Below are 56,358 nucleotides of genomic sequence, written 5' to 3'. Positions count from 1 at the left end.
AGCGCTTCGCGGAGATCGACCAGTCCGCCCACCTCCCGGAGGAGTTCCGGCTCGGCGACCGCGCGCTGTACCTGTACGCCCCGAACGGCCTGGGCCGCTCCAAGCTCGCCGAAATTCTGTCGAGACCCCGGATCAACAAGGGTTTGATTGCCACCAGCCGTAACTGGAACACCGTCGTGAAACTCGTGGAGATGACTGGTGACTGACGTCCGGACCAACGCTGTGGAAGCTGCCATCGAGGGCGAGTTGAGACTGCTCGACCCCGAGGTCCGCCGCTCGCCCGAGTTGCTCGGCGCACTCCTGCACCCCGAGTTCCACGAGTTCGGTTCCTCGGGACGCCGCTGGGACCGGGCGTCGACCGTGACCCGCCTGCCCGTGGACACCGACCCGGCAGACCGATACGTCGTCACCTCTGAGATTCGGGGCGTCCAGCTCGCCCCCGACGTCGTCCACCTCACCTTCGACACGGAGAACGACGGCAGGCGCGCGCACCGCAGTTCGCTGTGGCGGCGGACGGACGCCGGGTGGCAGATGTACTTCCACCAGGGGACGCCGTTCAGCGCCGAGGGGGAGTGACCTTGAGGTACGTCATCATCGGGGCCGGGGCGGTCGGCGGCGTCATCGGCGGACGGCTCGCCGGCTCGGGACACGAGGTCGTCCTGGTCGCCCGGGGCGCCCACTTCGAGGCCCTACGGGATCAAGGGCTGCGGCTCAGGGTGCCGGAAGGGGAGCTGACCCACCGGCTGCCGGTCGTCGACGGACCCGCCGCGCTCGGGGAGCTGCGCCCCGACGACGTCCTCGTCCTCGCCGTGAAGACGCAGGACAGCGTGGCCGCGCTGCAGACCTGGGGTCCCGTCCCGGTCGCCGGTGGCGGTACGGCCGCCGAGCGGCTGCCGCTGCTCTGCGCGCAGAACGGCGTCGAGGGCCAGCGCCTCGCCCTGCGGCTCTTCCGACGGGTCTACGGCGTCTGCGTCTGGCTGCCGTCGACGTACGTCGAACCCGGCGTCGTCTCCGCCGCCGGCAGTCCCCTCACCGGCATCCTGCACCTAGGGCCTGTCTGGCAAACAGGCCCTGGCCGTCATCCGCACGGCACCGACGAGACCGCCCGCCTCATCGCCGCCGACCTGGAGAAGTCGCACTTCGAGGCGCCGGTGGTGGCGGACGTGGCGCGCTGGCAGTACGCCAAGCTGCTGTCCAACCTCGGCAACGCGCTGGAGGCGGTGACCGGCCCCGTCGACAGCGAGGAGGCCGCGGCGCTGTTCCGGCGGGTGCGGGCCGAGGGCGCGGCCGTGCTCGACGCCGCCGGGATCGCGTACGCGAGCGCCGAAGAACAGCACGCGGTACGGGGCGACAAGGTCACCCTGGTCCCCCTCGACGGGGCACCGCGCGGCGGCGGCTCCTCCTGGCAGTCCCTCACCCGTGGCACCGGCACCATCGAGGCCGACTACCTCAACGGCGAGATCGCTCTGCTGGGCCGTCTGCACGGCGTACCGACCCCGCTGAACGAACTCCTCCAGCACCTCGCCAACACCTTCGCGCGCGAGCGGCGGGCGCCGGGATCGATGCCGGTGGCGGAGCTGGTACGGCTGGCCGACGAGGCGGTTGTCAACCCGAGCTGATCATCTCACCGCGGCTCGGTCCAACTGCGGGACAAGGGGTGGTTGTTGTCCTATGGTGATCGGCGCAACCACGGAAGGCGGGACAGTGAGCAGCTACAACATCCGTGAATTCGACGGACCGTCCGACAACGGCGCCGACCCCGCCGCGGTGCTGCGCCTCGCGGAGCGGCTCGTGGAGCTGCTGCGCATCGAGAACCCGGCGCTCGTCCCGCAGGGAGAGATCGTCCGGGACGAACTGCACCACGCCACCCAGGACGGCCTGCCCCCCAACCGAGGCCGTATCCGCTTCGCCCTGGAGGCCGTCCGCACCCGTGTGACGGCGGGCAGCGGCAGCCTGACCCTGGTCCAGCAGTTGGACCGAGTGCTCGGAGTGTGACACCGGGGGCCGTGCGGGGGCGCTCCACGGCCCCGGCCGCCGAGGGCCCTCTCAGGCCCCGACCGCCGCCAGCACCGGCACCCGCGCCGCGTCGTACCGCTCCAGCAGGACCCGCGCCACCTCCGGCGCCGGCCCGAGCACGTCCGCCAGCACGTCCGCCCCGGCCGCGCCCCGTGCGATGCGGTCCGGGAGGAAACCGGGGGCCAGGACGTACGGCGCCACGGCCACCCGCTCGCAGCCGAGTTCCCGCAGCTCACGCACCGCGTCCTCGGTGCGCGGGAACCCCGCGGGAGAACCGGCGGAGGCGAACGCAGGTCGCACGGCGCACCAACCGGTGTGCCGCCACTCCCGCGCGATTTCTGCGATCACTGCGATCGCCTCCGGGTCGGTGGACCCCGCCGAGGCCAGCACGACCCCGGTCGAGGACTTGTCGGCGGGCGTCAGTCCCGCCTCGTACAGACGTCGTTCCAGGGCCGACACGAGCAGCGGTGCCGGGCCCAGTACCTCTGCCTGCCGGATCCGCAGCCGGCGCGGCGCGTCGCGCAGGACCGCCGGGATGTCGGCCTTCGCGTGGAAGGCGCGCGTCAGCAGCAGGGGCAGCGCCACGACGTCCCGGACACCCTCCGCCGCCAGCGACTCCAGCACCCCCTGCACCGACGGGATGTTGAAGTCCAGGAAGCCGGTCTCCACCCGTACGTCCGGGCGCAGCGAACGGACCCGCCGTACGAGGGCGTGCACGGTCGCGGCGTGCCGCGGGTCGCGGCTGCCGTGGGCGATGACGAGCAGGACCGGTTTCACGGACATCGGACTCTCAGCTCCTTGCCAGCAGACCGCGGCTGCGCAGCACCCACCGCTCCAGCGGGCTGAAGATCAGCAGGTCGATGGCGATGCCGACGATCAGGATGAGCAGGATGGCGAAGAACACCGTGGACATGGAACTGGTGTTGCGGCCGTTCTCCAGGAGCTGGCCGAGGCCCACGCCCAGGTCGGGGGAGGACGCGATGATCTCGGCGGCCATCAGCGAACGCCACGAGAAGGCCCAGCCCTGCTTCAGACCGGCCAGATAGCCGGGCAGTGCGGCCGGCATCACGATGTGCCAGGTGCCCTTCAGACCCGTCGCGCCCAGTGTGCGGCCCGCCCGCAGGAACAGCGGCGGCACCTGGTCGACGCCGGACACCAGGCCGTTGGCGATCGAAGGGACCGCGCCGAGCAGGATCACCGCGAACATCATCCGGTCGTTCAGGCCCAGCCAGATCACAGCCGGCGGCACCCACGCGACCGACGGCAGGGACTGCAGACCGGACAGGATCGGGCCGATCGCCGCCCGCACGAACTTCACGCGCGCCACCAGCAGGCCCAGCGGCGTCCCGATCGCCAGCGCCAGCAGGAAGCCCAGCAGGCCGCGCGACACGGACGTCCAGATGTACTGGTGCAGCGTGCCCTGCAGCCAGGACTCGCGCAGTTCGCCCCATACGTCGGCCGGCGCGGGCAGCTTGGTCGGGTCGCCGGCGACGCCGGTCGACACCAGGAGCTGCCAGATGCCCAGGACCAGGGCGACGGCGACGATCGGCGGCAGGATCTTCTGGGTCAGGGTCCTGCGGAACGGCGTACGGCTCGTCTGGACCGTGTCCAGGGCGTCCAGGCCCGCCTCGAGTCCGGCGAGATCGCTGCCGTCCTTGGCGGTGGTCTCAGTGCTGGCCATGGCGGCGGATCTCCCCACGCAGTTCTTCGGTGATCTCCCGGGACAGCTCCGCGACCGCGGCGTCCTCGATGCGGCGCGGCTGCGGGATGTCGACCGTCCATTCCCGGGCGATACGGCCCGGCCGCGAGGACAGCAGGACGACGCGCTGGGCCAGCCGGACCGCCTCGCGCACGTTGTGCGTCACGAACAGCACCGACACGCCCGTCTCCCGCCAGATACGGGTGAGTTCGTCGTGCAGCACGTCCCGGGTGATCGCGTCCAGCGCGGCGAACGGCTCGTCCATCAGCAGCAGCTTGCTGTCCTGGGCGAGCGCGCGAGCCAGGGCGACGCGCTGGCGCATACCGCCGGACAGCTCGTGCACCCGCTTGCCGTACGCGCCCTTCAGACGGACGAGTGCGAGGAGTTCCTCGGCGCGCTCGCGCCGCTCGGCCTTGGCGATCCCGCGCAGCTTCAGGGCGAGTTCGATGTTCTTGCCCGCGGTCAGCCACGGGAACAGGGCGTGCTCCTGGAACATCAGCGCCGGGCGCCCGTCGGTCGTGATGCCGCCCGCGGTCGGCTTGTCCAGCCCGGCCACCAGGTTCAGCAGCGTCGACTTGCCGCAGCCGGACGCCCCGAGGAGGGTGACGAACTCGCCGGGCGCGACATCGAGCGTGATGTCGTCGAGGACGAGCTGCTGCCCGGCGGGGCCGGCGAAGGACTTCGAGACATGCTCGATGCGTGCGGCGTGCTCCACGGACGTATCCGTGTCAGCGGCCTTGGCGAGGGCTGTTGCCATGGTCGTCACCTCCTGGGAACTCTCCGGATGGGGCTTACTGGACGCCGAGCCCGGCGTCGTCGACCTCGGGTTCGCCCTCGCCCTTGAGGACCTTGTTCAGCGGGGTGAGGTCGTAGATGCCGGTCAGGTCCGGCTGCTGCAGCAGCCCCGCCTTGACCGCGTGTTCGGCCTCGGTGTTCAGCGTGGCCGCCAGCGGATCGTCGGTGACCTGGATGGACCGCCACGCCGGGTCGAGCACCTCGGCCGGCAGCGGCTTGCCGGTGTCGGCCTTGAGCTGCGCGTTCGCCGCGGCCTTCGCCTTGTCCGGGTTGGCGTCGATCCACTTGTTGGCCTTCACCGAGGCGCGCAGCACCGCCTCCACGGCCTTCGGGTGCTCCTTCAGGAAGCTCTGCGACACGATCACGTTGGTGATCACGAACTTCTTGTCCGGCCACAGGTCGGCCTCGTCGAGCAGCACCTTGCCGCCCTCGGCGACCAGCTTGGAGGCGGTCGGCTCCGGCACCCACGCGCCGTCGACCGAGCCGGACTTGTAGGCGTCCGGGGTGATCTTGTTGTCGGTGCGGACCACCGAGACGTCGCCCTGACCGCTTTCCGCGTCGACCTTCCAGCCCTGCTCGGAGACCCAGTTGAGGAACGCCACGTCCTGGGTGTTGCCGAGCTGCGGCGTGGCGATCTTCTTGCCCTTGACGTCCTTGAGGGACTTGATCTTCTCGGGGTCGACCACCAGCTTCACACCGCCCGACGCCGAACCCGAGATGATCCGCAGGTTCTTGCCGCCCGACTTCATGTAGCCGTTGACGGCGGGGGAGGGGCCGATCCAGCCGATGTCGATGGACCCGGAGTTCAGCGCCTCGATCTCCGAAGGACCGGCGTTGAACGTGGCGTACTCCGCCGTCGTGCCGCCCAGCTCCTTCTGGAACAGCCCCTGCTGCCGGCCGACCAGCGCGGTGGCGTGGGTGAGGTTCCCGAAGTAGCCGATCTTCACGGAGTCCAGTCCGTCGACCTTGGCCGCCCCCGCGATGGCCTGCTCGGTGTTCTCCTTGGCCTGAGAGCCGTAGCCGCAGGCCGCGAGGGCCAGCAGCGGCAGGGCGGCCAGGACGGCGAGGGTCCGTCGCGGGGCGGGGGTGGCAGGCACGGGAGGGGTTCCTCTCGGTGGCCCGGCACTCACGCCCTGGTCAGGCGCGGCCGGGAGATCGGCAGATGGACGAAGGACGGGTCAGCGCACACATCGCGCCACTCCGCCCTGCCCGCTGCCGAGGGCGCCGCTGCCGACGCGGCCGCCCTCCTTCGCGAACGTGGAGTAGACGTCGTGGGGCAACACGTCAGAAGTCCCATCCGTCGTCGTCGGCCTCGTCCTTGACCGGCTCCGGCGAGGCGAACGACTCGCCGACCATGCCCGCGGTGAGCGTGGTGCCGTCGCTGGGGTCGATCAGGATGAACGAGCCGGTGCGGCGCGAGTCGGCGTAGGAGTCGACCGGCAGCGGCTCGGCGGTACGGATCTTCACCCGGCCGATGTCGTTGGCGACGAGGTGACCCGGGTGCGGGTGCAGGGACAGGTCGTCCAGCGTGAGCCGGGACGGGATGTCCTTGACGATCGCCTTGACCGTGCGGGTGCCGTGCTTGAGCAGCACCCGGTGGCCGACGGTCAGCGGGGCGTCGGCGACATGGCAGACGGTCGCCTCGATGTCCTGCGTGGTCGGCGGGGCGTCCTTGGTGGGCACGATCAGGTCGCCGCGCGAGATGTCGATGTCGTCCGCCAGCAGGACCGTCACCGACTGGGTGGTCCACGCGATGCCGACCGGCTCGCCCAGCAGGTCGATGCCGGTGATCTTCGACGTGCGCCCCGACGGCAGCACCGTCACCGACTCGCCGACGCGGAACGAACCGGCGGCGATCTGACCGGCGTAGCCCCGGTAGTCCGGGTGCTCGGCGGTCTGCGGCCGGATCACGTACTGCACGGGCAGCCGGGCGTGGCAGTGGCTCAGGTCGTGGCTGACCGGGACCGTCTCCAGGTGCTCCAGGAAGGTCGGCCCGCCGTACCAGTCCATGTTCGCGGACGGGTCCACCACGTTGTCGCCGGCCAGCGCCGAGATCGGGATCGCGGTGATCTCCGGGACGCCGAGTTCGAGCGCGTACGCCGTGAACTCCTCGGCGATCGCGGCGAACACGGACTCCTGGTAGTCGACCAGGTCCATCTTGTTCACGGCGAGCACGACGTGCGGCACGCGCAGCAGCGCGGCGATCGCGGCGTGCCGGCGGGTCTGCTCGACGACGCCGTTGCGGGCGTCGACCAGGATCACCGTCAGCTCGGCCGTCGAGGCGCCCGTGACCATGTTGCGCGTGTACTGCACATGGCCGGGGGTGTCGGCGAGGATGAACCGGCGCCGGGGCGTGGCGAAGTAACGGTACGCCACGTCGATCGTGATGCCCTGCTCCCGCTCGGCCCGCAGACCGTCGGTCAGCAGCGCGAGGTCCGGCGCGTCCTGGCCGCGTGAGGCCGACACGCGCTCCACTGCCTCCAACTGGTCCGTGAGGATCGACTTGGAGTCGTGCAGCAGCCGGCCGACGAGCGTGGACTTGCCGTCATCGACGGAGCCGGCGGTGGCGAACCGCAGCAGGGTGGTGGCCGAGAGTTCCTCGGTCGTGGTCGTGCTCATGCTTAGAAGTACCCCTCGCGCTTGCGGTCTTCCATCGCGGCCTCGGAGAGCTTGTCGTCGGCGCGGGTGGCGCCGCGCTCGGTGAGCCGGGACGCGGCGATCTCGGTGATGACCTGCTCCAGCGTCACGGCGTCCGAGTCGACGGCACCGGTGCAGGACATGTCGCCGACGGTCCGGTAGCGCACGAGCCGCTTCTCGACGCTCTCGCCGTCCTTCGGGCCGCCCCACTCGCCGGCGGTCAGCCACATGCCGCCGCGCTTGAACACCTCGCGCTCGTGCGCGAAGTAGATCTGAGGCAGCTCGATGCCCTCGCGGTCGATGTACTGCCACACGTCCAGCTCGGTCCAGTTGGACAGCGGGAAGACGCGCACATGCTCGCCGGGTGCGTGGCGGCCGTTGTACAGGTTCCACAGCTCGGGCCGCTGCCGGCGCGGGTCCCACTGCGAGAACTCGTCGCGCAGCGAGAAGACGCGCTCCTTGGCCCGCGCCTTCTCCTCGTCCCGGCGGCCACCGCCGAACACCGCGTCGAACTTCTCGTTCTGGATCTTCTCGGTCAGCGGCACCGTCTGTAGCGGGTTGCGGGTGCCGTCCGGGCGCTCCTTGAGCACGCCCCGGTCGATGTAGTCCTGCACGGACGCGACATGCAGTCGCAGGCCGTGCTTGGCGACCGTACGGTCCCGGTACTCGATGACCTCGGGGAAGTTGTGCCCGGTGTCGACGTGGAGCAGCGAGAAGGGGATCGCCGCGGGGGCGAACGCCTTCAGCGCCAGGTGCAGCATGACGATGGAGTCCTTGCCGCCGGAGAACAGGATCACCGGCCGCTCGAACTCGCCCGCGACCTCACGGAAGATGTGCACCGCCTCGGACTCCAGCGCGTCCAGGTGCGAGAGGGCGTACGGGGAGTCCGTGCCCTCCTCCACCTTGGCGACGGTCGTCGTCATGCCAGTCCCCTTTCGGTGAGCAGCGCGTGGACCGCGGCCGCGGACTCCTGGACGCTCTGGTGCTGCGACTCGATACGCAGGTCGGGCGTCTCGGGCTCCTCGTAGGGGTCGTCGACCCCGGTGAGCCCGGACAGCTCGCCCGCCGCCTGCTTGGCGTACAGACCCTTCACATCACGTACGGAGCACACCTCGACCGGCGTCGCCACATGCACCTCGATGTACGGCGCCCCGCCCTCCTGGTGGCGCTTGCGGACCGCCTCGCGGCTGTCCGCGTAGGGGGCGATCACCGGGACGAGCGCCTTGACGCCGTTGCGGGCGAGCAGTTCGGCGAGGAAGCCGATGCGCTGCACATTGGTGTGCCGGTCCTCGCGGCTGAAGCCGAGGCCCGCCGAGATGAACTCGCGGATCTCGTCGCCGTCGAGCACCTCGACGCGGTGGCCCTCCTCGCGCAGCCGGCCGGCCAGTTCGTACGCGATGGTGGTCTTGCCGGCGCTCGGCAGACCCGTGAGCCAGACGGTGGCTCCGGTCGTCACTTGGTTCTCCTGGGTCTGATTCGTCTGGGTGATCGTCATCCGTGCAGCCCGCACTCGGTCTTGGCCCGCCCGGCCCAGCGGCCGGCGCGCGCGTCCTCGCCCTCCAGCACCCGGCGGGTGCAGGGGGCGCAGCCGACGGAGGCGTAGCCGTCCATCAGGAGCGGGTTCGTCAGGACGCCGTGCTCGGCGACGTACGCGTCCACGTCGTCCTGGGTCCAGCGGGCGATCGGGGAGATCTTCACCTTCTGCCGCTTGTCGTCCCAGCCGACGACCGGGGTGTTCGCCCGGGTCGGGGACTCGTCGCGGCGCAGCCCGGTCGCCCAGGCCACGTAGTCCTTGAGCCCGCGCTCCAGCGGCTCGACCTTGCGCAGCTTGCAGCACAGGTCGGGGTTGCGGTCGTGCAGCTTGGGGCCGTACTCGGCGTCCTGCTCGGCGACGGTCTGACGCGGGGTGAGGGTGATGACGTTGACGTCCATCACGGCCTCGACCGCGTCGCGGGTGCCGATGGTCTCCTCGAAGTGGTAGCCGGTGTCGAGGAACACGACGTCCACGCCGGGCATGGCGCGGGAGGCGAGGTGGGCCACCACCGCGTCCTCCATCGACGAGGTCACACAGAAGCGCGCCCCGAAGGTGTCGGTCGCCCACTGGAGGATCTCCAGCGCGGAGGCGTCCTCCAGGTCACGGCCCGCCTGCTCGGCGAGCGCCTTCAGATCCTCTGTCGTGCGCTCTTCCTGAATCGCGGTCATATCCCCTCTCCCCCTGCGTCGTTGGGCTGAAGTCCCCGGGAGAGCAGACCGAGGAACTTCAACTGGAATGCGCGGTTGCACGCCGCGCATTCCCATGCGCCGTGGCTGCCCTCCAGGGCTTCACTCGGCCGGAGGTCCTCGTCGCCGCAGTAGGGGCAGTAGAAGGGGGCGGCCCGCTCGCTCACGACAGGGCCTCCTCGGAGGCACGCGCGGCCCACGTGGCGAACCGCTCGCCGTCCTCGCGCTCCGCCTGGAACCGCTTCAGGACGCGCTCGACGTAGTCCGGCAGCTCCTCGGAGGTGACCTTCAGGCCACGCACCTTGCGCCCGAACCCGGCCTCCAGACCGAGCGCGCCGCCCAGGTGCACCTGGTAGCCCTCGACCTGCTCGCCCTTGTCGTTGACGACCAGCTGCCCCTTGAGACCGATGTCCGCCACCTGGATACGGGCGCAGGCGTTCGGGCAGCCGTTGAGGTTGATGGTGAGCGGCTCGTCGAAGTCCGGGATACGGCGCTCCAGTTCGTCGATCAGCGCGGCGCCGCGCGCCTTGGTCTCGACGATGGCGAGCTTGCAGTACTCGATGCCGGTGCAGGCCATGGTGCCGCGCCGGAACGAGGACGGCCTGGCGGTGAGGTCCAGCGCCTCCAGGGACTCGACGAGCGAGTCGACCTGCGCCTCCTCGACATCGAGGATGATCATCTTCTGCTCGACGGTGGTCCGGACCCGGCCCGAGCCGTGCGCCTCGGCGAGCTCGGCGATCTTCGTCAGGGTCGTGCCGTCCACCCGGCCGACACGCGGGGCGAACCCGACGTAGAAGCGGCCGTCGTTCTGCCGGTGCACACCGACGTGGTCGCGCCAGCGCTGGAGCGGCTGGGCGGGGGCGGGGCCGTCGACCAACTCGCGCCCCAGGTACTCGTCCTGGAGGATCTGGCGGAACTTCTCCGCGCCCCAGTCGGCGACCAGGAACTTCAGGCGGGCACGGGTGCGCAGCCGCCGGTAGCCGTAGTCACGGAAGATGCCGATCACGCCCGCCCAGACCTCCGGGACCTCCTCCAGCGGCACCCAGGCGCCGAGCCGGACACCGATCTTCGGGTTGGTGGACAGCCCGCCGCCGACCCACAGGTCGAAGCCGGGGCCGTGCTCGGGGTGCTCGACACCGACGAACGCGACGTCGTTGATCTCGTGGACCACATCGAGCAGCGGCGAGCCGGAGATCGCCGTCTTGAACTTGCGCGGCAGGTTGGAGAACTCCTTGCTGCCGATGTAGCGGCGGTGGATCTCGTCGATGGCGGAGGTGCCGTCGATGATCTCGTCCTCGGCGATGCCGGCGACCGGCGAGCCGATGACCACACGCGGGGTGTCGCCGCAGGCCTCGGTGGTGGACAGGCCGACCGCCTCCAGGCGGTTCCAGATCTCGGGCACGTCCTCGATCCGGATCCAGTGGTACTGGACGTTCTGCCGGTCGGTGATGTCCGCGCTGCCGCGCGCGAACTCCTGCGAGATCTCGCCGATCACACGCAGCTGCCGGGTGGTGAGGCGACCGCCGTCGATCCGCACCCGCAGCATGAAGTACTTGTCGTCCAGCTCCTCGGGCTCCAGGATCGCGGTCTTGCCGCCGTCGATCCCGGGCTTGCGCTGGGTGTAGAGCCCCCACCAGCGCATCCGGCCGCGAAGATCGTTGGGGTCGATCGAGTCGAAGCCACGCTTGGAGTAGATCGTCTCAATGCGTGTCCGCACATTGAGACCGTCATCGTCCTTCTTGAACTGCTCGTTGCCGTTGAGCGGGGTGAAGTGCCCCGCGGCCCACTGACCCTCACCGCGGTGACGGCTCACCTTGCGGCGGGGAGTCGCGGCGGCAGGCTTCTGCGGGGTGGCGGCCATGGTTGATACGTCCTTCGGGACAGGCGGGAAAGCGGCTCTGACCTGCGCATACGGGCGCATGGGCATACGTGCGCGTCGTTGCGCGGGAATGAAGCGAGAAGAGAGAGATGTCGGGCGCTGCGGGGCTGTCAGCGCGCCGGACAGATGGCGCTGGACATGCGGCCGAGGTCGACGTGCCGCCGACTCACCAAGGCAATCCCAGTTCCAGACATGACGGAAGCGTGGCATGGCGATCTGGACAGAGTCCAGCTTTGTCCATCATGCGGACACTCGTGTCCCGTAGCGTGAGATACGAGTGTCGTCGGTCACATGGCCGTATTGGTCCGTTTCTGCCCAGGTCAGGCTGGGTACGCCCCCGGCCACGGTCCGAGCGCGGCCACCTGGGTCTCCTCCTCGACCTTGGTGTCGAAGAGCTTGAAGCCCCGGCGCTGGTAGTTGTCCATGGCGTGCTCGCCGTCCTTGCTGCATGTGTGCAGCCATACCCGCTTCGTCGGCGCCAGCCCCGGCCAGCGGTCCGCCAGGTCCCAGGCGCGCGCGGCGCCGTACGCCAGCAGATGCCCACCGATTCGGCGGCCGCGGAAGGCCGGGATCAGGCCGAAGTACTCGATCTCCACGACCCCGTCGTCCTGCGGGCTCAGCTCCACATACCCCGCGGGCGTCCCCCGGTCGTAGGCCACCCAGGTCTCGACCCCCGGACGCTCCAGGTGCTCCTGCCACCGTGCGTACGTCCAGCTGAGCCGGTCGATCCACAGGATGTCCCCGCCGACCGAGGCGTACAGGAACCGGCTGAACTCGGGGGAGGGCACCTCGGACCGGACGATCCGCACATCACCCTCCGGCGCGGCGGCCGGGAGGAGGTCGGTGGGCGAGGTCTGCTCCAGGGACCAGGTGGTCACGGGGATGTTGGTCATGACGGCCAGGGAATCACCCGAGTGGCCGATCTGTCGATCGGCGTCCACCCGGGCGTCCCCTCGGCGGTCCGGCCGCCCACGGCTACCCGAGCGCCCTGTCGATCGACGTCAGCGGCATGGCGAACAGCATCCGTCCCGACTGGGACCAGACCTCGCCGGTCGCCTCCCAGTACGACAGGGGGCCGACCTGGAGGCCCCAGCATCTGGGCGCGTTCTCCTCGCCGCAGCGGGTCGCCTCGGCGCCGTCGGTGTCCTGGCGCCACAGACTGCCGTGCCGGTCCGTGCTGCCCGGGGCGCGGCCCACGTACCAGTGGGAGCGGTCGGCGCCGTCCGCCCGGCGCGACAGGACGCCCTCGATGCCGGACGCCTCCGTCTCGTACGCCTCGACCACGGACACGGATCCGGTGGCGCCCGTGGCGAGCAGTCCGGGGCGGGCCGGGTCGGTGCTGAAGTCGTAGCGCCACAGGCGGGCGGGCCGGTCGCTGTCGGCGGGCGTCGACTCGCTCGCGACCAGGCTGTCGGGCGCGGTGCTGCGGTCGAGGGAGATACCGCCGATGCGGGGAGCGGCGCTCTGGCCGGTCAGACGGTACGAGCCGACAGCCGGCAGCACGAAGCGGTTGCCGTGCGCCGACCAGCCCTTGTCCACGCGGCCCACCGCGGCGCTGTCGACCGTGGTGCGCTGGACGCGGTTCATGTCGTACACATACAGACCGTCGGCGGCGGTGACCAGCAGCTTGTTCTGGTACCAGACCATGCCCGAGAGCCGGGAGGGCAGGGCGCGGTAGTCCCGTCCGCCGTCCACCGGGACGACCAGGAGGGCCGAGGCGTACCGGAGGTGGGTGAGGTCGTTGGCGTCGACGAAGGCGACCCGGGCGAGGCCCCGGTCGGCGGTGCCCTGGCTCCAGCCGGAGAGGATCACCCGATTGTCGTTCCACCAGCCGTCGTCGTCGGCGTCGCCCGAGGTGGTGACGGCGCCCGCCCGCCAGGCCCGGGTGTCGGCGGAGTCCCAGCAGTACGCGCGCGTGGCCGCCGGCGCGACCGGCAGCGCGGTGCGCTCGACGGCCGTACAGCCGCTCGCCTGGCGCAGGCTGCGGTCGGCGGTCTCCAGAACGGCACGGACACCGACCGGCTTGCCCATTCCGGCGGCGAGTTCGTCGAGGGCGGCCTGCGGGACCGGCTGCTCCTGGAGGCGCAGCGCGGCGGTGTCGGCGGCCCTGGTGAGGGGATCGAGCGCCCCCGGGTTGTCACCGACCGTGGCCTGTGAGGCGCTGATCATCGTGGCGGCGGCGGTGAGCGCGAGGGCGGTTCCGGCGAGGAACGCGCGAACGGCCCGGCCTTGTCTGCGTCGACGGTGTCTGCCGCGGTGCTTCATCAAACCTCCCGAGGCGAGCCAACTGCGGCCATTGGTTTGTGCGTTGACCAAAGGAGCAGGTGGGGTGGCCCGTAGGGGGATGCTACGGCAGTCGAGCACGTCTGCGGACTAAGACCCCGCAAATATGCGCGGCAAGACAGCGCACTTATGCGTGTACATATGGGGAGAAGGACCTCGAATCAGGGCATTCCAGGCGAGATTCGACCCCGTGCCACCGCGGGCGCCGTCGAGTGCGGCAGCAGATCGCGCGGGTCGTCCGGCAGCAGCACCTCGACCTCCGCGTCCTCACGGAAACGGTACGGCCGGTGCTCCAGGAAGGCCCCGAGATAGCGCCGTACCCGCGACATCTCGGCGCGCACCGTCACCGTACGGCCCGGGTCGCCGAACATGTCCTCGGCCAGCCCCGCCGCGCTGCGGCCCGCCGGGTGCAGGGCCAGCAGATAGACCAACTCGGCGTGCCTTGGGCTCAGTTCATGACTCCAGTTGCCCGCGCCGCCGGACACCGTCACCGACCAGCGGCGCGGCTGCGTCAGATCCAGCGAGATCCGGGTGGCCCCGGTCGGCACCGGTTCGTCGGCGGCCCGCAGCAGCCAGCCGCCCGCCAGCGGCTCCACCGAGCACGGCCCCAGCGTCGGCAGCCGTCGCCGCCCCGGCGCCAACGCCTTGGGCAGCGCGACCCGGTTCGTGTACGGCATCCCGGTCACCGCGGCCGTCCAGCCGTCCCGGTCCACCACCAGCGCCCATCCGGTCAGCCGCGCCAGCACCGGAGCCGCCACCGCGCGCAGCCGCTCCAGCGAGTTCAGATGCAGCTCCCGCAGCCGGGCCTCGGCGAGCTTGGCCACCGAGTCGACCCAGGCGAGCGTGGTCGGGTGCATGGTCTCCAGCGGCCCGCTGACATCGACCACACCGAGCAGCCGGCCGTCCCGCGGATCCGTGATGGGGGCGCCCGAGCAGGTCCAGGAGGTCTGTGAGCGCTGGAAGTGCTCGGAGGCGAAGACCTGTACGGGCCGGCGCACCACGACCGGGGTGCCGATGCCGTTCGTGCCGACGACGTCCTCCCGCCAGTCGGCGCCGAGTTCGAGCCCGAGGCTGTCGGCCTTGCGCAGCACGGAGGAGTTGCCCTCCCGCCACAGCACCCGGCCCTCGTCGTCGGCGACGACCATGATGTGGTGGGCGACGTCGGCGACCGACAGCAGCCCCTCGCGTAGCACCGGCAGCACATGTCTGAGCGCGGTGGTCTCCCGGCGCCGCTGCACCTCCTCGCGGGACAGCAGCCCCGACCGGATGTCGTGGTCAGGGTCGACACCGCTGCGCAGCATCCGCTCCCACGACCGCTCGATCACCGGGCGCGGCGCGACGGGCGCGCGCTGTCCGGAAAGTGCGGCGGCGCGGACCTCGCTGAGTACCCGCGCCGCCCGCGCCGAGTCCACGGTGGCCAACTGCGTCACGTCCGTCGGAGAGAGCGTCAAAGGTCCTCCCGGGGGAAGCGGTCTCATCCTGACTGTGTGTCTCATCTCTGCGCGTCCGATGGTGCCTGTCTCATAGTGCCGCCCCGCCGCTCGCGGTGGGACACAGTCCGCACACAGCCGCCGACAAGTTGCAACCCCTTGCAACCCTGGTGGACCGCCTTGGCCTGATTGAGACTTGAGCAACGCCGTCCCGAGCGGCGTTCGTGGCCTCGAACGGGCCGAGCGCGGGGGTGGTGCCGTGTCGGCGCAGCACCACTCCCGTCTCCCGTCGTCTCAGGCCTCCGGCCTCGACCGATCCACCAGCGACGCCAGGTTCAGGGTGGACGGCAGGGTCCCGAAGGCCGCACCCCCGTCGCCGCCCAGCCGGGACGCGCAGAACGCGTCAGCCACCTCCGGTGGCGCGAACCTGACGAGCAGCGAGCCCTGAAGCACCAGCGCGAGCCGCTCGGTCAGGCGCCGGGCGCGCGCCTCGATGCCGTCCAGATCGGCCAGTTCCGTCAACAGCCCCTTGATCGCCGCGTCCAGCCGGTGATCGGCACCGCGTGCCAGGCCGACCTCCCGCAGATACGCGTCGAGCGCGGCGGGCTCCCGCTGCAACACCCGCAGCACGTCCAGCGCCTGGACGTTGCCCGCGCCCTCCCAGATCGAGTTCAGCGGCGACTCGCGCACCAGCCGGGGCATCCCGGACTCCTCGACGTACCCGTTGCCGCCCAGGCACTCGGCCGCCTCGACCGTCACCGGCGTACACCGCTTGGTCACCCAGTACTTGGCGGCCGGCACCGCGATCCGCAGCAGCGCCCGCTCCTGCTCGCCGCCGTCGTCGTAGGCCGCCGCGAGCCGCAGCGCGAGCGTGGTCGCCGCCTCCGACTCGACGGCCAGATCGGCCAGCACGTTGCGCATGAGCGGCTTGTCGACGAGCTTGCCGCCGAACGCCTCCCGATGGGAGCAGTGATGGATCGCCTGGGCCACGGCCTGCCGCATCAGCCCCGCCGAGCCGAGCACACAGTCGAGCCGGGTCGCCGCCACCATCTCGATGATGGTGCGCACCCCGCGTCCCTCCTCACCGACCCGGCGCGCCCACGTCCCGTCGAACTCGACCTCGGCGGACGCGTTCGACCGGTTGCCCAGCTTGTCCTTCAGACGCTGGATCAGAAAGACGTTGCGGCTGCCGTCCTCCAGCACCCGCGGCACGAGGAAACAGGTGAGCCCTTCCGCTGCCTGCGCCAGCACCAGGAAACCGTCCGACATGGGTGCCGAGCAGAACCACTTGTGCCCGGTCAGCTCGTACGTCCCGGCCTCGGCGAGCGGAACGGCGGCCGTCGTGCCCGCCCGGACGTCGCTGCCGCCCTGCTTCTCGGTCATGCCCATACCGAACAGGGCCCCGGGTTTCTGCTCGGCGGGCCGCAGCTGAGGGTCGTAGATCACGGACGTCAGCCGCGGCTCCCACTCGGCGGCCAGGTCGGGATCGGTGCGCAGCGCGGGGACCGCCGCGTGGGTCATGGACAGCGGGCAGCCGTTGCCCGCCTCGACCTGCGTCCACAGCATGAAGGACGCCGCCCGCCGCACATGCCCGCCCGGCCGCCCCCAGGCCGCGGTCAGGCCCGCCGAGACGCCCTTGCCGAGCAGCCGGTACCAGGACGGATGGAAGTCGACCTCGTCGACGCGGTGGCCGTAGCGGTCGTGCGTACGCAGTCGCGGTGGGTTCTCGTTCGCCAGTACCCCCCATTCCTGCACCTGCGCCGACCCACAGGTCCGTCCGAAGGCGGCCAGTTCCTCGCGGACCTCGTCCAGCAGTTCCGGGTCGAGGTGACGCTCGACGGCCGAGGTCAGGGCCCGGTCGGCGGTGTAGACGTCGTATCCGACCAGGGGCGGGGGCTGGTTGGTCACCGTGTGTGTGCTGCCTGCCATGCCTGTGAACCTATCCCTGCGGTGGGCGGAGGATTCCACCCTGACACGGCGGCCGCGCGGGGGGACCGGGCAGGTGGCGCCGGGTGGGCATCGGGCGCCGCGATGAGTGTCGCCCCGTACGGCGGATACCTTTAGGTCGTGCAGCCAGCAAGTGAACCGTCCCCCCAGCAGCCCTCCGGGCGTCTCCACCGGGCGCGTGCCCTCTACCGGAACGTCTCGAAGCGCAGGACCGCCTGGCTGTTGCTCAAGGACACCGTCAACTCGTGCATCGAGTACCGCATCCTCGGCCTCGCCGCCGAAGCCGCGTTCTTCACGCTGCTGTCCGTGCCCCCGCTCCTCCTCAGCCTCATCGGCCTCCTCGGTTACGTCGACGACTGGACCGGCACCGACACCATCAACAGCCTGGAGACCAACCTCCTGGAGGCCTCGCGCACCGTCCTGTCCGACAAGGGCGTGCGCCAGATCGCCCAGCCGATCCTGGACGACGTGATGAACGGCGGCCGCCCCGACGTGATCTCCGTCGGCTTCCTGTTCGCCCTGTGGTCGGGGTCGCGCGCGGTGAACGTCTTCATAGACACCATCACCGTGATGTACGGCCTCGACGGCGTCCGGGGCATCGTCAGGACCCGGCTGGTGGCGTTCCTGCTGTTCATCGCCGCGCTGCTGATCGGCTCGGTGGCGCTGCCGCTGATGGTGGCGGGGCCGGACGCGGTGGTGCGGATCGTGCCGTGGTCGGAGACCTTGGTGCAGGTCCTGTACTGGCCGGTCGTGATCGTCCTGTCGATCGCGTTCCTGACCACGCTGTACCACGTGTCCGTGCCGGTCCGCTCACCCTGGATCGAGGACGTGCCCGGCGCGCTCGTCGCCCTCGGCATGTGGGTGCTGGGCAGCTTCCTGCTGCGCATCTACCTGACGAACACGATCGAGGGCGCGACGATCTACGGCTCCCTCGCCGCCGCGGTCGCCGTGCTGCTGTGGATCGGTGTGTCCGCGTTCGCCGTGCTCGTCGGGGCCGCGGTCAACGCGGCGATCGACCGGGTCTGGCCGGCCGCCGCGACGGCCGCGGCCCGCGCCGCGAACGAGCGGTTGCGCGAGGCCCAGGTCGCCGAGTACGTGGCCCGCGCCGCCGCGGGCCGCGAGCCGGACCCGGACGACCCGGACATGCCGTCGGAGTTCCCCGAGCGCTGGTCGCGCTTCCTGCCGCCGGAGGACGTGACATCGAGGCTGCGGACCCATGTGAAGAGCACGCACCATCACCCGCACAAGCCGGAGGACTCCTAGAGCCTGCCAGTCGTCTGGATCAGGGCGGCGGCGCGCTCGTTCACGCCTTCCACACCCCCGCCGCCGCGGCCTCCCGCACGAAGTCGGTGAAGTCGCGCGGCTCACGGCCCAGCACCTGGCGGACGTCGTCCGTGACATGCGCGTTGCGGCCGTCCATGAGGGTCTCGAAGACCTCCATCAGGAGCTCGACCTCCTCGGGCGGAACCCCGAACCCGGCCAGGGCCTCGCCGTACGAACGGGTCGGGACCGGTGTGTATGTGATCGTGCCGCCCGTCGCCGCGGAGATCTCCGCGACCGCCTCCCGCCACGACAGCAGCCGCGGCCCGGTCAGCTCCAGTGTCCGCCCCACATGACGGTCCCCGGACGTCAGCACCGCCGTCACCACGTCCGCGATGTCCCGCACGTCGACGAACGGCTCCTTCACCTCACCCGCGGGGAAGACCAGCTCCCCGTGGACCATCCCCTCCACCAGCGGCCCCTCGCTGAAGTTCTGGGCGAACCACGTGGCCCGTACGACCGTCCAGTCCGCACCGGACGACTTCAGCGCCTCCTCGGTCGGCAGCGCCTGGTCCTCGCCGCGCGCCGAGAGCAGCACCAGCCGCCGCACCCCGAGCCCGACCGCCTCCCTGGCGAGCGCGCCGACGCCCTCGGCCGCCGCCGGTGAGCCGACGTCGGACGGGTACATCAGGTACGCCGCGTCCGCGCCGCGCAGGGTCTGGGCCCACGTCGTCGGGTCCTCCCAGTCGAAGCCCTGCGCCCGCGACGCGGCCCGTACCGTGAGCCCCGCCGCGCGCGCCGCTTCCGCCACCCGGCTCCCGGTACGACCCGAGGCACCGGTCACCACTACCGTCATCGCTCGCGTGTTCGCCGTTTCGGCTGCGTTCTGCGTCATGCCTCCAGTCAACGGCCGCGCGCCCCAACAGCCCATCGCTGAACGGCTCATTCCCATGTGCGGGCGTCTACGCTGGCGACATGGACGCCCTTGCAGGACTGCTGGAGGGTCCACGTGCGCGTGGCGCCTTCATGATCCGCGCGTGTTTCGAGCCGCCGTGGTCCATCCGCGTCGAGGACCGGGCGCCGCTGACGGTCATGGTCATGGTCCGCGGCGAGGCCTGGGTGATCCCGGACCGGGGAGAACGGCTCCGGCTGCGCCCCGGCGACCTCGCCATCGCCCGCGGCCCCGACCCGTACGTCTGCGCGGACGACCCCGGCACGACGCCCCAGGCCCTGATCCTGCCGGGCGCCGAGTGCCGCTACCCCGACGGGCGCTCCCTGAACGGCTCGATGGACCTCGGCGTGCGCACCTGGGGCGACCGGCCCGACGGCTCGGCGGTGATGCTGATCGGCACGTATCTGTGGGAGGGCGAGATCAGCGGGCGGCTGCTGAAGGCGCTGCCGCCGCTGCTGTCCCTCACGGCCGACGTGTGGGACTGCCCGCTCACCCCGTACCTGATGGAGGAGATCGTCCGCGACGAACCCGGCCAGGAGGTCGTCCTGGACCGGCTGCTCGACCTGCTGGTCATCGCCGCGCTGAGGGCCTGGTTCTCCCGCCCGGAGGCGGCGGCGCCGGCCTGGTACGCGGCGCTGGCCGACCCCGTGGTCGGCCGGGTGCTGCGGCTCATCCAGGACGACCCGGCACACCCGTGGACGGTCGCGACGCTGGCCGCCAAGGCGGGGGTGTCGCGGGCCGCGCTGGCTCGCCGGTTCACCGAGCTGGTGGGGGAGCCGCCGATGACGTACCTCACGCAGTGGCGGATGGCGCTCGCGGCGGACGCGCTGCGCGACACCGACGACACGCTCGAGGCGATTTCCCGGCGGGTGGGCTATGGGAGCGCGTTCGCTCTGTCCAGCGCGTTCAAGCGGGTGTACGGGGTGAGTCCGCAGGAACATCGGGGGCGGGCGGTGATGGCGTAGTACCACGGGGCGCCTACGCTGGCGTATGTGTACGAGGAGAGGGCGTCTCGGCTCTCGGGTGCCGTCGTCTGGACGAACACGCCGTCCGATACGAGTGCCGGACGCGTCCTGCCCGACGGGTGCATGGATCTGCTCTGGAACGACGGGCGGCTGCTCGTCGCCGGGCCCGACACACGGGCGTACGTCACCGAGGGCGAGCGCAGCAGCTGGGCGGGCGTCCGGTTCTTTCCCGGGACCGCGCCCGGATTCCTGGGCGTTCCCGCGCACGAGGTGCGGGACCTGCGTGTCGACCTCGCCGATCTGTGGCCGGTCTCGGAGGTACGGCGGCTGTGCGGTCGTATCGAGGCCGCCGACGATCCCGTGAGTGTTCTCGAAGACGTGGCCGTGGAGTGTGCCGTCGGCGCGGAGCCGCCCGATCCGGTGCTACGACAGGTGGTCGCCGCCCTCGACTCGGGGCGCTCCGTCGCCGCCACCGCCGACGAACTCGGGCTCGGCGCCCGTCAGTTGCACCGCCGGTGCCTGACCGCCTTCGGCTACGGTCCCAAGACGCTGGCCCGCATCCTGCGGCTGCAACGCGCGCTCACCCTGGCGCGGGGCGGTGTCGGCTTCGCGGACACGGCTGTGCGTGCCGGGTTCGCCGATCAGGCCCATCTGGCCCGGGACGTCAGGGAGTTGGCGGGACTGCCGCTCGGCGAGCTACTCGGCCGGCGCGGCGGCTAGCGGCGCGAACAGGTCGACGCCGGTTCCGTCCGGGTCGTGCACGGTGGCGTACCGCTGGCCCCAGAAGGCGTCCCATGGCTTGAGTTCACCGTGGTGACCGGCGTCCACCAGCTCCCCGTACACCCTGTCCACCTCGCCCGGATCCGCGCACCGCAGTGCGAGACCGGTCCGGCTGCCGCCCGTGGGCGGTCGCCATCCCGGATGGAAGGACCGCACGGTCTGCTCGGTGTCGAGCAACAGGCGCAGTCCGCCGGGAAGTTCGGCCTCGGCGTGCGGCTCGTTCTCGGCGCCGTCCGGGAAGGCGAAGCCGAGGCGGCGGTAGAAGGCGACGGAGGCGGCCATGTCGGTGACGACGAGGCCGATGGCATCGAATCGTGGAGTCATGGGGCCAACGTAGGCAGCGGGGCGTCTGCCGGTCTTGAAGGAATCGGACACCTAGGGTCTGTCGTCCCGCGACGCCGGCATGATCCAAACGGCAGGCCCTAGTGAAAGGCCACCGGCCCCAGTGGGGTTTCCACCGTGAACGAGATCCCCACCGGGCCCGTCGTGAGGTGGAGGTCCGTGTCGAGTGCCGCCAGCAGGGGGCGGATCTCGTCGGGCTCGGGGGCGCTCGCGGACAGGGACAGCAGGGGTGTGGTGGGCAGGCCGGAGGCGGTGGGGTGGAGCGAGGTGCCCCAGTCGATGAGGAAGGGCACCAGCCCGGAGGGGTGGGCGTCGTCGCCGTCGGTGAGGCGCCACTGGAGCAGGGTGCCGTCCGGCTTGCGGCGGCTCATCGACTGCGCCGGGCCGGGGTCGTAGCCCTGGGCACGGGCGGTCGCGATGGCCGCGTCCAGGTCGGGCGGGCTGATCGCCCAGGTGACCGTGCGCGGGACGGTGAGGCCGTCGACCTCGAAGGGGCGCGGCCGGCCGGGCGCGGACTGCTCGGGATCGGGGCCGATGATCTCCAGATAGCGGGTGCCGCCCAGCGACACCAGGTGGTTACGGGTGCCGAGTCCGACGTGCACGCCGCCCGGGGCCGGGGACACACCGGTGCGCCGGGTGAAGTCGGCGACCGTGGCGGTCAGGTCCGGGGTCGCGAGGACGAGATGATCCAGGTGCGCGGGAATGGCGTTCATCGCAGCCGAGGCTACGCAGGGCGGACCGCGATATGGAACACCTGTGCGTCAGGCCGGTGTCGGGTCACTCGTCGTGGGGTACCTCCGCGCCGCCGGATCCCGCCCGGCTCACCTAGGCTCGCTCGCATGCCCGTACGACTCCTCGTCCACACCCGCACCACCGCCTACCGGCACCAATCCATCCCGGCCGGTGTCGAGGCCGTCCGCACCGTCGGTGACTTCGAGGTGGACCACACCGAGGATCCACGGGCCTTCGAGCAGCCCCTCGACGCCTACTCGGCCGTCGTCTTCCTCTCCACCAGCGGCGAGGTCCTCACCTCCGCCGGTCGCGAGCGTCTCGCCGCGTACGTCGAGTCGGGCGGCGGCTTCGTCGGGGTGCACGCGGCTGCCTGCACCGAGTACGACTGGCCGTACTACGGCGAACTGCTGGGCGCCCGGTTCGACCGGCACCCCGAGTACCAGCCGGGCAGGGCGATCGTCGAGGACCGCGACCACCCGGCCACCCGGCACCTTCCCGCCGTATGGGACTTCGTCGACGAGTGGTACGACTTCCGCACCAACCCCCGTGGCGCGGTACGCGTGTTGGCCCGCGCCGACGAGTCGTCGTACGAAGGGGGCGGCATGGGCGAGGACCATCCGCTGGTGTGGTGCCGAGCGCAGGGAGCCGGTCGTGTCTTCTACACGGCGCTCGGGCATGCCGCCGAGGCGTACGAGGACCCGGACTTCCGTGCCCATCTCCTCGGCGGGATCACCTGGGCGGCGAAGCCGGGACAGCCGTAGGCGAGACCGGGCGGCCCGCGACCGGTCCCTACGCGCCGCGCGGCCTGCGCATCGTGCGGAACTGGGGGCCGTAGGTGCTCCGGGTGCCGGGGATCGCGGTCTCCATCAGCTCCACGGCGGGTCGCTCCAGTCCGCGCATGGTGTGGATGCCCGCGCCCAGGCTGCGTGAGCCGCCCCCGGCCCAGGCCGCGTCGAGGGAGTCCAGCACCGTGCTGTACATGGCGTCGAAGCGGAACAGGAGCCCGCCGACGTGGTCCGACGTGTTGCGCCAGCCGCCGACCGGGACGGGGGCCATGGGGCGCACGTCGGGGAAGGGCACGGGCGGGCCGACGTATCTCCAGCCGTCGTCGGTCTCGCGCAGCTCACGGCCGTGGTAGATCTCGCCGAAGGCGTAGTAGTGCGCCGGACGGTCGTCGGAGAACGAGTCGGTCGGGGAACTGGCGGTGCCCTCGCCCTGCTCCCTGATGATCTCGATGACATGCTCGACGTCGTCGAGGTCGCGCACCGGCCGCAGTTCGTCGGTGTCGATCTGCTGGGTCACCTGACCGCGCGCCGACAGATCCGGCCGCACGGTCCGGAACACCCGCAGCATGCCCTCGTAGAACTCGCCGACGGTGGGGGAGGCCTGCGCGTTGCGGGCGAGCGACTCCTCGGGGGCCTCGATCGCCATCATCACATCACGCACGAAGGGCCTGGTGAGGCCCGACAGATAGACGGTCACCCCGGCACGCACACCGCCCGGCAGCGGTCCCGGGTAGACGGGCGCGGCGGCCTTGATCCGCGGCCTGCCGCCCACGGCCACCAGCAGGTTGCAGACGATGCCCAGGTGGTACATCTCGTCGCTGACGATGCGCCGGATCATCCGCGCGACCTCGGCGCGGTGGTCCCTCACCGACCACCAGCCACACAAGTACGGCGGGATGGTGGCCAGTTCGAGCCCCACGGCGACCTGCAGCGCCGACCTGAGCCAGGCGACCGAGCGACTGTCCTCGGGAACGGCCATCAGACGTGCGACCGACCCGAGTTCGGCCGTGGCGAGCGGCGCGCCGTCCGGCGCCGCTGCTGCCTGCGCGGGGCCGGCCACGGCGGCCGGCGCTCCCGCCGCCACCGCGGCCGACGCCAGAAAACTCCTGCGCCTGAACGGAGCAACCGCCGATTCGTCCGGCTCTTGGCTCATACCCGTCTACCTCGCCTCAGCTCATAGGGACGGCCCCGCCTCGGCTCGACGCACCGCACCCGGGACCCCTCCGACAGCTCGCGAAGCTAGCAGCGATCACCGCCGCCACCAGGGCACACGTGCCGAGCGGCGCATCGACCACCCTGTCGGTCCAACGTGGGCGGACCCGGTGGGGCTCAGCGAGGGAACCCGGCACGCGGTCCGGCCGTGCTCGACCGCTCCACCAACCGCGTCGACAACTCCGTCCGGGTGCTCTCCGGCCGGTCCCCGTCCATCATCCGCAACAGCAGCCGCAGGGCCGTCGCCGCCATCTCCGACAGCGGCTGGCGGACCGTGGTGAGGGCCGGGGAGATCCAGCGGGCCTCCGGCAGATCGTCGAAGCCCACGACGCTGATGTCGTCCGGCACACTCAATTCCCGTTCCGCCAGGGCCTCGTAGACCCCGAGGGCCATCCGGTCCGAGCAGACGAAGACAGCGGTCGGCGGTTCGGGCAGGTCGAGGAGCTCCAGCATCCGGCGGTGGGCGACCCCCTCGTCGAAGCCCGCGTGCCGGACATACTCGGGGCGCAGCCGCACCCCCGCCGAGGCGAGCGCCGAGCGGTACCCGGCCACCCTGGTGGCGCTGCACATCTTGCGCTGATGACCGGCGATCACGGCGATCCGCTCATGGCCAAGTGCCAGCAGATGCTCGGTCGCCGTCACCCCGCCGTGCCAGTTCGCAGCGCCCACCGACACCACACCGGGCGGCGGTTCCAGCACCGGGTCGATCATGACGAACGGGATGCGGTGCTGTTCCAGCCACGAGTACTGCGACGCCGTCAGCTCGGCCAGGTTGAACAACACCCCCGAGGAGCCGCGTGCGATGAGCTTGTCCAGCCAGCCCCGTTCCGGACGGCCGCCGCGGGTGCGGGTCAGCCCGGCGGAGACCACCACCTCCAGGCCCGCGTCGTGGGCCGCCTCCTCCACCCCGTGCAGCACCGCGCCCGACCAGGAGGTGTCCAGCGCATGCACCACGAGGTCGACCAGGCCAGGTGTCTTCGCCGCGTCGAAGCGCGGTCTGCGGACATAGCCGAGCCGGTCCAGCGCCTCGGTGACCCGGCGGCGGGTCTCGGGAGCCACGTCCTCCCGGCCGTTGACCACCTTGGAGGCGGTCGGCACGGACACCCCGGCCTCGCGGGCCACGACCGCGAGGGTAGGCCCGGCAGCCACGCTCACACCGCCCGTACGGACCATCGGGAACCACCTCTCCGGCCCGCCCGAGGGCCCTGAAAAGTTTCGACCAGCGCGAAAGCAGTAAGCGCTTCCTACCCTAGGTTCGCCGCGATGAGTCCGGAAGAGGCGGGATCGCGCCGGAGCTCAGGGGCAGCTGATGTACGCCAGGTGACCAGGTACGCCGAACAGCCCTCTCACTCGCTCGCGCACCGGAATATCGGGCCACAATGAGTTGCTCTGATCTTCACGGTGCATGAGCGCGGTGAGGAGGCTGGTGGACGTATGACGGCAGTCCAGGCAGACCCCGTTGTGAGCACGCCCTACGGTTCGGTACGGGGCCGGTACGAGCACGGCGTCGCGGTGTTCCGGGGCATTCCCTACGCGGCGCCCCCCTTCGGCCCGCTCCGGTTCCGGCCGCCCGTGCCGCCCGAACCCTGGGACGGGGTGCGCGATGCCGGGGCCTTCGGGCCGACCCCGCCGAAACCGCCGTACTCCGAGGCGTTCGCGCAGTATCTGTCCGACCCGGTCGTGCCCGGCGACGACTGTCTCAACCTCAATGTCTGGACCCCGGAGCCCGGTTCCGGCGCCCGGCTGCCGGTCATGGTGTGGCTGCACGGCGGCGCCCTGACCCGCGGCTCCTCCGGAGTGCCCGTGTACGACGGACGGACCTTCGCCCGCGACGGGGTCGTCCTCGTCTCGGTCAACTACCGGCTGGGCGTCGAGGGTTACGGCTACTTTCCGGACGCCCCCGCGAACGCCGGTCTGCGCGACCAGCTCGCCGCCCTGAAGTGGGTGCACGAGTCCATCGCGGCGTTCGGTGGCGACCCCGACGACATCACCCTGTTCGGCCAGTCCGCCGGCGCGATCAGCATCGGCGCGCTGCTCGCCGCCCCGCAGGCGCAGGGCCTGGTCAGGCGGGCGATCCTGCAGAGCGGGCCGCCCGAGGCCGCAGAGCGGGACAAGGTACGGCGGATGGTGCGCCGGATGGCGACCCGGCTGAAGATCCCCGCCACCGCCGCGGCCTTCGCCGAGATCGACCGTGAGCTGCTCCTGCGCACCCAGGCCGAGGTGGGCCGGCTCAGCAGCCCCGTGGTGGGCGGCCCCGCGTTCGGCATCGTCGTGGACGGCGACATCGTGCCCCGCGATCCCCTCCAGGCGCTGACCGAGGGTGACGTCGCGGCCGGCGTGGACCTGATGCTGGGCTGGACGCGCGACGAGTACCGGCTGTGGCTGGTGCCGGGCGGGCTGCTGGAACGCGTCGACCGGCTCGGCGCGGTCGCCCTGGCCGGCGCCATGGCCCGCTGCCACGTCGGCGCCGACGTGCCCCGCGGCTACCGCACCCTGCACCCGGAGGCCGGCACCGCCGAGATCGTCGGCCAGATGGTCACCGACCACCTGCTGCGCATCCCGCTGCACCGCCTCGCCGACGCCCACCCCGGCCCGTCGTACGTGTACGAGTTCGCCTGGCCCTCCGGCCTCCCCGACCTCGGCGCCTGCCACGCGCTGGAGCTCGGCTTCGTCTTCGACACCGGAGACGTCCCAGAGTCCCGCAAGCTGGCCGGCGAGGGCGCCCCGCAGGAGCTGGCGCAGGAGATGCACCGGGCCTGGGTGCGGTTCGCGCAGGAGGGCGACCCGGGGTGGCGGGCATGGGACGACTCGCATCCGGTACGGATCTTCGGCGACGGCGCCACCCGCACCGCGCACGGCCCGCGCGACGCCGAGCTCGCCCTGTGGACGGCTGCCGCCACCCGGCCGGAGTCCACCCCGGCCCTCGTCGACGGTGCGCCCGCCCGTGGTACCGAGCTGCGGTCGGTCGTACGGCGACTGCGGCTGCCCGGCACGGTGCGCCGGCAGTGACCGTCAGCCACCACATGGATGCCCGGCGGCCGCTACCGCAATGTCCGCGCGATGGACCCGATGCCGTCCGGACCCACCCGGCAGCACCCCCCGATCAGCCGCGCCCCCGACGCCCGCCAGCCCTGGACCTGCTCGGGAGTGAAGGTGGAGCTGCCGACCCAAGCACGCGCCTCGGCGTTCCAGGACTCGCCGCTGTTGGGGTAGACGACGACCGGTTTGCCGGTGACACGGGCGGCGATCTCCACGGCGCCCTCGACGTCCTGCGGCGCGCAGCAGTTCACGCCGACCGCGATCACCTCGTCGGCGTCGGCAGCCAGGGCGAACGCCTCCTCCAGCGGCTGCCCGGCGCGGGTGCGCTCCCCGGCGACGGTGTACGACAGCCAGGCCGGCACCCCGAGCCCGCGCACCGCCCGCAGCAGCGCCTCGGCCTCGTCGGCGTCCGGGACCGTCTCCAGCGCCAGCACGTCGGGACGGGCGCCGGCCAGCACCTCCAGACGGGGCCGGTGGAAGCGCTCCAGCTCGTCGACGCTCAGCCCGTACCGCCCCCGGTACTCGGACCCGTCCGCCGACATCGCCCCGTACGGTCCGACCGACGCGGCCACCCACAGCGGCCGGGTGACGCCCTCGGCCTGTGCCCGCCGTACCGCATCGCGCGCCAACTCCACGCTCAGGGCGAGGAGTTCGGCCGCCCGCTCGCGTCCGATGCCGCGCTTGGCGAAGCCCTCGAAGGTGGCCTGGTAGCTGGACGTGATCGCCACGTCCGCGCCCGCCTCGAAGTACCCGAGATGTGCCTCGGTGATCGCCTCCGGCCCCTCCGTGAGCAGCCGCGCCGACCACAGCTCGTCGCTCAGGTCGTGCCCGGCGGACTCGAGCTGGTTGGACATGCCGCCGTCGAGCACGACGGTCCCGGTGGCGAGGGCTTCCGCGAGGGTGGTGGTGCCGGTCATGGTGACGACGGTAGTCGAGGCGGGAGCCACCCGCCGGGGCGGCTCGGGCCTACCCCGCGTGCCGCCCGCCCCGCCCTCGCCCTCGCGAACGCCCCCGCTTCGTGGCCGGCACCACGAGCCCCAGGAGCAGCCCGGCGGCCAGGACGTACGGCCACCAGCCGAGCCCGTTGCTCGCGGCGCCGGCGGAGCGGGCGCCGGGGGAGGCCATCGGGTCGGCTGCCGTGCGAGGGGAGCCGGGGGAGGGGCTCGTGGTGACGGCGGTCAGGACCACGTCGTTGCCGTCGCCGCCCCGGTAGGAGATGCGGTAGGTGGTGTCGTCGAGCTGGAGCTTCCTGCCCTCGGTGAGGCCGGTGAAGGTGCCCGTCGTCCTCGCCCGGCCCCGGTGGTCGAGGACCGTGATCCTCCGGGCGGGTGCCCTCGCCTCGGCGCTGGACGCGAGGTCCAGGTCGCCGGCCAGACGGACCGCGCCCGTCACCTTCAACGGGCCGTCGCGCAGGACCAGTTCGCCCTTCGCCGACTGCGTGTAGTCGCCGGAGACGGTCAGGCCGCCCGCGACCACGCCGTCGTTCGTCACCGCGCCCTTCACGGTGCCCTTGCCGGACAGGGTCGTCGCCACGCGCAGTCCCGAAGTGCCCGCGTCCAGGCGGGAGTCGGTGGAGCCGAGCGTGATGGCCCGGCTGCGGGCAAGTGTGGCGCCGCCGCGCAGGGCCAGTGTGCCGCGCTTGATCGTCGTCCTGCCGGTGTACGTCACCGCCCTGCCGGTCAGCGTCGTCGTCGCGGACCCCGTCTGCGTGAGCGACCCGCTGCCGCCGATCCGGGACAGGACCAGCGGCCTGCGGACGTTGTTCAGCACCAACGAGCCGTTGTTCACGACCTCGCAGAGCGCGCCCCGCGTGTACAGCCCGCCGTCGCCGCCCGGCCTGCCGCTGCCCAGCCGCAGCACCGCGCCCTTGTCGACCGTCGTCGAGCCGTCGTAGTACTGCACGGCGGCGAAGGTGACGTCGTTGCCCCGCGTGCCCTTGATGACGATGTCGCCGGCGCCGGGAGCGGCGAGCGTGTCGTGGAACCTGCCGCCGCCGATGGGCGCGCCCAGCGTCACGGGACCGTTGTAGTCGAAGGTGAGCAGCGAACGGGAGCGTGCCGCCAGCAGGTTGATGTAGACGGTCTCGGCGGTCCCGGGCATGAAGATCTCGTTCGTCGTGCCGTCGCCCCACTGGACGTTCGCGCCCTTGACGTTGGTGCCGCGCTTGTTGACGTTCTTCCGCGCGGGCGTCCAGTTCAGGGCGGGGTCGCTGAGCGAGGGATCGGTGTCGCCGCCCTGGTCGGACCAGCTGTACTGGCCGGTGAGCACGACCTTGCTGCCGGGCCGGGACTGCACGTTGATGTCGCTGCCGTACTCGCGCTGGTAGAAGTCCATACCCATGGTGACGGTCCGCCCGAGCGGGGTGTCCACGGTCCATGTGCCCTGGTTGAGGACCTTGCGCGCGTTCGGCAGCGAGGTCGCGAACTCCGGCCGCCCGGCGTTCGCCTGGGTGCCGTTGTCGATCACCCCGGAGAAGGGGCCGGACGTGAGATCCCAGGTGCCCCACAGGAACCGCGGCTGGGTGATCAGCCCGGAGCCGCTGATCGTGCCCAGGTTGTAAGCGCTTTTCAGCGACAGCCGCAGGGTGCCGTCGACCCGGATGTTGTCCTGGTTGAGCCGGAACGCCGGGGTGTTGTACGGGAAGTGGCCGATCAGCCCGGTCGTACCGCCGTCGCCGTACTGCAGGGTCGCCCCGCGCTCGACCGTGATCGCGGGCGGGTCGGGGTCGGTCGTGGTGACGTACGGGTGGTTGCCGCCGAGGACGTTCACCTTCTGCCGCTGCCGGGACCTGGGCAGCGTGAAGTCGCTGTCCCTGGTCAGGATCAGGGTCCCGGTGCCGCGCACGGTGAGCGTGCCCTCGCCGCGCAGGACGCCGTCGTACCTCGTCGTCCCGCTCGGCACGGACACCACCGTGTCGCCGCCGAGCGTCACGTCCCGGCCCGCGAGAACGTCGGCGGTGACGTCTCGCGGGCCGGCGGCCACGGCGGGGGGAGCGGTGACGGTGAGGGCGGCGACCGCCGTGAGGGCGGCGAGGGCCGCTGCTGTCTGGTGGGTGAGGCTGCGCACGTTATGGGAGACCGCGCGGGAGGGGGGTCGATAACAAAAAATCGCGCATCGAGGGAAAGCGCTCTCTCGCGTCCCGTCGAACCCGTTGACCTCCCGGTGGCACACCCTTACCTTTTCGGCGTTCGTAATGACAGATCACGTCCGTCATTTCGAACGCTTCCCCCATGAGAACCCGAGAGGCAGTCCGTATGAGCCGCGAAGACGACCTGCCCGAAGCCCCCAGCCGCAGACTGCTGTTGAAGAGCGCCGCGGCCGCCGGCGCCCTGACCGCCGCCTCGGCCGTCCCCGGCCTCGCCCACGCCGCACCCCCGAGGACGGCCACCTTCGTGAACCCCCTGGTCCAGCAGCGCGCCGACCCCCACATCCACCGCCACACCGACGGCCGCTACTACTTCACGGCCACCGCCCCCGAGTACGACCGCATCGTCCTGCGCCGCTCCCGCACCCTCAACGGCCTGTCCACGGCGGCCGAGTCGGTCATCTGGCGGGCCCATCCCACCGGCGACATGGGTGCGCACATCTGGGCGCCGGAGCTCCACCGCATCGGCGGCAAGTGGTACGTCTACTTCGCGGCCGCGCCCACCGAGGACGTCTGGCGCATCCGCATCTGGGTCCTGGAGAACGCCCACCCCGACCCGTTCAAGGGCACCTGGGTGGAGAAGGGCCGGATCAGGACCGCCTGGGAGACCTTCTCCCTCGACGCCACCACCTTCAGCCACCGGGGCACCCGCTACCTCTGCTGGGCGCAGCACGAACCCGGGATGGACAACAACACCGGCCTGTTCCTGTCCGAGATGGCGAACCCATGGACCTTGACGGGGGATCAGATCCGGCTGTCCACACCGGAGTACGACTGGGAGTGCGTCGGATACAAGGTCAACGAGGGCCCCTACGCCCTCAAGCGCAACGGCCGGATCTTCCTCACCTACTCGGCCTCCGCCACCGACCACCACTACTGCGTGGGCATGCTCACCGCCGACGCCGACAGCGATCTCATGGACCCGGCCGCCTGGTCCAAATCGCCGAACCCGGTGTTCACGAGCAACGACACCACCCAGCAGTACGGCCCCGGCCACAACTGCTTCACCGTCGCCGAGGACGGCCGCACCGACGTTCTCGTCTACCACGCCCGCCAGTACAAGGAGATCACCGGCGACCCCCTGAACGACCCCAACCGTCACACGCGCGTCCAGCGGTTCGGCTGGAACCCGGACGGCACCCCGGACTTCGGCACACCCGTGGCAGACACGGCGGCGGACACGACCGCCGTGACCGTGAAGGAGAGTTCGTGAGATGAGACGTGTGTACGCGGCTCTGTTCGCCCTCTGTCTGGCCCTGGCGGGCGCCCTGGCCACCGCGGGACCCGCGCAGGCGGCCCCGGGGACCATCACCACCGGCACCCAGTTCACCGACACCTCGGGCAACCCCGTGCACGCCCACGGCGGCGGTGTCCTCAAGGTCGGCTCGTACTACTACTGGTTCGGCGAGCACCGCAACGCCGACAACACCTTCCGGTACGTGGACGCCTACCGCTCCACCGACCTGAAGAACTGGGAGTTCAGGAACCACGTCCTGACCCAGGCCGGCGCCGCCGAGCTGGCCACCGCCAACATCGAGCGCCCGAAGGTCATGTACAACGCCGCCACCGGCAAGTTCGTGATGTGGATGCACAAGGAGAACGGCACCGACTACAGCGAGGCCCGAGCCGCCGTCGCCGTCTCCGACACCGTGGACGGCAACTACACCTGGCAGGGCAGCTTCCGCCCGCTCGGCGCGCACATGTCCCGCGACATCACGGTCTTCGTCGACACCGACGGCACCGGCTACATGATCTCCGCCGCCCGCGAGAACTACGACCTGCAGATCTACCGCCTGACCAGCGACTACACGGGCATCGCCGCCCTGGTCGCGGACCCCTGGCACGGCGGCCACCGCGAGGCGCCCGCCCTGTTCAAGCGGAACGGCGTCTACTTCATGCTGACCTCGGGCGCCACCGGCTGGAGCCCCAACCAGCAGCAGTACGCCACCGCCACGAACATCGCCGGCCCCTGGACCGCGATGACGAACATCGGCGACTCCACGACCTACGGCTCACAGACCGCGTACGTCCTTCCCGTGCAGGGCACTTCGACCACGTCGTACCTCTACCTGGGCGACCGCTGGGGCAACTCCTTCGGCGGCACCGTCAACGACTCCCGCTACGTCTGGCTGCCGCTGGCCTTCCCGTCGTCGACCTCGATGTCGATGACCTGGTCCCCGGAGGTCACCATCGACACCGCCACCGGCTCGATCAGCGGCACCAGCGCCACGTACAACACGCTCGTCGCGCGGCACAGCGGGAGGTGCGCCGATGTCACCAGCCAGTCGCAGTGGCCGGCCGCCCAGCTCAAGCAGTACGACTGCAACGGCGGCACCAACCAGAAGTACTGGTTCAAGTCCGTCGGCGGCGGCTACTACCAGCTGATGACCCGGCACAGCTCCCTGTGCGTCCAGGAGAACGCGAACACGGTGACGCAGCAGAACTGCGACTCCTCAGCCGCCGGCCAGCAGTGGTCGCTCACCACCAGCGGCTCCTACGTCAACGTCGTCTCCCGCGCGACCGGCGAGTGCCTGGACGTGAACGGCGCGTCCACCGCCAACTCCGCCGCGATCATCACCTACACCTGCAACGGCGGAACCAACCAGCAGTGGACACGCGGGACATGAGATGCCGTCAGACGAGCAGGTCGATCGCGTCGATCGCCGTGCCCGCGCTGAGATAGCCGGTCGTCCCCGAACCGCTCACCACGTCGATCCTCAGCACGTTGTACTGGCCGGTGTCCGTCTTCCAGGCGGACGCCGGCACGCTGTAGGTGAACGTGTGGTTGTTGCCCCGGTAGGAGCCGTTGGTCAGCGACCGGGTGCCCGGCTGGGCCGGCGGGGAGGGGATGGCCGACGTCCAGGTGTCGTTGACGGTCACCTGGGGGCGACCGTTGGCGTACGCCGTCGTCACCCCGATCCGCAGGGTGTGCGCGGCCGCCGCCTGGGCCGCGGTCAGCCGGAAGTACACCAGGATCCCGCTGTTGACGTCCTTCCAGAGGTAGCAGGGGAAGGACGCCGTCTCGTTGTTGCCGATGACCACGTTGCCCGTCCAGGCGGCGGCGCGGACGTCGGAGGGGTGGGCGTACGTCATCAGGTCGGCGTTCTTGAAGCCGCCCGGTGTGCCGTTCCAGTCGCCGATCCGCCAGATCGCGCTCGCGTTGCCCGGGTCGTTCGAGGACGGTACGGCGATCGTGTTGAGCGTGGTCGTGCCACCGGCCGTGACCGTCACCGACTGCGTGTACACGGCGAGTTCGCCCTTGAAGACGGTCAGGGTGTACGTCCCCGGCAGCACACCCCCGATCGAGAAGTAGCCGTCCGAGGACCGTGCCGAACCCCAGTACTGCGCCGCCGAGTTGGCGAGGCCGACCGTGTACGGGTATGCCGTGTTCCGCCCGGAGATCCCGACCCCGGCCACCTTGCCGCGCCCGCTCGCGCCGACGTACCCGGAGATGCCGAGCGAGTCCGCCCACGAGGTGGTGAGGGTGCCCGGGAACAGCGAGGAGGAGGGCGCCGCGCCGTCCGTGAGGGCGATGACGTACGGGCCCTGGAGGCCGAAGCGCTGGGCCTCGGTCTGGTTCTGGCCGTAGTACAGGATCTCGTACAGGCCACCGCCGTCCGCGCTCTGGTGACGCAGCAGCGAGCGGTAGAACGGGCCGCCGGACGCCTTCTCGTGGTTGCTGCGCACGACCCACAGCCCGACGCCGCCGCCGCTCCAGCCGATGTAGTCGTAGTCCATCACCCGGAGCCTGGAGTAGTGCTTCGAGCGGGTCTGCCCGTCGGACTTCGCGAAGACGTCCGAGGCCTCGACGGTGCTGGTCGTGTACGTGTAGGAGTCGGGCTGGTCGTTGAGGAACAGGCCCTTTCGCACGCGCAGGATGTAGCGGGTCGCGGAGACGGACGTGTCGGCCTTGTTGGTCCACAGGTAGATGTTGTTCTCGCCGCTGCGGGCCGCGTAGTAGTGCCGCAGCGTGCCGTACGCCACCGAGATCAGGATCGTCGAACCCGACTGCCTGATGGACACGGTGGAGCTGCCGAGGCCGGACTCGATGTGCGAGTTCATACCGCCGTAGCCCTGGTACTCCGTGCCGCGGTAGACCAGCGAGGTCAGATCGCCGTTGGCCTTGCTGACCTTGAAGACGAGGCCGGCGCCGGTGTCGACGACATGGTTCGAGCCGTCGTCGCTCCAGCCGAAGGCCGCGGCGCGCGCCGTGCCGGCGAGGGCCGCGGTGCCGGCGGCGGCCGTGGCGCCGAGGACGAAGGTGCGGCGGCGAACGGATCTGCCGTGGGATCCGGACATGGGGGTGCCTCCTTCGGAGTGGGGGTGCGGGTGTGGTGCAGGGTGACAGTTGAATCGATTTCGCGAAAGGGCTTACGCGGGCTTGGGCTGCGTAGTTCACGAAACTGGTCCGACTATCTAGAAAGCGCTTGTCGAAACGGGTACGGTCCAGGCGCACGCCGGGTCCAGCCGAGCGAGGAGTCGCGTATGAGACGTTTCAGCATCGCCGTACTGATGGCGGCCACCCTGGGCACCGCGCTGACAGCGGTACCGGCCCAGGCCCGGGCGCACGGCAACTGCACCTCCACCGGCTGCCACTTCGACGTCCCGCCCGGCACCTACGACGTCAAGGTCCTCCTGGGCGGCGAGGCGGCGTCGCGCACCGGCGTCACCGGCGAGACCCGCCGCGCCCTGCTCCCCGAGACGCCCGTCCCGGCCGGTGAGCGCGTCGCCCGTAGCTTCACGGTGGACGTCCGCACTCCGGAGGGCGAGCCGACGGGCGCCGCGGGCTCCCCGGGCCTGGACCTGCAACTCGGGGGCGCCGCCCCCGCCTTGGCCGATATCAAGGTCACCCCGGCCCCGCACACCCGCCAGATCTTCCTCGTCGGCGACTCCACGGTCTGCGACCAGCCCGGCGACCCGTACTCCGGCTGGGGCCAGCAGCTGCCGCAATACCTCCGCAAGGGCCTGTCCGTCGCCAACTACGCCGACTCCGGCGAGAGTACGGTGACGTATCTGGGCAACCCGCAGCTCTGGGCCACCGTCGCGCCACGGATCCGCCCCGGCGACCTGGTCCTGATCCAGCTCGCCCACAACGACAAGACAACCGACGAGGCGACCTACCGGGCGAACCTGGAGACACTGGTGGCGGGCGTCCGCGAGAAAGGCGGTGAGCCGGTGCTGGTCACCCCGATCGTGCGCCGCTGGTTCAACGCCGACGGCACGCTCGACAACAACACCGCCCTGCTCGTGAACGGCCTGGGCGTGGACCACCCCGCGGTCGTCCGCTCGGTCGCCGCCGCCCAGGGCGTCCCCCTGATCGACCTGACGGCGAAGACCAAGGCCCTGGTGGAGTCGCTCGGCGTCGAGGCCTCCAAGGCGCTGTACCTCTACAACGAGAAGCGGGACAACACCCACACCTCGGTGCACGGCGCCACGGTGTACGCGACCCTGGTCCGCGACGAACTCGTCGCCCGGCATCTGGTGCCACAGGGCCTGGTGCGGGTGGGATGAACCCCTGGGGCGTCTCGACCGGAACCGGGGCGCCCCAGGTCTGAACCGAGCCGGCAAGAGAGAGACCCGATGGACCTGCCCCCGGACGACCGCACCCTCAGCCCCCGCACCGGCTACACCCGCGCCCACTGGGAGGCCGCGGCCGACGCCCTGCTCGCCGCCGTGGAGCCGTACGCCACCGAGGACCGCGCCCTCTACCACTTCCCCGGCGACCATGAGAGCTGGTCGGGCCGCCTCTCCGACGGCCTGGAGGGCTACGCCCGTACGCTCCTGCTGGCGGCGTTCCGCCGGGACGAGACGGCGCTGGAGCGCTACGCCGACGGACTCGCGGCGGGCCCGTACGGTGTCTGGCCCCGTATCGAGGATCGCGGCCAGCCGCTGGTCGAGGCCGCGTCGATCGCGCTCGCGCTGCGACTGACCCGGCCGCTGCTGTGGGACCGGCTGGACGACGCGGTACGGCAGCGGACGGCGGCGTGGCTCGGGGACGCGCTGACCGCCGAAGCCTGGCCCTGCAACTGGGAGTTGTTCCCGGTGACGGTGGGCGGCTTCCTCCAGGAGATCGGTTACGAGGCCGAGGAGTCCCGCAAGGCGATCGACCGGGGCCTGGAGCGCATCGAGGACTGGTACGTCGGCGACGGCTGGTACACCGACGGCGACGGCCGGAAGTACGACTACTACAACGGCTGGGCGATGCACCTGTACCCGGTGCTGCACGCCTGGCTGGCGCGGGACGAACGGCTCCTGGACCTGTACGGCGGCAGGCTCTCCCGCCATCTGGAGGACTACTCCCGGCTGTTCGGCGGCGACGGCGCCCCGATGCGCCAGGGCCGGTCACTGACGTACCGCTTCGCGACGACGGCCCCGCTGTGGCTGGGCGCGCTGACCGGGCGTACGCCCCTGTCGCCCGGCGAGACCAGGCGGCTGGCCTCCGGCGCGCTGAAGTACTTCCTGGAGCGCGGCGCCGTGGCTGCGAACGGCCTGCTCACCCTCGGCTGGCACGGCCCCGACGAGACGGTCCTGCAAGGCTATTCGGGCCCGGCGTCCCCGTACTGGGCGAGCAAGGCCTTCCTCGCCCTGCTCCTCCCGGCCGAACACGAGGTCTGGACGGCCGCCGAGGAGCCCGCCCCGGCCGAGCGAGGGGACGCGGTGACCGCCGTCGCGCCCCCCAACTGGCTGCTGCAGTCCACGAGTTCGGACGGTCTGGTCCGCCTGCACAACCACGGCAGCGAGGACGTCCGCTACGACCCGTACTACACACGCCTCGCCTACTCGACCGCGACGGCGCCCTCACCGTCGTACGACAACAGTGTGATCGTCGGCGACGATCCGGGCCGTACGGACATCGTGCCGCTGGGCGTGGGGGAGGGCTGGGCGGCCTCGCGGCACTCCGTCGGTGCCGGGGTCCGGGTCACCAGTGTGGTGCTCGCGCGCGGGGCCGTGGAGGTGCGGGCCCATCTGGTATCGGGGGCGGAGCCGGGGACGCCGGTGCGGATCACCGGGTGGGCCTGCCGGGACGGGGTGCGTGCCGAGCTGCGACCCGTCGTCGGCCTGAACCGCGAACTCTCCGGCGCCACCGGCGACGGAGCCACCCTCTTCGTCGCCCTCGCCCGCCTCACGGCCAACCCGGACCCCGCCCCGCTGGACGAGCTGGTGTCCGTACGCGTCGACGACGAGGGCGGGATCCGCGTCCGCTGGAGCGACGGGCATGAGGTCCGGGCGCGGTTGGCCGACGGGGAGGGCGTCAGCGTAGGAGCCTGAACAGCCGCGGGAGCCTGCTGCCGGCCGGCGCCGCGCCCGCGGTGGCGTACCAGGCGCCGGTCGCCGCCCCGGGATGGGAAGGTCGCCAACGACTGAGGAGCGGGCGCCGGATCACTTCGGCCGGGACCGAAGCGATCCGGGCCCAGCATTCCTGGTGGGACGGGGACCGTCCGGAAGACCGCCGCCGACGCCGTAGGAGACCACCGTGACCACCACCTTCGCCGAACTCCACCACGACGACGAGCTTCTCCTCCTGCCCAACGCCTGGGACCACGCCTCCGCGCGGGCCCTCGCCGCCGAGGGCTTCCCCGCGATCGGCACGACCAGCCTCGGTGTCGCGGCGGCCGCCGGGCTGCCCGACGGGGCCTCGGAAACCCGCGACGAGACCCTCCGCCTCGCCCTGGCCCTCGGCTCGGGACCGTACCTCCTCTCCGTCGACGCGGAGGACGGCTACAGCGACGACCCCGACGAGGTGGCGGAGTTCGCCCGGCAGCTCGTGGCCGTCGGAGCCGTCGGCGTCAACCTGGAGGACCGGCTCGGCCCACCCGCGCTGCACGCCGAGAAGATCGCCGCCGTCAAGGCCGCCGCACCGGGCCTCTTCGTCAACGCCCGCACCGACACATACTGGCTGGGCGGCGGGGAGTCGGACACCCGGGACCGGCTCGACGCCTACCAACGGGCGGGTGCCGACGGTGTGTTCGTGCCCGGGCTCACCGAACCCCGGGACATCGCCGCCCTGGTGAAGCAGCTCGACGTCCCCCTCAACGTCCTCTACACGCCGGCGGGCCCCACCGTCCCCCATCTCGCCGACCTCGGGGTCCGCCGCGTCAGCCTCGGCTCGCTGCTCTACCGGCGGGCGCTCGGCGCGGCGCTGGAGACGGTCGTGGCGATCCGGGAGGGACGGACGCCGGGCGGGGCCGCCCCGTCGTACGGGGACGTGGACGCGCTCAGCCGGGGGAGCGACGTGACTCACAGCGACGAGCCGTAGGTTCCTGTTAGCCTTGACTCTTTCCCGGGTATCAGACCCTTTGGACTCATCACCGGCGAGGGACCGAGGAACCATGGCCATGGACATCCCCGGCGACAGGCGACTGGCGGCCGCCGTCGTGATGGACGACAGTCAGCGGGTGCTTCTGGTGCGCCGCAGCGACAAGGAGCGGTTCCTGCCCCGGGTGTGGGGCGTTCCCTGCGGGAAGCTGGAGCCCGGTGAGAGTCCCGAGGACGGTGCGCTGCGCGAGCTGAAGGAAGAGACCGGCCTGCTCGGCGAGATCGTCCGCAAGGTCGGCGAGTCGTCCTTCCTCAGCGACTACCGCGGGCACGAGATCAAGAACTGGCAGGAGAACTTCCTGGTCAGGCCGTTGACCAGGGCGATCACCCTGCCCGAGCCCGATCAGGACTCCGCCTGGCTCGCGCGGGCCGAGCTGACCACCGTCGACATCGACGGGTACAACCTCGACATCGTCCAGCAGGCCTTCACAGAGTTCTGAGCCGCTCCGCCAGCGCCCGCAGCGCCTGAAGGTACTCCTCCACCGTCAGCGGCACCTTCGCCACCGCGCCCGGATGCGGGCCCGCCGCCGTGAACACATCGGTGTGGCGCCGCCGTTCGGCACCCGTCTCCAGGAACAGCGTCACCGTCGGCTCATCCGTGTCGCACCAGGCCCGGTGCAGGGTGTGCGCGGGCAGGGCGTACGAGCTGCCCGCCGCGTACTGCCCCACATGCGTCAGCCGCAGCCGCGCGGGACCGGCCGGTTTCAGCGTCCAGTCGGCCGAACGCTCGGCCAGCGACTCGGCGTAGCGCGCCGCCGCGATACCGTCGCCGCCCGCGTTGTCGACCTCGTACAGCTCCATGGCCAGCCGGCCCCGCACGACATGGGAGGCCAGCGGCGAACGGTGGTTGTGGATGTCCTCCTCGCCGATCGGACTCGCGCCCGGATGCCACACATGCGCGCGCAGCATCCGGCGCGGTCCGCCGTCGATCAGCAGCAGCTTGTCGAAGCCGAGGACATGCCGGTACGACAGCCGCGCGCACGCCTGTGGATCGCCCTCGCCGCAGGCGAGTTCGGTGACCAGCTCCAACAGCCGCTCGGGTGTGCCCAGTTCGGAGACCACTGAGCGCGCCGCGGCCACCAGCTCGTGCTCGGGCGGCTCACCGTCCAGCGATCCGGCCAGCAGCCGCCGTGCCGCCAGGACCTGCCGACCGCCCATGCACTCATCCTCCAACGCCCGCTCGTCACACCCGGCTTCAGCCATCCGGCTGGTACATCCATACGGCATGCGCGCGCAGCGCCGAAAGACCTTGATAGGTCATCCACATGGGCCGCCGCAGCTCGGTGCTCTCGCCCCGCCCCCACAGCCAGATGCCGTCCGTCTGCCCCGCCCACACCGCGGCGACTGCCCCCTCCAGCCGTACCCGCAGCTCGTCCTCCAGCCCCTCCGCGCGGGCGATCTCCAGGGCACCCGGGGAGAGCAGGGCGCGGGCCAGCCAGGAGGCGGTGAAGTGCCGTACGTTCAGCACCTCGTGGCGGGTCGGGTCGTCCGTACGCGGGCGGCGCACCTCCTCGTGCAGGTTCACCAGGTCCGGGCAGGTGTCGTGCGGTGCGTCCGGGCAGGACAGCAGCCAGCGGATGCCGTCCTCGCGGGCGGCACGGGCGCGTGCGGCGCGCGCGTCGCCCTCCTCGCCAAGGACCCGGGCGGCCCGGTCCAGGGCGACGACCGCCTGCGCGGTGTGCAGCGGGGACGGCCTGCCGTACGGCGGCTGGAGGCGGTAGCCCCAGCAGCGCACATGGTCGCGGCGCGGGTCGCTGATCGCGCCGTCCGCGAGGGCCTCACGCAGCACGGGCAGGATCTCGGAGCGGGGCGCGGCACGCAGCAGCCCGCGCAGCACCGTCGTCACGACATGGGTGGACTCCCGCCCGGCGCGGTCGAGTTGACGTGTGAAACCGCCGGTGCACCGGTCCACCTCGGCCGCCAGGCGCTCGGCGGACGCGCCCGCCCGGGCCAGCGCCCCGAGCACCAGCGCGGTGACCTCGGGACGGGCCTCGGAGCCCTGCGACCGCGCCGACCAGCCGCCGTCCGGCAGCCGCAGCCGCCACAGCGTGTCGACCAGGTCGCCGGTGCTCAGCCGTCCCTCGGGCACCCCGAGGTCGAGCATGATGTGCAGGCCGTACGCGGTGCCGACGGGAGTGGGCCGCGACGGAGTGTCCTCGCCGAGGGAGTGCGGCCAGCCGGTGAGCCGCCCGCGCTCCGGGTCGGCGACGACGGACACCTGGTCGACGAGGGTGTCGTAGGCGGAGGCGAAGACGGCGGGGAGCGGTCCGGGTGCGCCCGGCGCGATGGCGGCCGGCCCGACGGCGGTGCCCCGACCATGGCCGGCGCCCGCCGCGGTCCGGGCCCGCAGCAGTGCCGCCGCGAGCCAGGCCGCGACGAAGGTGCCGAGCCCGGTGACGCCGGAGATCAGATACCGGGCGGCGGAACCGTCGAGGGAGTCGGGCAGCACACTGAACAGGAACTGGAACACGCCGTACCCGGCGGCCGCGGCGCCCAGGCCGCCGAGCCAGCCGACGAAACGCGCCGGGGGCGAGGTGTCCGGGGGTTCCTCGTCGGGAGCGGGAGGTGTGGGACCGGGCCGACGGGACCTCAAGGGGCCGCGTCCGAGCTGCTGTTGGGACAAGACCGCGCTCCCTCCCCCGTGGCGGCGGCGTGTGACTCCGCGAAGTTTCCAGTCTAAGTGGTCAGGGTGACAACTGGGGCGGGCGCCGGTCGTGCTCCTTGCGTGGCCAGTTGGCGAGGGCGACGTGCAGGGCGTCGACAGCGCGCTCCCAGGACTCGCGCACGTCACGGGGGGCGCCGAAGGCACCGGTGGACTCCAGGGCGCAGTAACCGTGGAAGGTGCTGCGCAGCAGGCGGACGGCATCCGTGAGGTCGGGCTCGTCGAGGCCGTAGGCCCGCAGCATGCCGTAGGTGATCTCGGCGGTGCGGCGCATGGCGGGGGAGTCGGCGACCAGGGCCTGGTCGATCTGGATCTGGGTCGCCGCGTACCGGCCCGGGTGCCGCAGGGCGTACTCCCGGTAGGCGTCCGCGAAGGCGGCGAGCGCGTCCTTGCCGGCGCGCCCCGCCACGGCCGCGGCGATCCGGTCGATCATCTCGCCACCGGCCAGCAGAGCGACCCTCGTCCGCAGGTCCTGAAGGTTCCTCACATGCGAGTACAGGCTCGCGTCCTTCACCCCGAACCGCCGCGCCAGCGCCGACAGGCTGACGTTCTCGAACCCCACCTCGTCGGCGAGCTCGGCGGCGGCAGCGGCGAGCCGGTCGGCGGTGAGTCCTGCGCGGGCCATGGCGGTGTGTCCTCCGACTACGGAAACCTAGGATGCCTAGGCACGATGCTAGTGCCCATCCGCCGGGCCCGGCCGCCTGGGAGCCGCCGGCTCACGCCGCGCTGCGGCGACTCACCGGCGCGATCCGGCAGGAGGCGCCGGCACAAAGTTGATGCGGGTCAGTCTCAGCTCGACCGACGGCCGCTGCCGCCCGTGCTCCAGTCGCCAGCCGAAGTCCTCCGCACGCCGGGCCACCCAGCCGGCGCCCAGGGCGCGGTACGTGCGCAAGGGGATCTCCGTGTGCGGGTACTTCCAGTCGTCCGACCACTTGGCGAGCTTTGCCTCGACGCGCGCTTGGTAGAAGGCGGCGTCCCCTTCGTGCCGGAGCTCGGGCAGCGAGACGAACCAGCGCGGCCACCACGGGAAGACCTTGTACAGCGCGTCGAACAGCTTGCGGTACCCGGCCTCCACGCCGGGTATCCAGCCGATCAGTTCCAGCGGCACGGAGAGGGCCAGGAGCGCCAGCGAGAGGGTGGTGCACAGCAGCCAGTGCACCGGCGCGTACACCGTGGTGAGCAGGAACTGGCACGTCAGCCGAGGGGTGCCGCGAACGGGCAGGGGATCCCAGGAGGGGTCGGTGTGCATGGGGCTCTCTTGGTGGGGGGGAGGAGGTCAGGGGGCAGGCGCCAATTGGATCATGGCGGTGCGTCACCCCGCGCAGTGCCGGCCGTCCGCCACCACGAGCGCCACGTCCTCGGCCCGTACCCGCAAGGCGTGGCGGGTGCTGTCCTTGCCCCGGGACGGGGACGGGTCCCAGAGCCACACCGTGTCGCCGCTCGCCTGGAAGGTGAGGACCGGATGCCGGGTGGGGACCGGGCCGTTGAGGACGGGTGTCCTGTCGGCCAGGGGCTCGACGCAGACCAGTTCGGCTCGGATGCCGTAGTAGTCGGGGGGATGCCGGCCCGCCGCGGCCGCCTCCACCGTACGGTCGGCGGCCACCTCCACGTCGTCCAGCGTCATCTGCACCACGGTCAGGACGGCGACCAGTCCCGCCAGGACCAGCATCAGCCGGAAGAACGCGCTGACGGGAGCCTGCACATTGAAGTGCCGGGCCCAGCCGCCCACCGCGATGAGCGCCAGGACGAACACCACGGCCACGGTGAGCGGCCGTGCCGCCGCGACGTACTGCCAGTAGAAGGCCACATGCACCGAGTCGACCGGGATCCCGAACCAGTCCTCCAGGTAGACGGCGTGCAGGAACGCCCCGACCCACGGCATGACGAACGGCAGCGGTGCCGCGAGGACCGGCAGGAACCACTGCACGTTGCGGCTGAACCAGGAGGCGCTGAGTGCGTACCACAGGCCGAAGGCCATCAGGCCGAGGCCCAGGACCATGCCCAACCCGGCGAGCAGCCCCGACATCCCCGTGTCCTCGGAGCGTCCCCAGATCCACCCGGCGAAGGTCGCGCTGCCCGTCAGCAGCACACCGCAGCCCAGCCGGACGAGTTTGGGAGGCGGCGCGTTCGAGGTCATCCACGCGCCCACCGGCCAGCTTATGGCGGCGGGCGCCAGCAGTGCCGTGAACCGCCAGGCAGAGCCGAGCGCCCCGAGGGTGACGCCGCTCGCGACGCAGACGAGCACGATCGCGCAGACCGCCGCGACCAGGCCCGCGTCGCGACGCCGCTCGGTCGCCCCGCCGGCACCGGTCCGGGGCCCCATCGCCCGCCGTATGTCGTGCGCGTCGGGATCGAACGGCGGACCGCCGAGGTTGCGGGCCGCCAACTCCCCGAGCGCCCGGTCCCGTTGCTCCTCGGAGTACTCGCCCCGCAGATGCAGTGTGTGCCGTACGTCCAACCCGCCGACGGCGATCCAGTGCTCGGCCAGCCACCGCAGCGCCGGGCTCGCGTCGCCCGGCAGCTTGCGGTGCACGTGGTAAGTGGTGTGCGTCTCGGCGGACTTGGGCGGGATGAGCTTGCTCTCGCGCACCCACAGATCGAGCTTGCGCCGCTTGGCGAGCGACGTGAGCTGCTCGACCGCCGTCGCCCTCGCGGTCCAGCGGGAGCCATGGACGGGGATCTCGACGATCAGCCCTGCGTACCCCTCGTCGACGGTGACCGAGTCGCCGTCCCGTGCGGGCCGCACTCCCCATCCCTGAGCGCCGAACACCCCGCTCGCCAGCTCCAGTTCGTCCTGGTCGTCGCGGACCTCGACGACCAGGCGAACCCTGCGGTTGTACGGTCCGAGCGCCTCCGGTGTCACCGGGGCAGTCTCGCACCGTCAGCCGATCGGCGCGTACAGCACCCCCAGCTTGTCGATCTCGTTGTCGGAGCGCCCCGTGAACCCGACGATCTGCCACCCGGACGGTGCCGTGAAGGTCTTCGTGTCGGACGTGGCCGTACCGACGGACAGCGTGCGGCCCTTGTCCGTCGTGAACGCCGCCGAGAAGATCCGTGTGCGGCCGTCCTTCTGAGCCTGCGTCAGCTTCGCGCTGGTGAGGTGCTCGCCGGAGGCGAGGGTCAGGGAGGTCGCCGTGCCGCCCGTGCCGCCGTGGGTGAGGGCCGTGCCGCCGTCGTGGGTCAGGGACACCGCGTCCAGGCGGGAGGCGCCGCGCAGGGTCAGGGTGCGGGGCGACGGCGTGGCCGGGAGGTTGTCGGCGTCGTTGAAGGCAGTGCCGTGCGGGCCGCCGAAGAAGTCGCTCGCCTTCAGGGACGAGTTGAGGGTGTAGGAGAAGTCGACCGTGTGCGGGAAGTGGTCGGAGAGGTGCTTGCCGTCCCCGCGGAGGAACTTCGCCCAGTCGTCGTTGTAGCGGGTGGCGTTCAGGGTCAGCAGGTCGCTGCCGCGGTAGAGGACCTTGTCCACGACCTCGCAGTCGTTCGCCGGAGCCGTCGAGTCGCACAGCAGCGGGTCGCTGCCCGCCGCCGGGGGCGTGCCGCCCTTGGCCAGCCGCACCCAGGCGTCGGTGAGGCCGTTCTCGCTGACCAGTGTGCGGATGTTGTCGCCGGTGCGCGTGTAACGGGTGTTGGTGTCGCCCATCACGATCACCGCGTTGCCGGACGAGTTGGCCTGGATGAAGTCCGACAGCTGCTCGACATTGGCGCGGCGGGCGGCGAGCGCCGCGTCGTCGGAGTCGGCGTTGGTGTGGACGTTGTAGAGGTCCACGAACACGCCCTCGGCGAGCCGGACCCGGGCCAGCGTGAAGCCCTTCGGGGTCAGGCAGTTGGTGCCGGTGCAGGCGTTCCACTTCACCCGCTGAAAGTCCTCGAAGGAGTAGTCCGAGAGGGTGTTGAGGCCGTCACCGAAGGCCGCGCCGCCGCTGGTCGCCGTGCGGTGGGGGTGGGTGTCGTTGGCGTACAGCGAGGCGTGATAGTTGAAGTCCTCCTGGACGTTGACGATGTCGTACGGGGCCAGCCGCTGCCCGATGAGCGGGGTGTTGGTCTCGGGGTCGCTGTCGCCGAGGCCGAGGGGAAGGCCCGCGATGTTGTACGTCAGGACGTTGAAGGTGCCGGAGGTGGCGGCTGTCGCGGGCGTCGCCGCGGTGGCGGTGAGGCCGGTCAGGGCGAGCGCGGCGGCCGCGAGTGTGCCGATCAGTCTTCTCATGGTGGGGGTGTCTCCGGTGGGTGACAAAGAAGGTGAGCGCTGCTCAGGTTCGGTGTCAACCAGGGTGACGTACAAGGGTCGTTGAGGAAACAGTGAGGGACGGGGCGTTCCGCCGCGTCGGTGGCACTCGGCGGCCATGCATCGCTTGTTCAATGTTCATGTTTCGCCTTGATCCTCCACAGGCGGCGCAACAGCGCCGCAGAAGGCAGCCGCCGGCAGTCAGCGGCATCCCAGGAGGCGTTCATGGGGCACGGGCACGCGCACGGCCATCACCATCACCACGGACACGACCACGACCACTCCCACGACACGGCGGCATCCCCGCTGCCCGCCGCCTTCGACCCCGCCGTGCCCGACGAGGCCCTGACCCCCGAGCAGCAGTCGCGCCGCACGCTGCTGCGCCGGGCGGGCCTGCTGGGCGCCGGGCTGGCCGCCGCGAGCGTCGTCGCCCCGACCGCTGCCGCCGCCGCCACGCCGGCCGCGTCCACCGCCTCCTCGGCCCCGGCCTCCGGCGGCCGTCGCACCAACGGCTTCCTGTGGCTGTCCGGTGACCACCACATCCACACCCAGTACAGCAGCGACGGCAAGTACCGCGTCGTCGACCAGGTCCGCCAGGGCGCCAGGCACGGCATGGACTGGCTGGTCATCACCGACCACGGCAGCACGACCCACGCCAAGATCGGTGTCGACAAGGTCAACCCGGACATCAAGGCGGCCCGCGCGGCCTACGAGGACACCCTCGTCTTCCAGGGCCTGGAGTGGAACATCCCGGGCGCCGAGCACGGCACCGTCTTCGTGCACCCCGGCAGCAACGAGGTCTCCGTCCTCAAGCAGTTCGAGACCGACTACGACGGCAGCGTCAAGGGCGCCTCCGACTCGACGCCCGCCAACGAGGCCCTCGCCGTCGCCGGCCTGAACTTCCTCGCCGAGCAGGTCCAGCGCCGCAAGGTCAAGGACGCGCTGATGCTCGCCAACCACCCGGCGCGGCGCGGTGTCGACTCCCCGCACGAGATACGCGCCTGGCGTGACGCGGGCCGTACGCGCCAGATCGCCGTCGGCTTCGAGGGCGCCCCGGGCCACCAGGCCGCGGGCCTGCCCGCGCCCCTCGGCATGGGGCGCGCCCGCGGCATCTACGACAACAACCCGAGCGCCAACTCCTTCGCCGGCTACCCGCTGGAGAGCTACCGCACCTGGGGTGGCTTCGACTGGATGACGGCGACCGTCGGCGGCCTGTGGGACAGCCTCCTCGCCGAGGGCAAGCCGTGGTGGATCACCGCCAACTCCGACTCCCACCAGGTCTACGCCGACACGGCGACGCGCGGCACCGGCGGCAACTTCGAGACCGACGGCCGCTACCCGGACCCCGTCTACGGCGGCAAGATCGACATCACCCAGGGCGACTACTGGCCCGGCCAGTACAGCCGTACCCACGTCGGTGCCGACGGCTTCTCCTACGCCGCCGTCATGGAGGGCATCCGCGCCGGCCGCATCTGGGTAGACCACGGTCAGCTCCTCAGCGCCCTCGACGTCCGCGTGACCGGCGGTTACCGCTGGGCCACGCTCGGCGGCGCGCTGCACGTCCGCAAGGGCACCAACGTCACGCTGACGGTCGACGTGGCGATGGCGGGCGGCCCCAACTGGGCCGGATTCGTACCGCAGTTGGCCCGCGTGGACGTCATCCAGGGCGATGTGACCGGCCCGGTCGCGGACAAGGACACCTTCACCGCACCGACGGCCAAGGTGGTCAAGTCGTACGAGGTGAACAAGTCGTCCGGCACGGTCCGCCTCACGTACGACCTCGGCAAGGTCGACCACCCCGTCTACGTCCGGCTGCGCGGCACCGACGGCAACCGCAACGCCGTCGGCCCGATGGGCGCCGCCGTCGACCCGGCCGGCCCCGCCATCGACATCGTCGGCGACGCCGACCCGTGGCGCGACCTGTGGTTCTACTCCAACCCGGTGTGGGTCCTGCCCTCGTGACGCCGTACGTCCTGACCGTGGACGCGGGTGTCAGGGACCTCCGCGCCGCCGACCATCTGATCCACTCCCTGGCGGCCGAACTCGCCCTCCCCGAGGGCGCGTTCGGCTGCACCCACCTGGTGCGGGGAGAGCGTCCGCGCGTGGCGCTCTCCCTCACCCTCCCGTCCGAGCCGCTCCTGCGTACCGCCCAGGAGCGGCTCGCGGCCGGAGGGTACGAGGTGTCACCGGGGATGCCGGACGCGGTCGGGCGGGCGGTCCTCTACCCGGGCGTCTCGACGCTGACCGGCACAGTGACGATCGCCGACGTCCTGTCCCGCTCGGCGATCACCCGTGTGACGGTCCTGGGCTCTGCCGGCCAACCGGCCCCGGACACCCCGCTGCTGACGGGCGATCATGTCCGCCCGGTCTGGCAGGACGACGAACTCGTCCTGACCGCCATGCCGGCGGTGGGCGGGACCCTCGTCCCGTTCGAGGTGCCGGATCCGACGCCGTGCTGCGCTGATCACTGAGGGCACTGTTCCTCGGTGGCCGCCGCCCCCCATAGGGTTGCCGGAGGTTCGACTCACGACCGGGGTCTCGAATCGACGGGGGGCGGATGACGTACGAGGCAGAGCGCGAGAGGGAAGCCGACGACCCACGCATCCCTCCCGCGCCCCCGACGGACGACTCCGCACGCCCCCTGTGGCGACAACGGGACTTCGGGATCTTCTGGATCGCGCAGACCCTCTCCGTCCTCGGTGACTCCTTCGCGCTGATCGCCCTGCCCCTGCTGGTGCTCCAGGCGACGGGCTCGCTCGCCCGTATGGGGCTGCTCACGGCGGTCGGCGGGGCGGCGGCGGTCGTCGCCGCGGTGTTCGCCGGGGCCGTCGTGGACCGGGTCGACCGGCGCAGGCTGCTCATCGTCTGCGATCTGGTGCGCATGGTGCTGTACGGACTCGTCCCGCTGGTCTGGCTGTTCGGGCCGCAGATCTGGCTGCTCTATGTGGTCCTGCCGCTGTGCGAGGCCGTCGGCATGCTGTTCGCCGTCGGCTACGTCACCGTGGTGCGCGCTCTGGTCGGTACCCGGCAGCTCACCGAGGCCAACGGCCGGCTGAACGCCACCGCCGCCGCGGCCGGCGTGCTCGGGCCGCTGTGCGCCGGACTGGTCGCCGCCTGGTCCGGCCCGGCCACGGCCGTCGGCGTGGACGCGGCGAGCTTCGGTGTCTCCGCCGTCTGCCTGGCCTTCGTACGACTGTGCGGACGGCCGGGGAAGCCCACCGAGCGGTCGGGACTGTGGCGGGATCTGCGCACCGGAATCGACTTCCTCCGCGGCCACCCCGTGCTGCGCGCCCTGACGGCCCTGCTGTTCGTCTTCAGCTTCCTCACCCTCGGCCTGAACGACCTGGTCATCTACCACCTCAAGCACGACCTCGGCCATGACGACGGCACGGTCGGCACCGTCATGGCCGTCGGCGCGCTCGGCACCATCACCGGCGCCCTGCTGGTGGCCCGGGTCCGCCGCGGGCTCGGCTTCGGAGCGACCTGGACCGGCTCGGTCGCGGTGTGCGGGCTCTCCTTCGCCGGGCTCGGCTGGGCGCGGGACGTCCCCGTCGTCGCGGCCCTGACCGCGGCCTTCCTGGCCTGTGTCGGCATGGCCGGCACCTGCTCCATGTCGCTGCGCCAGGAGGTCACTCCGGAACCGCTCCTCGGCCGGGTCACCTCCGCCTTCTGGACCCTCCAGTACTCGGCGGCCCCGATCGGCGCGGCCGTCCTCACCTGGGCCGCGGAACGCCAGGGCACGGCCCCGGTCGCGCTGGTCGCGGGCGCGTGCTGCGTACTGATCGCCGGCGCCGCGCTCTTCACGCCGATACGGCGCTCCGGGCAGCGGACCTGACCGGCTCACCTCATGCTTCATATCGTCGGAACGGTCACCCCGCACGGGGGAACTCTGGGGCCCAGTAAGCCGATTCACTGGCCAGCCGCCCCCGGGCGCCGTCTCCGTGTCCGGACTCTGGCGCCATGTCCATCATTGATCCCCCAAGGGGAGCCTCCCGTGCCCTGGCCGCCGTGGCCATGGCATTGGCGTTCGTCGTCGCCGTACCGCATGGCGCGTTCGCCGCACCCGGTGACCTGGACACCACGTTCGGCACCGGGGGCCGGGTCAGCATCACCACCGCCACCTACGCCGAGGGCGAGGACGTGGCCGTCCAGCCCGACGGCAGGATCGTCTCGGTCGGCTCGGAGCAGGGCCCGGGCGCCACCGACTTCGCCCTGACGCGGCACAACCCCGACGGCAGCGTCGACACCTCCTTCGGCGGCGGCGACGGCGAGGTGCTGACCGACTTCGAGAACGGCGACGACGCGGCCCAGGGAGTGGCGGTCCAGCCCGACGGGAAGATCGTCGTGGTCGGCCGCCACCAGGAGACCGACGACGAGTTCGCGGGCTGCTGCTGGTTCACGGTGGCCCGCTACAACTCCGACGGCAGCCTCGACACCTCCTTCGGGGGCGGCGACGGCTGGGTCAGCCCCGGTCTGGCCGGCGGGGCCGAGGACGCGGCCGGAGTCGCGGTGCGGCCCGACGGGAAGATCGTCGTCGGAGCCTTCGCCGGCGGCTGGTTCGCGGTGCTGCGGTACCTGCCCGACGGGAGCCCGGACGGCACCTTCGGCGGCGGTGACGGTGTGACCATGACCGCGTTCTCCGAGACGGGTGGCGGCGGCGCGTTCGCACGGGACCTGGCGCTCCAGCCCGACGGGAAGATCGTCATGGCCGGCTACGCGGGTGAGACCGCCTTCGACTTCGCCGTGGCGCGCTACAACGCCGACGGAAGCCCGGACACCACCTTCAGCGGCGACGGCAGGGTCACCACGGACCTGGGCGGCTACAACTGGGGCGAGAGCGTGGTCGTGCAGTCGACCGGCAAGATCGTCGTCGGCGGACAGAGCGCGGAACGCTTCGCGCTCGTGCGCTACAACGTCGACGGCAGCCGCGACAGCAGCTTCGGCACCGGCGGTGTCGCGACCACGGACTTCGGCGGCACAGCCGCTGTGAACGACCTCGTGCTCCAGCCCGACGACCGGATCGTCGCCGGCGGCAGCGGAGCGGTCGGCGACTTCCTGCTCGCCCGCTTCAACGCCGACGGCACCCTCGACACCGGATTCGGCACGGGCGGCCGCACCACCACCGACTTCGGCTCCGTCGACCGGCTGAACGCCCTCGCCCTCCAGTCCGACGGCAAGGTCGTCGCCTTCGGCAACAGCGGCGACGGCCTGCGCGTCATGGCCCGCTACCTCGGCGGCGCCGGCACCCCGCCGCCCCCGCCTCCGCCGCCCGCCGGAGTCGATCTGTCGGTCACCAAGACCGGCACCGGCGCGGTCAGCATCGGCGACCGAGCCACCTTCACCGTGACGGTCGCCAACAACAGCACCACCACGTCGGCGACCAGCGTCAGCCTCACCGACACGGTCACCGGCCCCGCCGCCACCGTCATCTCGGCCACCCCGGGCCAGGGCACCTGCACCACCTCCGCCACCGGCGCGACCTGCGCCCTCGGCACCCTCGCCGCCGGTGCCCGCACCACCGTGACGGTCGTCGTCGAACCCAGGGCCACGGGAACCCTCACCGACCGGGCCACCGTGAGCGCGGCGCAGTCCGACCCGGACACCGCCAACAACACCGCCACCGCCCCCACCACGGTCAACAACTCCCGCGGCTGCACCCGCGTCGGCACCAGCGGCAACGACACCATGACCGGCACCAGCGGCACCGACGTCATGTGCGGCCTCGGCGGCGACGACACGATCAACGCCGGCTCCGGCACCGACACGGTGTACGGCGACTTCGGCAACGACCGCGCCGACGGCGGCCTGAACAACGACACCCTCACCGGCGGCCCGGGCAACGACACCCTGCTCGGCAACTCCGGCAACGACCGCCTCGACACCATCGACAACGTCCCCGCCAACGACACCGCCAACGGCGGCCTGGGCCTGGACACCTGCACGACGGACACCGGGGACGCGCGCATCAGCTGCCCGTAGGCACCCCGCACCGGCCGGCACCCCTCGGGCTGCCGGCCGGCCCCGTTATCCGTTCACCCCCGTGTAGTGCCCCAACGCCCATCGCCACAGCCCCCGCGCCCCCAGATACGCCACCAGCCCCAGCAGCGGTGATGACGCCGCCAGCCAGTACGGAACGGCCGTGTCGTGGCCCGTGAGGACCGCCGCCGGGAAGTACGCGACGAACGCGAGGGGAAGGGCGAAGGTGAGGAAGCCGCCCACCGCCTTCGGGAGGACGTTCAGGGGGTAGCTGCCGAAGGTACCGAGGAGTTCCTCCAGCCAGCGGCCCCAGTAGTCGGCGGCCGGGTAGCGCAGACACGCGGAGGCCACGGCCGTGAACAGGGCCGCCTCCAGGAGCATGCCGCCGACGATCGCGGCGATCAGATACGAGACACGGCCCGCCGACCAGTCCAGTGTGCTGCGACTGAGCGCCCCCACCATCAGGCCCCCCGCGACCGTCAGATCGCCGATCGCGTTGGTGGGGAAGTAGTCGAGCTGGACCTGGCGGTGCACCGGCATCGGGCGCAGCAGATAGATGTCGATCCGCCCTTCCTGGACCTGCCGGCCGATGAAGTGCGTTCGGCCCAGGAACAGTACGAACAGACCATGAGCGAGCATCCGGATCGCCGGGATCAGCAGTACGTCCGAGCTGTCCCAGCCGCCCATCCCGGTGAACCTGGCCAGCAGCACCGTCGCGAACACGATCACCGACATCTGCCAGATCGCGCCGATCGCGATGTTCAGCAGGAACTCGGTGCGGTACTCCATCGCGGCACGGATGTTGAGCAGCGAGATACGCCACACGATGCGCACGGACTTCACGGCCTTCAAAGGCATCTCAGCCTCCCTGCGAGATCACGCGCCGCGCGGCCCGCCGCCACACCCACCGGGTGAACAGCGCCAGCACCACCACCCAGGCCGCCTGGACGGCCAACTGGGCTCCCGCGTCGGCCAGTTCGATCCGGCCGACATAGATCGACAGCGGCACGCTCAGCGTCGCCTGGAAGGGGAGGAAGCCGCTCACCGTGATGAACCAGTCCGGGAAGAACCACAGCGGCGCGTACACCCCGGACAGCAGGTTCTGCGCGAAGATCAGGATCAGCATCGCGGAGTTGTTGCGGATGGTGAAGAAGCACAGCTGGTCGAGCAGGAGCATGACGTAGTGCAGGACCCATTGGCCCAGCAGCATGCTCACCGCGAACACCCCGGCCACGGCCGCCGACCCGGGCGGCTCCACCACCCCCGCGGCCAGGCAGACCACATATCCGAACAGCGCCCACGCCAGGCCGTACAGCTGCTCGCCCAGCGCGCGCAGAGCGTAGTAGCGCTGCGGTGGCAGCGGACGAAGGTACCAGTAGACGATCGTGCCGAAGTGCATGTGCTGCAGCACGGTGTCCCGGCCCGCGCTCTGGTCCAACTCCCGCAGCCGGGAGGCGAGTACGGCCAGGACGGCGTAGGTGACCGCCTGGTCGCGGGTCAGTCCGGCGGTCGTACCGGTGTGCGCGTACAGACCGCGCCACAGCGACGCCACCAGGACCACCTGCACGGTCAGCCGGAGCAGGACGGCGGTCATCCTGGGCGGCGTGTGCAGCTCGCCGAGCGGGGTGACGCGGGCGGCGCGCCAGCCGTGCGGTAGGGCGGCCATCTCAGGCTCCCTCCGCCACGGGCCCGGCGTGGACGTACGCGGCCCGCATCACGTCCTCCAGGTCCGCCTCGTGCAGGGCGAGATCGGTCACCTCGTACCGTTCGATGACCTGTTTCAGCGCCTGGTGCACGGTCGGCGCGTCGGGACCGTCCGGGCCGAAGACGGCCTGCGGGCCCTGGTGCCGCAGCAGCGCGATCCCCGGCAGCGGGCCGACCTCGGTGTGCGGGTCGGCCAGCGTCACCCGCACCTGCCAGGTCGAGCCGAACCTGCGGCGGATCTCGTCGAGCGTGCCGTCCAGGACGAGCCGCCCGTGGTTGATCAGCACCACCCGCTCGGCGAGCCGCTCGACCTCCGTCATGTCATGGGTGGTGAGCAGGACCGTACGGCCGCGCTCCTCCACCTGGTGCCGCAGGAACTCCCGCACCTGCTCCTTCACCACCACATCCATGCCGATGGTCGGCTCGTCGAGGAAGACGACCGGCGGGTCGTGCAGCAGGGCGGCGGCCAGGTCGGAGCGAACCCGCTGGCCCAGGGAGAGGTGGCGGACCCGGGTGTCCCAGAAGGAGGAGAGGTCCAGGAGGTCGTCGAACTCCGCCAGCCGCAGCGCGTGTTCGGCCTTCGGCACCTCGTAGATGTCACGCAGGATCGCGAACGACTCCCGCACCGGAAGATCCCACCACAGCTGCGTGCGCTGCCCGAACACCGTGCCGATGTTGCGGGCGTTGCGCTCGCGTTCCTCGTACGGCACCAGGCCCGCGACCCGGGCCTCGCCGGCGGTGGGGGTGAGGATGCCGGTGAGCATCTTGATGGTGGTGGACTTGCCGGCGCCGTTCGGGCCGAGCAGGGCGAGAAGTTCGCCCGGGGCGACGGAGAAGGTCACATCGCACACGGCGTGTCGGGCGACCCTCTCCGGGTTGACGAGAGAGCGCAGCGCGCCGGCGAAGCCGGGGCGCCGGACGGTGGTGTGGAAGGTTCGGGACAGGCCGCGAACCTCGATGCTGTCATTCAAGGGGCATCAACTCCTCTGTAGTGAACGCAAGTTGCGGCCGGGCGGCAGGAACGCCGACCGGCCGCGGGCGGACGTCCGTCACCCGGTGATCGAGAACACGAACGAGAACTTGGTCGGCTCCGCCTTCAGGAAGTACTGCGGCAGCGGACCCGGCCCACACGACTGCGAGCCGATGCCGTGCTGACCGTGGTCGAGGTTGACCCACACCGTGTCGCCCGGCGTGAGGTCGGTCAGGTGCCGCGCGGCGTCCAGCTGCTCGTTGGTCCAGCGGCGGGCGCTGAACCAGAACTCCGGGTCGCCGTCGACCCGGAGGCCGCCGAGCTCCACCCAGCGGACGTCGGACCGGGCACCGTTCTCCTGCGGGCGGACGTACGGCGTTTGGAGGTCGTCGACGCTCGCGTCCCACTGGAGGAGCTTCGCGGCGGCCTTGGTGTCCGGGTACGCCTCACCGGCACTGCCGAACCACACCGCGGAGTCCGTCGTCGCCGCCGGCAGCCCGAACCGTACGCCGAGCCGGGGCAGCGGCACCTTCCAGTCGCCCTCGGGAGCCACCGAGACGGTGAGGCGCAGTCGGGTTCCGTCGGACGTCCACCGGTACTCCGTGCGCAGGCCCAGCTCCCGGGCGGCGGGCGCCACCCGGGTCCGCACGGTCAAGGCGTCGGCACCCGCCTCCACGCCGTCCAGCCGGTGCCGCATCCGGTGCAGGCCGAGCTTGCGCCACAGCAGGCCGTACCGGGTGTCGCCCTGCCAGGCGGCACCCTCGTCGTTGTCGGTGGGCGCGCGCCACACGTCGAGGCGCAGCCCGGTGACATCCACCCCGCCGATGGACCGCAGGGCGCCGGTGCGGGCGTCGAAGGTGGCCGGGCCGAGCTCGATCCGGTCGCCTTCGGCCGCGGGACCCGCACCGGTGGCCGCCGGGAGGGGAGCACGCGGCGCGACGGTCCGCTGCGCCCACGCCACCTCATGGCCCTTGGGCCCCCAGGCGGTGTCCTCCGCGAGCAGCGCGCGGACCGTCCACTGGACCTCGTCGCCCTTGCCGTCGGGCGCGGGCGCGGGCAGCTTGACCTCCGCCGACTCACCCGGTTCGAGCGGCGGCACGGCGAGCGTGTGCGCACCCGTGGGGAATCCGTCCACCTGGTACGAGAACTCGAACTCCAGGTGGGAGAGATCGGCGAAGTCGTACGCGTTCGTCACCCGCACCGTGCCCTCCGGCCCGGCATCCTCGATACGGACCGGCTCGATCACCTTCTTGTACTCGACCAGCCCCGGCGACGGGGTCCGGTCGGGGAAGATCAGCCCGTCGCAGACGAAGTTGCCGTCGTGCAGCTCCTCGCCGAAGTCGCCGCCGTAGGCGTAGCCCAGCTCGGGGTGCTTGACGCCGTGGTCGATCCACTCCCAGACGAAGCCGCCCTGGATGCGGTCGTGCGCCTCGAACAGCCGCTGGTAGTCGGCGAGTCCGCCGGGGCCGTTGCCCATGGCGTGGCCGTACTCGCACTGGATGAAGGGGAGTTCACGGCGCCTGCCGGTGCCGCCGTCGAGGTGCCGCCCGATCCTGTCGACCTCCGCGTGGGGGACGTACATCCGCGAGTACACGTCCGTGTCCCGGCAGTTCCAGTCGCCCTCGTAGTGCACGAGCCGGGAGGAGTCCCGGCCGTGGATCCACTCGGCCATCGCGGTCAGCCCGCGACCGGTGCCGGCCTCGTTGCCCAGCGACCAGAAGACGATCGACGGGTGGTTCTTGTCGCGCTCGACCATGCGGGCCGCGCGGTCCAGCAGGGCCGGGGTCCAGCGGTCGTCGTCGACGGGGTTGTCGCGCCAGCCCTGCTCGGTGAAGCCGTGGGTCTCCAGGTCGCACTCGTCGATGACCCACAGGCCGTACTCGTCGCACAGGTCCAGGAAGGCCGGGTGCGGCGGGTAGTGCGAGGTGCGCACCGCGTTGAGGTTGTGCCGCTTCATCAGCAGCACGTCCTCGCGCATGGTCGCAAGGTCCAGGGCGCGGCCCTTCTCGGGGTGCCACTCGTGCCGGTTGACGCCCTTGAAGAGGATCGGCTTGCCGTTGACCTTGATCAGGCCGTCCTCCAGCACGACCGTGCGGAAGCCGATGCGCAGCGGCACGCGCTCGCCGGGCGTGATCAGCTCGCCGTCGTACAGCTTCGGCGTCTCGGCCGACCAGGGCTCGACCTGAACCGTCACCGATTCCCCGGTCGCGACATCGATGTCGAGGGCGGGTACGGCCACCCGCCCGTCGACGTCGGAGTCGACCCGCAGGGTGCCCTCGCCCGTGGTGTGGTCGTAGGAGGCGTGTACGAAGAAGTCGCCCGCGGCGTCCGCCGGGCGGTGCAGCAGGGTGACGTCACGGAAGATGCCGGGCAGCCACCACTGGTCCTGGTCC

52 protein-coding genes (2 of these 52 running past the window's edge) are annotated in these 56,358 nt (G+C 71.5%); 19 read left to right on the top strand and 33 right to left on the bottom strand.

The window, feature by feature from the left end; all coding sequences use genetic code 11:
* From ACZ7NC_RS18745 to ACZ7NC_RS18730, 4 genes are all read left to right on the top strand, one after another.
* A protein-coding gene (locus ACZ7NC_RS18745; RefSeq protein ID WP_471489575.1) for a DUF1697 domain-containing protein crosses the window boundary here: on the top strand, window positions 1-206 show its final stretch. Its footprint begins 340 nt before the window's first position; 206 of the gene's 546 nt are visible here — the last part of the coding sequence; its start codon lies off the left edge, out of view; its stop codon occupies window positions 204-206.
* Complete coding sequence (locus tag ACZ7NC_RS18740; RefSeq protein WP_471489573.1) at window positions 199-576, top strand: nuclear transport factor 2 family protein; 378 nt, start codon at window positions 199-201, stop codon at window positions 574-576. Before ACZ7NC_RS18745 ends, ACZ7NC_RS18740 begins: the two co-directional genes overlap by 8 nt.
* 2 nt (window positions 577-578) lie before the next feature.
* Window positions 579-1,619: a ketopantoate reductase family protein gene (locus ACZ7NC_RS18735; protein ID WP_471489571.1), complete on the top strand. Its 1,041-nt coding sequence runs from the start codon at window positions 579-581 to the stop codon at window positions 1,617-1,619.
* Window positions 1,620-1,704: 85 nt separating this feature from the next.
* On the top strand, window positions 1,705-1,995 hold the full coding sequence (locus tag ACZ7NC_RS18730) for a hypothetical protein (protein WP_471489569.1): 291 nt from the start codon (window positions 1,705-1,707) through the stop codon (window positions 1,993-1,995).
* Between the two features lie 51 nt (window positions 1,996-2,046).
* Here ACZ7NC_RS18730 and ACZ7NC_RS18725 read toward each other — a convergent pair whose 3' ends face one another.
* From ACZ7NC_RS18725 to ACZ7NC_RS18655, 15 genes are all read right to left on the bottom strand, one after another.
* The gene (locus ACZ7NC_RS18725) at window positions 2,047-2,799 is read right to left on the bottom strand and encodes a sirohydrochlorin chelatase (RefSeq protein ID WP_471489567.1); all 753 of its coding nucleotides are present in this window, start codon (window positions 2,797-2,799) and stop codon (window positions 2,047-2,049) included.
* 7 nt (window positions 2,800-2,806) lie between these two features.
* Window positions 2,807-3,697, bottom strand: a complete 891-nt coding sequence (locus ACZ7NC_RS18720) for an ABC transporter permease (protein WP_471489565.1) — start codon at window positions 3,695-3,697, stop codon at window positions 2,807-2,809.
* Complete coding sequence (locus tag ACZ7NC_RS18715) at window positions 3,684-4,472, bottom strand: ABC transporter ATP-binding protein (protein WP_471489563.1); 789 nt, start codon at window positions 4,470-4,472, stop codon at window positions 3,684-3,686. The genes ACZ7NC_RS18720 and ACZ7NC_RS18715 overlap by 14 nt, the downstream gene beginning before the upstream one ends.
* Before the next feature lie 34 nt (window positions 4,473-4,506).
* Complete coding sequence (locus ACZ7NC_RS18710; protein WP_471489561.1) at window positions 4,507-5,607, bottom strand: aliphatic sulfonate ABC transporter substrate-binding protein; 1,101 nt, start codon at window positions 5,605-5,607, stop codon at window positions 4,507-4,509.
* A 187-nt stretch (window positions 5,608-5,794) separates the two neighbouring features.
* The gene (locus tag ACZ7NC_RS18705; RefSeq protein WP_471489559.1) at window positions 5,795-7,129 is read right to left on the bottom strand and encodes a sulfate adenylyltransferase subunit 1; all 1,335 of its coding nucleotides are present in this window, start codon (window positions 7,127-7,129) and stop codon (window positions 5,795-5,797) included.
* A 2-nt stretch (window positions 7,130-7,131) separates the two neighbouring features.
* Window positions 7,132-8,070 (bottom strand): sulfate adenylyltransferase subunit CysD, encoded by a 939-nt coding sequence (cysD, locus tag ACZ7NC_RS18700; protein WP_471489558.1) that lies wholly within the window; start codon window positions 8,068-8,070, stop codon window positions 7,132-7,134.
* The gene (gene cysC, locus ACZ7NC_RS18695; RefSeq protein ID WP_471489556.1) at window positions 8,067-8,642 is read right to left on the bottom strand and encodes an adenylyl-sulfate kinase; all 576 of its coding nucleotides are present in this window, start codon (window positions 8,640-8,642) and stop codon (window positions 8,067-8,069) included. The genes cysD and cysC overlap by 4 nt, the downstream gene beginning before the upstream one ends.
* Window positions 8,639-9,349: a phosphoadenylyl-sulfate reductase gene (locus ACZ7NC_RS18690; protein WP_471489555.1), complete on the bottom strand. Its 711-nt coding sequence runs from the start codon at window positions 9,347-9,349 to the stop codon at window positions 8,639-8,641. The genes cysC and ACZ7NC_RS18690 overlap by 4 nt, the downstream gene beginning before the upstream one ends.
* Window positions 9,346-9,534: a hypothetical protein gene (locus ACZ7NC_RS18685; RefSeq protein WP_471489554.1), complete on the bottom strand. Its 189-nt coding sequence runs from the start codon at window positions 9,532-9,534 to the stop codon at window positions 9,346-9,348. Before ACZ7NC_RS18685 ends, ACZ7NC_RS18690 begins: the two co-directional genes overlap by 4 nt.
* Entirely contained in the window at window positions 9,531-11,228 is a 1,698-nt protein-coding gene (locus ACZ7NC_RS18680) for a nitrite/sulfite reductase (protein WP_471489553.1), read from the bottom strand. Before ACZ7NC_RS18680 ends, ACZ7NC_RS18685 begins: the two co-directional genes overlap by 4 nt.
* Before the next feature lie 128 nt (window positions 11,229-11,356).
* The gene (locus ACZ7NC_RS18675; RefSeq protein ID WP_310591794.1) at window positions 11,357-11,440 is read right to left on the bottom strand and encodes a putative leader peptide; all 84 of its coding nucleotides are present in this window, start codon (window positions 11,438-11,440) and stop codon (window positions 11,357-11,359) included.
* Between the two features lie 126 nt (window positions 11,441-11,566).
* Complete coding sequence (locus ACZ7NC_RS18670; protein WP_471489552.1) at window positions 11,567-12,139, bottom strand: GNAT family N-acetyltransferase; 573 nt, start codon at window positions 12,137-12,139, stop codon at window positions 11,567-11,569.
* A gap of 82 nt (window positions 12,140-12,221) precedes the next feature.
* Entirely contained in the window at window positions 12,222-13,511 is a 1,290-nt protein-coding gene (locus tag ACZ7NC_RS18665; RefSeq protein WP_471489551.1) for a hypothetical protein, read from the bottom strand.
* 179 nt (window positions 13,512-13,690) lie between these two features.
* On the bottom strand, window positions 13,691-14,980 hold the full coding sequence (locus ACZ7NC_RS18660; protein WP_471489549.1) for a GAF domain-containing protein: 1,290 nt from the start codon (window positions 14,978-14,980) through the stop codon (window positions 13,691-13,693).
* A gap of 273 nt (window positions 14,981-15,253) precedes the next feature.
* A complete protein-coding gene (locus ACZ7NC_RS18655; RefSeq protein WP_471489547.1) occupies window positions 15,254-16,888 on the bottom strand; it encodes an acyl-CoA dehydrogenase family protein in 1,635 nt (544 codons plus the stop codon).
* A gap of 138 nt (window positions 16,889-17,026) precedes the next feature.
* Here ACZ7NC_RS18655 and ACZ7NC_RS18650 point away from each other — a divergent pair, with 138 nt between their 5' ends.
* Window positions 17,027-18,169, top strand: a complete 1,143-nt coding sequence (locus tag ACZ7NC_RS18650; RefSeq protein WP_471489545.1) for a YihY/virulence factor BrkB family protein — start codon at window positions 17,027-17,029, stop codon at window positions 18,167-18,169.
* A gap of 40 nt (window positions 18,170-18,209) precedes the next feature.
* Here the strand turns inward: ACZ7NC_RS18650 and ACZ7NC_RS18645 are convergent, their stop codons facing one another.
* Window positions 18,210-19,061, bottom strand: a complete 852-nt coding sequence (locus ACZ7NC_RS18645; protein WP_471489543.1) for an NmrA family NAD(P)-binding protein — start codon at window positions 19,059-19,061, stop codon at window positions 18,210-18,212.
* Window positions 19,062-19,141: 80 nt separating this feature from the next.
* Here ACZ7NC_RS18645 and ACZ7NC_RS18640 point away from each other — a divergent pair, with 80 nt between their 5' ends.
* Window positions 19,142-20,083 (top strand): AraC family transcriptional regulator, encoded by a 942-nt coding sequence (locus ACZ7NC_RS18640; RefSeq protein ID WP_471489541.1) that lies wholly within the window; start codon window positions 19,142-19,144, stop codon window positions 20,081-20,083.
* A 27-nt stretch (window positions 20,084-20,110) separates the two neighbouring features.
* A complete protein-coding gene (locus ACZ7NC_RS18635) occupies window positions 20,111-20,803 on the top strand; it encodes a helix-turn-helix domain-containing protein (protein WP_471489540.1) in 693 nt (230 codons plus the stop codon).
* Here ACZ7NC_RS18635 and ACZ7NC_RS18630 read toward each other — a convergent pair.
* Entirely contained in the window at window positions 20,780-21,187 is a 408-nt protein-coding gene (locus tag ACZ7NC_RS18630; RefSeq protein WP_471489538.1) for a VOC family protein, read from the bottom strand. The genes ACZ7NC_RS18635 and ACZ7NC_RS18630 overlap by 24 nt on opposite strands.
* Before the next feature lie 98 nt (window positions 21,188-21,285).
* On the bottom strand, window positions 21,286-21,918 hold the full coding sequence (locus ACZ7NC_RS18625) for a VOC family protein (RefSeq protein WP_471489536.1): 633 nt from the start codon (window positions 21,916-21,918) through the stop codon (window positions 21,286-21,288).
* A 126-nt stretch (window positions 21,919-22,044) separates the two neighbouring features.
* On the opposite strand from ACZ7NC_RS18625, the gene ACZ7NC_RS18620 reads away from it, so the two are divergent.
* Window positions 22,045-22,698 carry a ThuA domain-containing protein gene (locus ACZ7NC_RS18620; protein WP_471489534.1) on the top strand — a complete coding sequence of 218 codons (654 nt, stop codon included), beginning with the start codon at window positions 22,045-22,047 and terminating at the stop codon, window positions 22,696-22,698.
* A gap of 28 nt (window positions 22,699-22,726) precedes the next feature.
* Here ACZ7NC_RS18620 and ACZ7NC_RS18615 read toward each other — a convergent pair whose 3' ends face one another.
* On the bottom strand, window positions 22,727-23,875 hold the full coding sequence (locus ACZ7NC_RS18615; protein ID WP_471489533.1) for a ferritin-like domain-containing protein: 1,149 nt from the start codon (window positions 23,873-23,875) through the stop codon (window positions 22,727-22,729).
* A gap of 176 nt (window positions 23,876-24,051) precedes the next feature.
* Window positions 24,052-25,107 carry a LacI family DNA-binding transcriptional regulator gene (locus tag ACZ7NC_RS18610; RefSeq protein WP_471489531.1) on the bottom strand — a complete coding sequence of 352 codons (1,056 nt, stop codon included), beginning with the start codon at window positions 25,105-25,107 and terminating at the stop codon, window positions 24,052-24,054.
* 261 nt (window positions 25,108-25,368) lie between these two features.
* Between ACZ7NC_RS18610 and ACZ7NC_RS18605 the strand changes: the two genes are divergently transcribed.
* Complete coding sequence (locus ACZ7NC_RS18605) at window positions 25,369-26,943, top strand: carboxylesterase/lipase family protein (RefSeq protein ID WP_471489530.1); 1,575 nt, start codon at window positions 25,369-25,371, stop codon at window positions 26,941-26,943.
* A gap of 32 nt (window positions 26,944-26,975) precedes the next feature.
* On the opposite strand, the gene mmuM is transcribed toward ACZ7NC_RS18605, so the two are convergent.
* Both mmuM and ACZ7NC_RS18595 read right to left on the bottom strand, forming a co-directional pair.
* A complete protein-coding gene (gene mmuM, locus ACZ7NC_RS18600; RefSeq protein WP_471489529.1) occupies window positions 26,976-27,890 on the bottom strand; it encodes a homocysteine S-methyltransferase in 915 nt (304 codons plus the stop codon).
* A 49-nt stretch (window positions 27,891-27,939) separates the two neighbouring features.
* Window positions 27,940-30,039 (bottom strand): autotransporter, encoded by a 2,100-nt coding sequence (locus ACZ7NC_RS18595; protein ID WP_471489527.1) that lies wholly within the window; start codon window positions 30,037-30,039, stop codon window positions 27,940-27,942.
* A 188-nt stretch (window positions 30,040-30,227) separates the two neighbouring features.
* On the opposite strand from ACZ7NC_RS18595, the gene ACZ7NC_RS18590 reads away from it, so the two are divergent.
* Together ACZ7NC_RS18590 and ACZ7NC_RS18585 are read left to right on the top strand one after the other, a co-directional pair.
* Window positions 30,228-31,331 carry a glycoside hydrolase family 43 protein gene (locus ACZ7NC_RS18590; RefSeq protein ID WP_471489525.1) on the top strand — a complete coding sequence of 368 codons (1,104 nt, stop codon included), beginning with the start codon at window positions 30,228-30,230 and terminating at the stop codon, window positions 31,329-31,331.
* Between the two features lies 1 nt (window position 31,332).
* Window positions 31,333-32,745: an RICIN domain-containing protein gene (locus tag ACZ7NC_RS18585; protein WP_471489523.1), complete on the top strand. Its 1,413-nt coding sequence runs from the start codon at window positions 31,333-31,335 to the stop codon at window positions 32,743-32,745.
* 7 nt (window positions 32,746-32,752) lie between these two features.
* Here ACZ7NC_RS18585 and ACZ7NC_RS18580 read toward each other — a convergent pair whose 3' ends face one another.
* Window positions 32,753-34,417, bottom strand: a complete 1,665-nt coding sequence (locus tag ACZ7NC_RS18580) for a rhamnogalacturonan lyase B N-terminal domain-containing protein (RefSeq protein WP_471489521.1) — start codon at window positions 34,415-34,417, stop codon at window positions 32,753-32,755.
* A 186-nt stretch (window positions 34,418-34,603) separates the two neighbouring features.
* Between ACZ7NC_RS18580 and ACZ7NC_RS18575 the strand changes: the two genes are divergently transcribed.
* The 4 genes from ACZ7NC_RS18575 (at window position 34,604) to ACZ7NC_RS18560 (ending at window position 38,874) form a co-directional block, all read left to right on the top strand.
* Window positions 34,604-35,629, top strand: coding sequence for a rhamnogalacturonan acetylesterase (locus ACZ7NC_RS18575; RefSeq protein WP_471489520.1), 1,026 nt, complete (start codon window positions 34,604-34,606; stop codon window positions 35,627-35,629).
* Between the two features lie 69 nt (window positions 35,630-35,698).
* Window positions 35,699-37,387, top strand: a complete 1,689-nt coding sequence (locus tag ACZ7NC_RS18570) for a DUF2264 domain-containing protein (RefSeq protein WP_471489518.1) — start codon at window positions 35,699-35,701, stop codon at window positions 37,385-37,387.
* A gap of 205 nt (window positions 37,388-37,592) precedes the next feature.
* Window positions 37,593-38,375, top strand: coding sequence for an isocitrate lyase/PEP mutase family protein (locus tag ACZ7NC_RS18565; protein ID WP_471489516.1), 783 nt, complete (start codon window positions 37,593-37,595; stop codon window positions 38,373-38,375).
* Window positions 38,376-38,448: 73 nt separating this feature from the next.
* Window positions 38,449-38,874: an NUDIX hydrolase gene (locus ACZ7NC_RS18560; protein ID WP_471489514.1), complete on the top strand. Its 426-nt coding sequence runs from the start codon at window positions 38,449-38,451 to the stop codon at window positions 38,872-38,874.
* On the opposite strand, the gene ACZ7NC_RS18555 is transcribed toward ACZ7NC_RS18560, so the two are convergent.
* The 6 genes from ACZ7NC_RS18555 to ACZ7NC_RS18530 form a co-directional block, all read right to left on the bottom strand.
* On the bottom strand, window positions 38,861-39,592 hold the full coding sequence (locus tag ACZ7NC_RS18555; RefSeq protein WP_471489512.1) for a hypothetical protein: 732 nt from the start codon (window positions 39,590-39,592) through the stop codon (window positions 38,861-38,863). The two genes, ACZ7NC_RS18560 and ACZ7NC_RS18555, sit on opposite strands and share 14 nt — an antisense overlap.
* Window positions 39,593-39,629: 37 nt before the next feature.
* On the bottom strand, window positions 39,630-41,057 hold the full coding sequence (locus tag ACZ7NC_RS18550) for a prenyltransferase/squalene oxidase repeat-containing protein (protein WP_471489511.1): 1,428 nt from the start codon (window positions 41,055-41,057) through the stop codon (window positions 39,630-39,632).
* Window positions 41,058-41,118: 61 nt separating this feature from the next.
* Window positions 41,119-41,721, bottom strand: coding sequence for a TetR-like C-terminal domain-containing protein (locus tag ACZ7NC_RS18545; RefSeq protein ID WP_471489509.1), 603 nt, complete (start codon window positions 41,719-41,721; stop codon window positions 41,119-41,121).
* A 111-nt stretch (window positions 41,722-41,832) separates the two neighbouring features.
* Complete coding sequence (locus ACZ7NC_RS18540) at window positions 41,833-42,345, bottom strand: hypothetical protein (protein ID WP_471489508.1); 513 nt, start codon at window positions 42,343-42,345, stop codon at window positions 41,833-41,835.
* A gap of 63 nt (window positions 42,346-42,408) precedes the next feature.
* Window positions 42,409-43,959 (bottom strand): hypothetical protein, encoded by a 1,551-nt coding sequence (locus ACZ7NC_RS18535; protein ID WP_471489506.1) that lies wholly within the window; start codon window positions 43,957-43,959, stop codon window positions 42,409-42,411.
* A gap of 18 nt (window positions 43,960-43,977) precedes the next feature.
* Window positions 43,978-45,297: a jacalin-like lectin gene (locus tag ACZ7NC_RS18530; protein ID WP_471489504.1), complete on the bottom strand. Its 1,320-nt coding sequence runs from the start codon at window positions 45,295-45,297 to the stop codon at window positions 43,978-43,980.
* Window positions 45,298-45,540: 243 nt separating this feature from the next.
* On the opposite strand from ACZ7NC_RS18530, the gene ACZ7NC_RS18525 reads away from it, so the two are divergent.
* From ACZ7NC_RS18525 to ACZ7NC_RS18510, 4 genes are all read left to right on the top strand, one after another.
* Window positions 45,541-47,277 (top strand): PHP domain-containing protein, encoded by a 1,737-nt coding sequence (locus ACZ7NC_RS18525; RefSeq protein WP_471489502.1) that lies wholly within the window; start codon window positions 45,541-45,543, stop codon window positions 47,275-47,277.
* Window positions 47,274-47,786, top strand: coding sequence for a hypothetical protein (locus ACZ7NC_RS18520; RefSeq protein WP_471489500.1), 513 nt, complete (start codon window positions 47,274-47,276; stop codon window positions 47,784-47,786). Before ACZ7NC_RS18525 ends, ACZ7NC_RS18520 begins: the two co-directional genes overlap by 4 nt.
* 86 nt (window positions 47,787-47,872) lie before the next feature.
* The gene (locus tag ACZ7NC_RS18515) at window positions 47,873-49,150 is read left to right on the top strand and encodes an MFS transporter (protein WP_471489498.1); all 1,278 of its coding nucleotides are present in this window, start codon (window positions 47,873-47,875) and stop codon (window positions 49,148-49,150) included.
* Window positions 49,151-49,275: 125 nt separating this feature from the next.
* The gene (locus tag ACZ7NC_RS18510) at window positions 49,276-51,294 is read left to right on the top strand and encodes a calcium-binding protein (RefSeq protein WP_471489496.1); all 2,019 of its coding nucleotides are present in this window, start codon (window positions 49,276-49,278) and stop codon (window positions 51,292-51,294) included.
* 45 nt (window positions 51,295-51,339) lie between these two features.
* Here the strand turns inward: ACZ7NC_RS18510 and ACZ7NC_RS18505 are convergent, their stop codons facing one another.
* The 4 genes from ACZ7NC_RS18505 to ACZ7NC_RS18490 all read right to left on the bottom strand — a co-directional run.
* Entirely contained in the window at window positions 51,340-52,149 is an 810-nt protein-coding gene (locus tag ACZ7NC_RS18505; protein ID WP_471489494.1) for an ABC transporter permease, read from the bottom strand.
* A gap of 1 nt (window position 52,150) precedes the next feature.
* The gene (locus ACZ7NC_RS18500) at window positions 52,151-52,957 is read right to left on the bottom strand and encodes an ABC-2 family transporter protein (protein ID WP_471489492.1); all 807 of its coding nucleotides are present in this window, start codon (window positions 52,955-52,957) and stop codon (window positions 52,151-52,153) included.
* Between the two features lies 1 nt (window position 52,958).
* Window positions 52,959-53,966 (bottom strand): ABC transporter ATP-binding protein, encoded by a 1,008-nt coding sequence (locus ACZ7NC_RS18495; protein ID WP_471489490.1) that lies wholly within the window; start codon window positions 53,964-53,966, stop codon window positions 52,959-52,961.
* 78 nt (window positions 53,967-54,044) lie between these two features.
* Window positions 54,045-56,358, bottom strand: partial view of a glycoside hydrolase family 2 TIM barrel-domain containing protein gene (locus tag ACZ7NC_RS18490; RefSeq protein WP_471489488.1) — the 3' portion only. Its footprint extends 584 nt past the window's final position; the window shows 2,314 of its 2,898 coding nt (coding positions 585-2,898); the start codon falls outside the window, past its right edge; its stop codon occupies window positions 54,045-54,047.

Source organism: Streptomyces sp. NPDC111802 (assembly GCF_055634335.1).
Note: the sequence above shows the minus strand (reverse complement) of the source record. Positions and strands in the feature narration are given on the sequence as shown.

Excerpts from the sequence above, each read along its gene's own strand:
- ACZ7NC_RS18725 (WP_471489567.1), bottom strand. The coding sequence starts at position 2,799 with ATGTCCGTGAAACCGGTCCTGCTCGTCATCGCCCACGGCAGCCGCGAC.
- ACZ7NC_RS18720 (WP_471489565.1), bottom strand. The coding sequence starts at position 3,697 with ATGGCCAGCACTGAGACCACCGCCAAGGACGGCAGCGATCTCGCCGGA.
- ACZ7NC_RS18715 (WP_471489563.1), bottom strand. The coding sequence starts at position 4,472 with ATGGCAACAGCCCTCGCCAAGGCCGCTGACACGGATACGTCCGTGGAG.
- ACZ7NC_RS18705 (WP_471489559.1), bottom strand. The coding sequence starts at position 7,129 with ATGAGCACGACCACGACCGAGGAACTCTCGGCCACCACCCTGCTGCGG.
- cysD (WP_471489558.1), bottom strand. The coding sequence starts at position 8,070 with ATGACGACGACCGTCGCCAAGGTGGAGGAGGGCACGGACTCCCCGTAC.
- cysC (WP_471489556.1), bottom strand. The coding sequence starts at position 8,642 with ATGACGATCACCCAGACGAATCAGACCCAGGAGAACCAAGTGACGACC.
- ACZ7NC_RS18690 (WP_471489555.1), bottom strand. The coding sequence starts at position 9,349 with ATGACCGCGATTCAGGAAGAGCGCACGACAGAGGATCTGAAGGCGCTC.
- ACZ7NC_RS18680 (WP_471489553.1), bottom strand. The coding sequence starts at position 11,228 with ATGGCCGCCACCCCGCAGAAGCCTGCCGCCGCGACTCCCCGCCGCAAG.
- ACZ7NC_RS18675 (WP_310591794.1), bottom strand. The coding sequence starts at position 11,440 with ATGTCTGGAACTGGGATTGCCTTGGTGAGTCGGCGGCACGTCGACCTC.
- ACZ7NC_RS18670 (WP_471489552.1), bottom strand. The coding sequence starts at position 12,139 with ATGACCAACATCCCCGTGACCACCTGGTCCCTGGAGCAGACCTCGCCC.
- ACZ7NC_RS18665 (WP_471489551.1), bottom strand. The coding sequence starts at position 13,511 with ATGAAGCACCGCGGCAGACACCGTCGACGCAGACAAGGCCGGGCCGTT.
- ACZ7NC_RS18655 (WP_471489547.1), bottom strand. The coding sequence starts at position 16,888 with ATGGCAGGCAGCACACACACGGTGACCAACCAGCCCCCGCCCCTGGTC.
- ACZ7NC_RS18645 (WP_471489543.1), bottom strand. The coding sequence starts at position 19,061 with ATGACGCAGAACGCAGCCGAAACGGCGAACACGCGAGCGATGACGGTA.
- ACZ7NC_RS18640 (WP_471489541.1), top strand. The coding sequence starts at position 19,142 with ATGGACGCCCTTGCAGGACTGCTGGAGGGTCCACGTGCGCGTGGCGCC.
- ACZ7NC_RS18630 (WP_471489538.1), bottom strand. The coding sequence starts at position 21,187 with ATGACTCCACGATTCGATGCCATCGGCCTCGTCGTCACCGACATGGCC.
- ACZ7NC_RS18625 (WP_471489536.1), bottom strand. The coding sequence starts at position 21,918 with ATGAACGCCATTCCCGCGCACCTGGATCATCTCGTCCTCGCGACCCCG.
- ACZ7NC_RS18620 (WP_471489534.1), top strand. The coding sequence starts at position 22,045 with ATGCCCGTACGACTCCTCGTCCACACCCGCACCACCGCCTACCGGCAC.
- ACZ7NC_RS18615 (WP_471489533.1), bottom strand. The coding sequence starts at position 23,875 with ATGAGCCAAGAGCCGGACGAATCGGCGGTTGCTCCGTTCAGGCGCAGG.
- ACZ7NC_RS18610 (WP_471489531.1), bottom strand. The coding sequence starts at position 25,107 with ATGGTCCGTACGGGCGGTGTGAGCGTGGCTGCCGGGCCTACCCTCGCG.
- ACZ7NC_RS18605 (WP_471489530.1), top strand. The coding sequence starts at position 25,369 with ATGACGGCAGTCCAGGCAGACCCCGTTGTGAGCACGCCCTACGGTTCG.
- mmuM (WP_471489529.1), bottom strand. The coding sequence starts at position 27,890 with ATGACCGGCACCACCACCCTCGCGGAAGCCCTCGCCACCGGGACCGTC.
- ACZ7NC_RS18590 (WP_471489525.1), top strand. The coding sequence starts at position 30,228 with ATGAGCCGCGAAGACGACCTGCCCGAAGCCCCCAGCCGCAGACTGCTG.
- ACZ7NC_RS18585 (WP_471489523.1), top strand. The coding sequence starts at position 31,333 with ATGAGACGTGTGTACGCGGCTCTGTTCGCCCTCTGTCTGGCCCTGGCG.
- ACZ7NC_RS18580 (WP_471489521.1), bottom strand. The coding sequence starts at position 34,417 with ATGTCCGGATCCCACGGCAGATCCGTTCGCCGCCGCACCTTCGTCCTC.
- ACZ7NC_RS18575 (WP_471489520.1), top strand. The coding sequence starts at position 34,604 with ATGAGACGTTTCAGCATCGCCGTACTGATGGCGGCCACCCTGGGCACC.
- ACZ7NC_RS18570 (WP_471489518.1), top strand. The coding sequence starts at position 35,699 with ATGGACCTGCCCCCGGACGACCGCACCCTCAGCCCCCGCACCGGCTAC.
- ACZ7NC_RS18560 (WP_471489514.1), top strand. The coding sequence starts at position 38,449 with ATGGCCATGGACATCCCCGGCGACAGGCGACTGGCGGCCGCCGTCGTG.
- ACZ7NC_RS18555 (WP_471489512.1), bottom strand. The coding sequence starts at position 39,592 with ATGGGCGGTCGGCAGGTCCTGGCGGCACGGCGGCTGCTGGCCGGATCG.
- ACZ7NC_RS18545 (WP_471489509.1), bottom strand. The coding sequence starts at position 41,721 with ATGGCCCGCGCAGGACTCACCGCCGACCGGCTCGCCGCTGCCGCCGCC.
- ACZ7NC_RS18540 (WP_471489508.1), bottom strand. The coding sequence starts at position 42,345 with ATGCACACCGACCCCTCCTGGGATCCCCTGCCCGTTCGCGGCACCCCT.
- ACZ7NC_RS18530 (WP_471489504.1), bottom strand. The coding sequence starts at position 45,297 with ATGAGAAGACTGATCGGCACACTCGCGGCCGCCGCGCTCGCCCTGACC.
- ACZ7NC_RS18525 (WP_471489502.1), top strand. The coding sequence starts at position 45,541 with ATGGGGCACGGGCACGCGCACGGCCATCACCATCACCACGGACACGAC.
- ACZ7NC_RS18515 (WP_471489498.1), top strand. The coding sequence starts at position 47,873 with ATGACGTACGAGGCAGAGCGCGAGAGGGAAGCCGACGACCCACGCATC.
- ACZ7NC_RS18510 (WP_471489496.1), top strand. The coding sequence starts at position 49,276 with ATGTCCATCATTGATCCCCCAAGGGGAGCCTCCCGTGCCCTGGCCGCC.
- ACZ7NC_RS18505 (WP_471489494.1), bottom strand. The coding sequence starts at position 52,149 with ATGCCTTTGAAGGCCGTGAAGTCCGTGCGCATCGTGTGGCGTATCTCG.
- ACZ7NC_RS18500 (WP_471489492.1), bottom strand. The coding sequence starts at position 52,957 with ATGGCCGCCCTACCGCACGGCTGGCGCGCCGCCCGCGTCACCCCGCTC.